Source organism: Streptomyces sp. NPDC005784 (assembly GCF_042871525.1).
GTDB lineage: Bacteria > Actinomycetota > Actinomycetes > Streptomycetales > Streptomycetaceae > Streptomyces.
On sequence record NZ_JBIAIQ010000053.1, the window covers coordinates 1 to 47,572 of the forward strand.

The following is a 47,572-nucleotide window of genomic DNA, read 5'->3' on the forward strand; positions in this document are numbered from 1 at the left end:
AGGAGATGTGGGGACTGCTCACCCTCTACCAGGCCCTGCGCTCGGTCATGGTGACCGCGGTGGAGACACTGCCCGGCTGCGATCCCGACCGCGCCGGCTTCACCGTCGCTCTGGAAGCCGCCCGCGACACGGTGGTCAGCCTGGTCGCAACGACCGCGACCCCAGGGCCGGGCAGCCGCTCCGACCTGGTGGGACACATCGGCGCCCACGTTCTGCACGCGTTGCTCCCCGGGCGCCGGATGCGACTGTCCGCCCGCATCGTCAAGTGCGGAACCTCCCGCTACAACATCTGGAACCGCGACGGGCGTCCACGCGGCAGCACAGCGATCACCGCCATCGAGATCACCGTGCACCCACCAGCCCTGCCCAGCACACAGGACCCGAGCCGGGCCCTCTCCGGCCGTTGGGGATTGCCGTCATGGACACGCTCGGCTTCCCGACCCGATGGATCGATGTTTCCGCGATCACCGACAGCTCAGAGTTTCAAGAAGCCGTCGTTGCGGCCGTCGCCCTTGCTGGCGGCCCGATTCTGCTGGGCCATTTGGGCACAGAGACGATGACACCGCCGCGGCTAGCAGGCTCTAGAGGTCAGCAGTGTCAAGGAGAAAGCACGGTCCTGACCAGCGTGAGTGGCGAGTGGACCTTCCAGGTGAACGTCGGGAAGTCAGCTCCGGATCCGGCTGAAACCCGGTCACTCGGTTACACAGTCCGGGTCGACGGCGAAGCCCTCGTCACACAGGACGACTCGGGCAGCATCACTGACATCGCATTCTCGGCACACATGATCACGACATCCCGGCGCTGAACAACAACGGCGAGGCGGAACAGGCTTCAGCTATGCCAGTTGCGCCGCTCCCGTCGGCGCACACCGCGTTCCTCCGCTCTCTCAATATCACAACGAGATAACGATGGCGGAGCTGTGCTGAGACATGCTCCAGTCTCAAACTTGCTACCGAACCGAGCCCATGTCCGGGTGTGAGTAGTCGGCGTACAGAAAATCCCGGTGAGAACGATCACGGTGGCTAGCACACGGCGTACGACTGCTGCTGGGGTTCGAGGAAAGATCGTCGGGAGGGCCGGGCGGTGGCTACGGTCTCGTGCTCAACGCCGTCGTGCTGTGGAACACCCGCTACCTGGACGCTGCCGTCGCGGCGCTCCGGGCCGAGGGCCACGACGTCAAGAACGAGGACGTTGCCCGGCTCTCCCCGCTTAAGGACCGGCACATCAACTTCCTGGGCCGTTACCTGTTCAATATCAAGGCCAGCGGACCCGGCCAGGGCCTGCGTCCCTTCCGTGACCCGGATGCGGTCGAAGAGGAGGACTGAAGCGAGCGGTCCCGAGCCGGGCCCGACGGGCCATCGGGGCAGTGGCACGCACGCTCGCGTGCGTGCGTGCAGACGGGAACGCGGTGTTTGTGGGGTCTACACGAGCTGGATGACGTGCTTGCCGCGCACCCCGCCTGCTTCCAGGGCCCGGTGGGCGTCAGCGATCTTTTCGAGGGGGTAGACGGTGTCGAGGACGTGGACGATGTCGCCGTTCTCGGCGTGCCGGGTGAGTTCGGTGAGCAGGGTGGTGTCGGGGTTGCCGCTGAAGGCGCGGATGCGTCCGGTGCCGTGGACGTTCGAGGCGAGGATGCGGGCGAGGCTGGTGAAGGGCTTGCTGATGTCGACGGTGACGGCGACCATGCGTCCGCCGGGGGCGAGCAGCCGGCGGTAGATGTGCTGCTGTGTTCCGGCCGTGTCGACGACGACGTCGAAGCGGCCCATCTGGGTGGGGTGGGTGGTCCGGTAGTCGAAGGCTTCGTCCGCGCCGAGGCCGTGGACGAAGTCGAGATTTTTGGCGCCGGCCAGCGCGGTGACGTGGGCGCCGAGGAGTTTGCCGATCTGTACGGCGACGCTACCTACGCCGCCGGCTGCGCCGCGTACCAGCAGACGCTCGCCCGGCTTGAGGGCGGCCTTGTCGCGCAGGGCGGTCACCGCCGTCGTCCCGCCCGCCAGCAGGGAGATGGCCTGCAGCAGGGTGAGGTTCTCAGGGGCGGGGGCGATCTGCCGGGGCCGGACGGCAACGTATTCGGCCATGCTGCCGGACTTGTGGCCCAGTAGACCCCATACCCGGTCCCCCGCCCGCACCCCGGCCACCGACGACCCGGTCTCGGCGACCTCTCCGGCGAAGTCGATACCGGTCACCTTCGGGAAGGTGCGGCCCGTCACCAGGCGCAGCTTCCCGGCCCGGCCGGGCAGCTCACCGCCGTTGATACTCACGGCGTGCACCCGTACCAACACCTCGTCGGGCTGGATGGACGGTATGGGCATGCTGCCCACGTACAGGACCTCCGGGGGGCCGTAGCGGTCGAAGAGCGCGGCGCGCATCTCACTCATGATCTTCTCTCGTTTCGCGTGGTGAGGGGGTGAGCGGAGCGAATGCCTCCGCCCCTACACTCACGCTAACCCCCTAAACGGACGCTATCTTCCACTTACGTCGAAGTGAGAGAAATGCCTGCTCAGCCATCTCACAACGCACACCAGCCGCCGTCCGGCGACGATCCCGCAGCGGAGGCCGCCGGACTGCGAGCCGACGCCCGGCACAACCGCGAACGCATCCTCGAAGCCGCCCGCGAGACGTTCACACATCAGGGCATCGACGTCCCCCTGAGCGCCGTCGCCCGCCGCGCGGGAGTGGGCGTGGCCACCCTCTACCGTCGCTTCCCCACCCGCGCCGCACTTGTCACCGCCACCTTCACCGAACAGCTCACCCAGTGCGCGGCCGCCCTGGACGACGCCCTCAGCGATCCCGACCCCTGGCACGGGCTGCGTCTGCTCCTGGAGAAGGTGTGCACCATGCAGGCCACCGACCGGGGCTTCGCCGGCGCGTTCCTCGCCCACTTCCCCGACACCCTCGACCACGAGCACCGCCGCGCCCGCGCCGAAGACGGCCTGAGCAGGCTCGTGCAGCGCGCCAGGGACACCGGACAACTGCGCGCCGACTTCGACCTCTCCGACATCACCCTTCTGCTCCTGGCCAACGGCTCCCTGGCCGGACAGCCGAAGGAGACCGCCCTGACCGCCTCCCAGCGACTGCTCGCCTACTTCCTGCAGTCCATGCGATCCAACGATCACGCCGAACCTCTGCCACCCGCAGCACCGATGGGACTCCAGCACATTCATCCGCACACCCCCAGATCCTGAGCGGCTGGCCCCTGCGATCGCGACGTAAATCCTTCTCGTAAACGGTCCTTTGCGCGAGCAAGATCAATCGCGTGCCGCCAGACCTCCACTGGGCCCGGATTCGTTCTCGGAACCCGTTCTCACTCAAAAGCGGTACGAACCCCCTTCTGAGACTTGCATTGTGCGAAAATCCATCGCCATGACGGACCCTCGGCACCCCTCCTCGGCCGACCGGTCGGACGCCGACGACGTCGAGGCGCACGCCTGTCCGAAGTGCGAAGCCCAGCCCGGATCGCCGTGCCGCTCGCGCGGCGGCGCGGTCGCCTCCGCCTACCACACCCGCCGCTTCACCCGCGTGCCCGGGCTGAAGAAGGCACTACGGGTGTCCACCCCCGCCGACCGCGGGGCGGGCCGCCCCTGGCGGCCGGGCACCCCGCCGCCGGCGCCGATCGACCCGGACCTGTCGAGCGCAGACATCCGCATCGGCTACGCCCGCTGCTCGACCCTCGGGCAGGAACTCGACTCCCAACTCGACGCGCTCGCCGGGCACGGCATCCCCAGGGACAAGATCTTCGCGGAGAAGATCAGCACCCGCATCCGCGTACGGCCGAAGTTCGAGGAGGCGCTGCGGACCGCGCGGGAGGTCAAGGCGCACGCCCCGCACTGCCGGGTCATCTTCACCGTGTACGAGATGAAGCGGCTCGGCCGCGACGCCGCCGAGCTCACCGCGCTCGCCGACCACCTCACAGCCCACGGCCTCATCCTGGAGATGCTCGCCGGTCCGCTGCCCGGCATCTACGACCCGACCGGGCCGGGGAAGCTGCTGTTCGCGTTCTTCGCCGCGATGGCGGAGACCGAGCGGGAGAACATCCGCGAGTCCACGCTCGAAGGGCTCGACACCGCGGCCCGCAAGGGCAAGCACGGCGGCCGGCCGCCGGTCATTACCGACGACATGCTGCACACCGTGCTGCGGCGCCGCGCGGGCGGCGAGTCCGTCGAGCAGATCCAGCCCGACCTGATCATCCCCACCGGCAAGCGCAAGGGACAGCCCCCTCCGTCGCCAGCATCTACCGGGCGCTCGCCGAACATGCCAAGCGGGAGGCGTACCCCGAGGCCGTCGAACAGGCCCACACCGACTTCGCCGCCCTCCAGACCGGCGACGTTCCCCGGCCCCGCCCGGACACCGCAGCGCTCAGTTCGCGACCATGATCGTTCTCACCGGGATTTCCTGTACGCCGACTACTCACACCCGGATCCTTGCTCTCTGGTACCTGGCACTCACGGCAGATGCGGGAGCATAGGGCCGACGAGGCCGTCGCCGGCGGATGAACAGTGGGCTTTCCTTGAGCGCCCTCGTCACCCGACGGTCACCGTCGCCTGCCACGCGCCGGGGCGCTTGCCTGTCGCGTTCCGGAAGAACACCGAGAAGTTGGAGGCGTCGGGGAAGCCGAGCCTGTCGGCGCAGGCCGCTGGGGTGAGGCGGTCGTGCGCGAGGAGGCGTTTGGCTTCCAGGACGATCCGATCGACGATGTACGCCTTCGCGGTGCGGCCGGTGGCCTGCTGCACCGCTCTTGAGAGGGTCCGGGGCGCGTAGCCCAGAGCCCGGGCGTAGTACCCGGCGTCGTGATGTTGCCTGAAGTGTGCCTCGACGTTGGACCGGAACAGCCGGAACACCGGATGTGCTGAGCGTGCTCCGCCGTGCGGGGGCCGCAGCCGGGCGATCAGCGCGGAAAGCAGGATCTCGGGCAGCTGCATAGAGAGGTCCCCGGGCGGGGCGGATGCCTCAAGGAGGAGATGGTTCCGCGCGGCGTCGACGAACGGCCAGTCCGCATCGGGGACGCTCCAGTGCGCGACCAGGTCCGGGGATGCGACGAGTTCCCGGGTGGCGTGGGTGACCGGCGCGGTCGGCACGAACAGCACGACGTGCCCATCCACGCCGGCGATGTCGTCCCACCTGTGCACCGCCGCGGGAGGGATCCATACCGCGGAGCGCTCCCGCAGCGGGTGCCGGAGGAAGTCCACCGTGACGGACCCGGGCCCGGCATCGACGACGGCAAGGACGTGGAAGTCGGCACGCTGTGTCCCGCCGTCGTTCAGCTCGCGGAGGCGGTGGAACGTCATCGTTTCGACGGCGGCGGCCCGGCGCTCGCCGGGCTGATAGGTCATCTGCCGGATCATGGTCACGTGTCCAGTTTCCACCATCGAGCGACTGGTCACGCCGATGCCCGGGATCAGCGGGAGGGATTCAATAAACACACAGGCCAAATCGCCTAGTAGCACTGACCGAGAGAGGCACGATGAACACCACCCAGCAACCGCCACTGCCCACTTACGACCACAAGCAGGGTGCCGGGCCGACCCTGGTTTTCCTGCACTACTGGGGTGGTTCCGCCCGCACCTGGGACCTCGTCGTGGACCGACTTGCCGGTCGTGACCTGCTCACGGTCGATTTCCGCGGGTGGAACCGCTCCAGCGACCTGACCGGGCCCTACACCCTCAGCCAGCTCGCCGACGACACGCTCGACGTGATCGCCGACTCGGGCGTCACCGACTACGTCCTTGTCGGACACTCCATGGGCGGCAAGGTCGCGCAGCTCGTCGCGGCTACCCGGCCCGCCGGGCTCCGCGGGATCGTCCTCGTCGGTTCCGGCCCGGCGAAACCCGCCGCGGCGGTCACTGCGGAGTATCGGGAAGCCCTGTCCCACGCCTATGACTCCGAGGAGTCCGTCGCCGGCGCACGGGACGACGTCCTGACCGCGACCGAACTGCCCGCGTCGATCAAGGCGCAGATCGTGGCCGACTCGCGTGGCGGCGCGGACGCCGCCCGTACGGAGTGGCCGCTGCGCGGCATCGCGCAGGACATCTCCGAGCACACGCGCATGATCAGCGTTCCCTCCCTCGTCGTCGCAGGAGGCAACGATCGCGTCGAGCCCGTCGACGTGCTCGTCAACAACCTGGTGCCCTACCTCTCCGGAGCCGAGTTCGTGGTGATCCCCCACACGGGCCACTTGATCCCGCTGGAAGCTCCGACCGACCTCGTCGACGCCATCACGGCCTTCGCACCAGCAGCCTGAGACCACCTCGGCGACCTGAGGGCGGACGTCGTCCCCGATCGTCCGCCGCAGGCCCGACCGCGTCACAGCAGGTGGGGATCCTCCTGGCGTCGGCTCGCACCCCGACCCCGACATCGGCCACGGTCGGCCCGGGCGACAAGCGGGTCAGCTTCACAAAGTCGGCGGTGACACCGCAATAGGCGCGTCAGGGCCGCATATACATCAACAAGGAGTGGACATCATGACGGAGTTCAACGAGTTGCTGGGGCGCAACCGCGAGTTCGCTGCGAACGTCGATCTCGGAAGGCTGGCCATGCCGCCCAAGGAGGCGATGCCTGACAGGCTGCTCCTCGTGCTGGCCTGTGTCGACCCGCGGGTCGAGCCGGCCGGCTTCCTCGGGATCCGAACCGGAGACGCGGGAGTGCTGCGCAACGCGGGCGGGCGCGTTGACGACAGGGTCGCAGAGGACATCGCCTATCTCTCCATGCGCCTGGGTGTGCAGATGGATGTTGCCGTCATCCATCACACGCAATGCGGGACCGGGAAGCTGTCCGAGCCCACCTTCCGCCATGCCTTCGCCCACCACACCGGTCTGGACGAGGGCGCCCTCGCGGACAAGGCGGTGACCGACCCGGCCGTAACCGTGCGCCAGGATGTCGCGGAACTGCTCGGACACCCGCTGCTGTCCAACGACATGCTCGCTTCGGTGTCCGGCCATGTGCTGCGGCTCGAAACCGGACTGGTCGAGACGGTCGTCGAAGCGACCGCTCCGGTTCGGCCCCACCGGTGACACGACCGCTCCGACCTGCGGATTGAGAAGAAAGCACATACTGTTCCTGCCACAGATGAGGCGGGCCTTGTGACTGCAGGCCGAGCGCGGATCCCGCAGCACTCCGGTTGAGTCGGCCTGAAGCACGGTTCCGGCGTTGCCGCCAGCCCGTTCCTCAAGGCTGCTCTCCGAACTGGGCCTACCCATCTCCGAGTTCCGGCTCCGGTCCGCTTCCGTCATCGTCCTCGTCCAGCTCCTGCGCTTCCGGGTCGCGCAGCGGGCGCAGGGCACCGGCGGCCGGAACGCTGGGGGTGAAGCTGTAGCGGCCGAGCAGGTTCAGGTTCGCGTGCTTGAGCGGGGAGAGCCGGGCGATGTCCTCGTCCCGGATCTCGTGACCCTCGGCCCGGAGCTGGGCGACGGCGGCGTCGATGTACTGCGTCGTCCAGAGCACGATGGCGTTGAGGACCAGGCCGAGCGCGCCGAGCTGGTCCTCCATGCCGTCGCGGTACGCCTGGTGGATGGTGCCGCGCTTGCCGTGGCACACGTCCCGGGCCAGTTTGTGGCGGGACTCCTGCACGGTGAGCTGCCGGTTCATCTGGCGCCGGTAGGTGTCGTCAACTGGGTCGACCACCCGCAGCAGGTGCTCGGTCTTGGCGATCCGCCCGTACTCCGCGAACGCTGTCCCCAGCGGAGTGGGGCGCCCCTCGCGCCCGAACATCCGCAGCAGGTCGTAGGCGCGGACCTGGTTGGTGACCAGGGACCCGGCGACCTTCAGCATGTCCGGCCAGTGCGTGATCACCTTGTTCAGGTTCACGCGGTTGCGGGCCAGGTCCTCCACCGCACCGTAGGTGCCGGTCTCGACGCCTGGCATCGTGGCCCGCCAGAACCGTTGGTCGTCCAGGTCGCGGAACCGGGGTGAGAAGTTGTAGCCGAGGATCTTGAACAGGCCGAACACCATGTCGGAGTACGAGGCGTTGTCGGTCGCCACCATCTCCGGCTTCACCCCGCCGTCCAGGTTCAGCAGCGCGTCCAGGATGTGCAGGGAGTCGCGCGGGGTGCCGGGGACGACCATCTGTCCGATCCCGGCGACCTGGTCGTTGACGGCGTTGAGCCAGGTGATGCCGCGCTTGAACCCGAAGTACTTCGGCGACGGCGCCGCGCTGATCGTGCGCACGGGTACGACGAACCGCAGTCCGTCCACCGAGGCGAGCAGACCGTTGCCCCAGAACTTCACGATGGGCACGGCGGCCTGGGCGGCGATGAGCCGCGCGTTCGCCGCGGCGATGGTCTCGGCGCGCAGGTAGTACTGGTCGACGTGCACGAGCCGGGCCCTGGTCAGGGCCTCATGGCCGGGGTTCACCACCGGGGCCATACCGATGTTGCACGCCTCGGACACCAGCAGCGCGACGACCGAGGTGGACAGGTCCTTCATCCGGGTGGTGCCGTCCCCGAGATGGACGAAGGCGTCGAGGAAGCCGGTCCAGGCGTTCACTTCGAACAGCAGGTCAGGCAGATCAATCTTCGGGAGCATCTTCTCGACCCGCTTGCGCAGCCAGGTCAGGGACTTCGGCTCGCCGAGCGCGCCGAGCTTGTCGACGTGTAGCTTCACCCGCCCGTCGTCCTGCACCTCGACGGAGACCTTCGCCGCTGGCCCCGCCTCCTCCAGGCGCTCGGCGAGCTGCTTCCACCCGGCGTCCAGGCCCCGCACCAGCTCCGCCAGATGCTCCTCGACGGACATGTCCAAGCTCAGGGCCGCCAGGACGTCCTCGCTCACCGCCTCCCACTCGGGGCCCTCCAGCAGGCGGGCCCGCGGGTTGGACCAGCGGTGCGAGGGCGAGGCGAACACGTCGCGGTTGTTCAGGGCCCGGTGCAGCTGCTCCAGCACGCACACCACGTACGCGTCCCGGTCCACCGCGCCCTGCGGCAGGTCGGGGCCGGCATACACCGCCTTGCGCCACGCCGGAGGCACGAGCTTGTCGTCCACCTCGCGCGGCAGCAGCGGCTTGACGCCCGTCTTTCGCCGCGCCAGCGCCGGCAGGCTGCGGACCCCTGCCAGGACCCGCTTGCTGGCGCTCGCCGCGTCCAGCGCCTTCGACTCGCCCAGCAGCGACAGGAACGGACGCACCGTGGCGTACCGGGTCGCGAGCGCGGCCCGCATCGCGACCTCGGCCGAGCCCTCGTCCTCGGGAACCAGCGAGACCACCGTGGCCGCGGCGCTCATCACGGCGGCGCGCGAGGCGACTTCCTCCAGCGCCGCCCACAGCGCGGCCACGTCCACATCCGCCCCGTGCTCCTCGACCAGCTCCAGCTCCTCGAACAACACCTTCGCCGCCCGCGCGACGGTACGCGACGCCTTCTCCAGCTGAGGGAGCGTGGACAGGCGCTCCTTCTCCGTCTTCCGCTTCGCCGTGCTCAGCAGCCGGGTGGCCATGAGGACCTGGAACAGGTCCAGAGCCTCGTCGATCGCCTTCGCCTCCAGATGCCGCATCACCGCGGTGAGCATCGCCGTACGCTTCGGCTCCGCCGCCCGCTCCAGCAGCGCCGCCTTCGACCCCAGCGCGTACCGAGCCAGCAACGCCATCCGGTTCGGCGGGATCTGCGACAGCTTCAGCCGCCCGAGCTGGAACGCGCCGATCTCGTCCACCCGCTCCAGAGCACGGGCGAACGCCGTGCCCGTCGTCCGGGTCGGCGGCCGGCGCAGCCGCTCCAGCTCCGAGAACCGCGAGCCCTCCGGCGTCTTCAGCGTCGCCACCAGGTCACCGGGCAACGCCGCATCCGCGCGGCGGGCGGCCCCCGCGACGGTGGCGTGCAGCCGCTTGTCCGCGACCTTACGGACCTCCGACACCTGCCGGGCCAACACGCTCACCCCCGGCAGCAGCAGGCGGTTGCGACGCAACCAGCCCACCGCGTGGTCAAACAGCGCCTTCGGCCCCTCGGCGTGTGTCCACGCCCGCCCGTGCAGGAACGTACGGAACCGCCGCGACCACTCCGGGTCCTCGTACTCGTGGTACTTGTAGGCGTCTCGGATCTCCCACGCGTGCTCGTACGCCGTCTTCGGCCGCTCGGTGTACCGCTTCACCGCCGACGGGTCCTCGATGCCGAGCTGCGCGGCCAGGTGCTCGACCACCGGCCAGGGGGCGTCGAGCGGGTCGTCCGGGAGGAACCGGCCGATGTAGCGCACCGTGCACATCTGGAGCGCGAAACCGAGCTGGTGGTGCCCCGAGCGCCGCAGCGCGATCAGATCCCGGTCGACGTCGTCTAGGAAGAAGAACCGCTCCAGTTCAGGGCGGGTCGGCTCCTCGGCGAACTCGCCGTACGCCTCGGCCTGCTCATCAGTCAGAAATTCCACCGGCACGAAGCGGACCGTAGCCAGCCCCGGCACCCGCCCGGCGATCTTTCCGCGAACCCCAGCGGAGCCCTCAGCCCGTGTGCTAGCCGACCATGATCGTTCTCAGCGCCAACGGCTGTACCGATGTTCCCCGATACCGGCTTCACACCGATTACCCGTCGTGAGCCGACAACCCCATCACGAGCGGAGGGACAGCAGGATCCGGCGTCTATGCAGGTTGATGCCGGCAACTTCGACCATGACCTCATCATCAATCTGCAAGACGCTCTCAGGCTGATCCGCATCCCGCTCTGCGAGCTCATGGATCGGAACCAGCCCCGCGAATTTCTCGTGGACTTGCACGAAGGCTCCGATCCTAACGACCCTCTCTACCCGGCCGGGAATCACGCGACCGAACTGAACGCGAGCAAACTCCTCAAGCGGATCCGGATAAAGCGCCTTCAGCGAGAAGGAAGCCCGTTCCCGCTCGACATCGACGTCCAGGACCACGATGGTGACCTCCTGTCCCACCTCCACGATGTCCGACACCGCCTCGAAGTGATGAGCCCAGGTCAACTCGGCTACGTTCACAAGCCCGTGGAAGCCCCCGATGTCGACGAACGCGCCGAACCTCTCGATGGACGACACCACCCCTTTGCAGACCTGGCCCCGCTCCAGCGTCTCCAGGACCGTCCGGCCACCTCGATCTGCCGTCTCCGCCATACCGCCAACCCTTCGTCAACGGCCAAGACTCTCACGTCAGACCCGCGCAGGGGAGGCGGCAGAGCGGCCTGAAGATGGGGCCAATTCTCGTTGTTATTTCCGGCCATGAAGATCAGGAAGTGGGGCCAGAACTCGTTGTTGGGTGGGGCCACGACTCATCGGTGAAGCCAAAGACCTCTCCGACAGTGGCGACTTGCGCTGCAACCAGCAGGTTCTTCTGTGCGCTGTGATGGGCTTCGGTGGTGTCCACCAGCTCGGGGAGTCGGGGCAGCCGCTCGCGCACCCGCTGGTGCATCTTGGCCCGGACCTTCTTCTTGACCTTGGTGAACCCGCCGGTGTCGACCTTGCGGACGGGGCTGGGGACCGCCCAGGCCGCCCAGCTCGGGTCCTCCAGAGCCCACTGCTGGATGTCCAGGTAGAAAGCCCGGACTCCGGTCAGCACAGCGGTCCGGGTCTGGCGGGGAATGGGCTCCTTGCCCTCCCGGGTGATGAATCTGATCCGTTCCTTCCACGCCTCGGCAACCTCTGCGGGCAGGTCCAGAGTGTCGATGCCCGGGTGGTGTTTCTCGATGTCGGCCCAGAAGGCGCCCACCAGCCGACTCGCCAAGTGCTGAAGCGAGGTGTAGTCGAGGCTGGGGCGCCGTTCCTCCAGGTAGCGGACCAGCACATCGCGCACCGGTCGGCACCGGATGCTGTACCGGTCCACCATGGCCGCCGTGGACAACTGTCCGCGTGCCACGGTCCGGCGCAACGGCAACGCCGCGGACAGCAGGCCGACGTCGCGCATCAGGTCCCAGGCGGCGTGAAGCCCTGCGGGGGCCTTGGCGAAGGTTCTCCTGCTCCACTCGTGGTAGGCGATCAGGTCCTCGGCGGTGATCCGGTCCAGATCGCGGCCAGCCCGGAACGCGACCTTCACCAGGCAGTTCTCGGCCGTGCTCAGGTGACTGGGGATCATTCCCCGGGCGACGCCAGCCTGGCGGACCTTGCCAAACAACTCGGCGCCGAACTCCTGCTTGGCGTGGCGATAGAGCCCAGAAGTCCGGTAGCTCTGCAGGAATTCGTAGCTCGGCCGCACCACCCTGCCCAGGAGCAGGCAGCCCAGACCGTCCGTCGTCACTGCCCGTCGGGGCGCTTCGGCAGACCTGTATTCGGCCGTAACTAGGTCGATCCAGTCCCAGTCCAGACCGCTGTCAACGCCGGAGACGAGCCACCGTTCCTGCCAGCCGTCCCCGGGGAAGGACAACAGCCAGTGGAGGATTCGGGCGGCCCCACGCGACCGATCCGCGCGCTTGCTCCGGCTGCGCCTGCTCGTCGCCGGCGGAAAGGTCGCCAGGGACGGCAACAGTTCCAGAACGCCCTCGACCGAGAGAGCATCGAACGGACCGCGGTCGACAGCAAGCACCCGCTGATGGTCAAGGATGTCTCGCGGCGAAGGGACGGAATCCGCAGGTCTGGCGGTGATCGCAGTCATCGCGGAAGTCCTCCGAACAACACGGCCAGGTCGTCGGCCTCGTAACCGACGGCGACCGGTGGCGGGGCCTGCTGAGCCCGGAGTTCACGCTCGGCCAAGTGCTCGGCGACACGACGGATCACCTGTGCCTCGTCTTCCAAGAGGTATACGTCTGCGGTCGTGCTCAGGTGTGCGTGCCCCAGGATGGTCTGGACATCGAGCAGGGTCAGGTTCTTGTCCCGGCTCATGCGCAGAGCGGCGGTGTGCCTGAGGTCGTGCATCGTGTAGTTGGTGCCGAGCACCGCGTTGAAGCGGCGGAAGACGGCGCGCAGGGCCTCGTAGTTGAACGGTTGGCGATGCAGTCCTTCCCCGCGGTCGCGTCGTCGGTTGGTCCACCAGATCGGTTCGTCCGGTTCCAGCGGGCTGAGCTCGGCCAGGTAGAGGCGGAGCCAGACGAAGGCGTCCGGGCTGGCCGGCAGCCACTGCGCGTCGTCGCTGCCCTTGCGGCTGACCCGTACCAGTTGGTCTCCCCAGTCCAGGTCGACGCCGCGGATGCCGAGGACCTCGCTGGCCCGGGCGGCGTTGCTGATGTCCAGGGAGAGGATCGCGCGGTCGCGGTTGGAGCGCAGGGCGGCGAAGAGGTCATTCCAGCGTTCGTCTGGGATCTCGCGGGGTCTGCTCTTGGGGATCTTGGGGTTGTAGCGGATCCGCCCCTCGGGCCGGAAGGAGTCCAGCGGGTTGTGGTGGGCGTGCGGCCGGCTACCTCTGCGGTCGAGCGGGACGGGGTTGACCAGCGGACCTTGACCGGCATCGATCCAGAACTCGTAGAAGCCGCGGATGACCGCGTTGCTGTGCCGGATCGTCCGGGGCTGGTACTGGTCTCCCGGGTTCTGCTTCCGGGTGATCGGGTTGACCGTGCCCGCCGTGGCCGCCGACTTCGTACGTGGCGAGTTCCGGGGCTTGGTCGTCCGCATCAGCCACAGCACCAGATCCCGGACCTCCGCCGAGGACGCCCTGTCCCACTCGACCTGGACGACGTGCAGCCACCGCCACCACCGCAGCAGCGCATACGCGTAACTGCGAACCGAGCCTGGCCGGTTGCGGGCGACGAAGTCCCGCAGGAACCGTCGAACGGGCTCGACCGGCACCCCGTCGGGATCCACCACGAGCCACGGCACCACACCATCCGACGGGACCACCTTGCCCCACCGCGGCAGACGGATTGAACCGAGATCCCGCTCGACCTCATCCAACGACCCCACATAAACCTCCTCCTGTACTGCGTGAGGTCTACCGGTCAGCCCCTCCTCGACCCACCCGATGCCCCGGCGTGTCGCCTGGTAGTCCGGTCAACAGAGACACGGCCAGGCACGCCGTGAACGAGGCGCAGTTCGACCAGTTCCGCCAGCAGGTCCAGTACGGGCAGGAGGAAGCCGCCCCGCAGCTGGACCAGCTGCGGCGGATGGAGCACAGCACCCAGTTCATGGACCTGGTCGCGGTCTGCACGCAGTTCACCGTCACGGCCGGCCGGATCGTGCCGAACCTGCGGGGTGAGCCCTACGACGACGCCGAACGCGAGACGATCCTGCGGGGCCTTGCACGGGTGCGGGCGTCGGCGGACTGGATCGAGAACGCGGTCACCCGCGGCGAGGTCGACCTGGACGAGCAGCTTCAGAAGCTGCTGAAGGGCTCGGGCGAGTAGCGATGGGGCGGGGCGTTCCCGCTCACGTCCACGCCGAAGCCGTCCTGTCCGCCCTGCTGGAGGCCCGTCCCGCCGGCCTGACGATCGTCCAGCTGATGGCGGCCACCGAGCGCACCCGCGCTCAGGTCCACACCGGGCTCGCCCACCTGCGCATGGTGGCTGCGGCGAAGGGGCTTCCGCCGGTGACCTGGGACAAGACGTGGGGATATCGGATGCTGGACGACGCGCCGGAGGTCTGGATCGGCTACGAGCGGGCGTTCTTCGAGTCCGTCCACCACCGGGTCGCCAACTTCATCGCCGGGATCCTCCTGCCGCACCAGAAGAAGAAGCCCGACGACCTCTACATCCGCACGGTCATGGCGCAGATGGGCGCGATCGAGTCCACCCTGCACCTCCTCGCCAACCTGGAGTGAACCGGAGGAAGGCAACGGGCCGCGACCGCGCTGCAGTTGGCTGCTTCTGCAGGTCGCGGCCCGGCATCCCGTTGCCCCTCTACCGCTACCCCTCCGACACCAGCGACCTCGAATGGGCTCTGCTGGAACAGCTCCTGCCCATTCCCGTCTGCCAGACCTCCAAGGGCGGGGCTCCTGAGAAGTGGCCACGCCGCCGGGTGGTCGACGCCATCCGCTACATCACCGACAACGGGACGAAGTGGCGGGCGCTGCCCGCCGACTTCGGCATTCCGTGGCGCACAGTGTTCGGGTATTTCGCCCGCTGGGCGAAGGCCGGCGTCCTGCGGCACATCCTCGACCAGCTCCGCCGACGGCTGCGGCTGCGCCGCCGACGGTGTCCCTGGCCGGTCCGGGTGATCGTGGACTCGCAGTCTGCAGACCGCACCGCTCCCACTGCTCGCGTGCGGTGTCCTCCTTCTCACCGCTGGGAACACGGACCAGCACCGCCGCACGAACAGTGAAGATCTGCGGCACTGCACGGTCACCGTCACCACCCAGCGGGTCCGCTGCCCGCCGGGAGCGGATCGGGGCGACAAGCCTGCTTGGCATGGTGACGAACCTCCAGCACGGATTTGGCAGACCACGCGAGGACACCGCTTGGGCGGTCGTCGGACACCCACACCGAGAGGCCGCCAGCCCGCAACTGCGGTACACGACAGTGGCCCCGAGGTGTTGCGTCATAGCAGGGCTGCCGCGTCGCCCTCATTCTGTCGGCACACACTGATACCGTCCTGCGCTTGTCCGCTCTGGGCTATTTCGGTGCAGCAGCCTCAAGTCGCCTCGCAAGCGGCACTGTTCGCATTCCGTTCCCTCGCGCAGAGACAAGCCCGCGAGCCTGCCCCCACCGACCTGAGGGTGGCCTCCCGGGTGGTGCAACTCGTGTTCACGGGGCGCCCTTTGCGCGGTTTGCCTGGTGGACGGACAGCTACGCCGTTGTGATGCCGGACCTCGGTTCGTTTCAGGACGTTTGCGGCAGGGGGCTCGGTTGTCCCGGCTGCGATCCAGGAGTTTCGGCTCCGACCCATCCAGCTCCAGGGTTCCTGCAGGTAGCGCTGCGCCACGGAGATGTAGTGATGCAGGCGTCGGTCGATCTCAGCTGTGTCTACCGAGGGGTCGCCCAGGGAGTCGGCGATCGCCTGCATGAGGAAGTGCGCCTGCGCCGCAACGTTGTCGGGGCCGTCCAGCCGCAGGACCTGGTAAGTCCGTTGTGCCTCAGCGAGGAGCGCCTCGTCCAGTGCACCCCGATCACGCTTGCGATCTTCGACGAGTGCCTGCGCGGCTTGCAGGAAGACTACATACACCTCGCGCTTGGCCTCGAGCTGCTGTGCCCTGGCCTGCGCTTCCAAGGTCTGCTGCACGGTCTTCAAGACGGCCTCGGCCTGCTGCTGTCCGGCGTGCCGTGCTGCAGCAGCTTGCTGCTCACCAACCAGTTGCGCTGCAGCAGCTTGACGAAGCCCGGCACTGCGCGCTCTCGCGTATGGGCGGTACTCGAGCACGCAGGGCGGCCGACGAGGAAACATCTCCCAAACGCTGAAGCGCCCCCTGGCAACAGTTGAGATCGACGATCCGCTGCCAACGGGTTCCAGGCATCATGTAGGCATGTCTGCAAGGGAGTTCGTCATCCTGATCGCGTACGCTTCCCTGTCTGCTCCCCACTAGGGTCGCCCTGGGCGAGTGGATCAGCAACCAGCGCCTGCGACACCTGGCGGATCGTCTGCCCAGCGAACACGCCGACGCCCTCAATGCCCTCGGCGTGTTGTGGAGCACCCCGCACACACCTTCACCCGCATCCTCGACCACGCCTACGCCGCCGCCCACGGGCACCTGGCCGCACCCACTGACGCCACCCAAGGCGGCCACCCCATCGGCGCCTGGCTCGCCGAGTGCCGCAAGAAGGACAACGCCCAAACGCTCCCCAAGGACCAGCCGCGCAGCTCACCAACCTCGACGGGTGCAGATCTTTTGAGGGTGCCGTCGATTCAGGCGGTGGGTATGGCCTGGTCGCGGTAGCGCGTCTGGTGGTTGCGGATGAACTCCTGCTGCTGGTGCCAGGCCCAGTAGTTGTCGAAGTCGCCGTTGGCGCGGACGGCACGCAGTTTGAGTACGGCTTCAGCTCCGGACAGGCCCCAGCGGGCGCCGGTGATGTCCAGGCGGTCTTTGACCAGGTGTCGGCATGCTCCCTCGATGATTCCGGTGGCGATCGGCCAGCCGCGTTCAAGGGCGGTGTCGTAGCGCAGGTACCCGGCCTTGCCGGTCAGGTAGTTCACGGCCTCGTCGATGCCCTTGCGCTGGGCGCCACGCAGTCCGGCGGCGCGGGCGGCTGCCTTGAGTGCGGTGGCGGTCTGCTGCACGCCGCCGCCCAGCAGGATGCGGGCGTGGTGGGCGACCCAGCTCTCGGCGGAGGCATCGCCGGCCTCGTGCAGGCACCAGGCCGCTCGCCATAGGTATTCGAGCACGTGGATGAGGTCGATGATGATGTGGATGTCCGCGCCGCGCTGCTGTGCTTCGGCCTTGATGAGGTCGATCTGATGGCGGGCCCCGTCGACCAGGACGACCCAGGAACGGCGGTGGCCGGGGTCGCGGTGCTCGGCTTGGTCGAACACGGCGGCCACCACCTGCGCGGCGGTGTCGTTCACCGAGCCGCACAGCCACTTCGACCGGGCTTTCGGCCCCTGGCGGCGCTCGGGCGCCCCGCCGTGGACGGCAGCGTCTTGCCGGTCGGGGTCGGCGATGATGTCGTCGACCGTGCGTGGCGCGGGTTCCGCATCGTAGACGGCTCCCAGGGTTGCCATCCGTTTCCTGCCGTGCTTCTCGCCGGACGCCAGCCGGGTCTTCATCGCGTTGCCGCCCTTGGCGGCCGCGGCCTTCGCGGTGTCCTCGCGCAGCGCTTCGGGCCTTATCACCACGCCTTTGCCGTCGACCGACAAGATCAACGGCGTGGTGTCGGTGCACGGAGCCGGCACGAGGGCGTCGTAGAAGGCGTCGATGTCCGCTGCGGCGCTGACGGCGAGTTCCTGGACCTGCCGGTGCCCGATGCCGGAGCCGGTGTGGGCGTTGATGCGCTCGCAGGCGTCGGCGAAGCTGCCGCGGGCGGACTCGATCGCGGCGAGCCTGGCCAGCCCGTGCGAGTGCATTCCGTCCGGCAGGTTCAGCACCGCATCGGCCGGGTGCAGGTCCGCCACGCCGGTGCCGCGGTAGGCGATCCGGACCACGGTGACCTTGCCGAACACCGTGGCCAGCATCCGGCGCCGGCCCCGCTCGATCCGGGAGCGCCCGACACCGGCGGCGTCCACGACCTCCTGCCGACGCACCTCGTTTCTGGCCCGCAGCGTCAGGTGGTCCTGGAACAACTGCCGGGTGACCTCGCGCATCCGTGCCCCCAGCAGATCCTCCACCTGCGCGTGCGTCAGCGCCGCGGCCTGCGGGGCCGCCAGCTCCGCGCACGCCGCGGCGAACAGACCCGCCGAGGCGGCGAAGGCGTCCTCACACTCCACGAGCGCATCCTGGGCAGGCCCCACCACGCTCACCACCCCTGCTTCCTGCCGTCGACCTTGAACAGCCCGGACGAAGGCTCGGCCAGGATCCCGCGCTCCACCAGCCGCTTCAGCTTCGAGCGCATCCCCTCGACATGCCGCGGCTCGGTCCCCAGACCCAGGTGCTGGCAGACCTCTTTGCAGCGCATCGCCGCCCCCGAGGTCGCGAACAAAGCGATGATCTCCCGGTACTCCGGCGACATCAGATCGACATCGGGGTCTGCCGCAGGTCTGGGTGACAGGTTCGGGGCCGGTGTGGTCGTGACGGCCTCGAATTCGACGGCTGCGAGGCCGCAGAGTGCGGCTTGTCTGCGGCGGCGGTGGTAGCTCACTAGGCAGGTTTCTGAGTAACTGGCTGGCGCTTGGGTGCCGTGACGGGGAGAGGATCAAGGCTGGAGTGATGCGACCAGATCGAGAGCCTCCGCTGCTTCGTCGATGGAGCCGAGGTCTTCGAACATGCTTGCTGCGCGCGTGAGATGGATGACGGCCCGGCTAGTGTCATCTGCGGCGATCCATGCCTGGCCGATGCTGAACACTGCATAGGCGCGGAGGGCTTGGTCGTTGGCGCGTTCGCACGCGGCCTGGGCCTGCTCGAGGTAGGCGATCTGCTGCTGTGGTGTGAGGTCGGTTAGCACGTTGGCGCAGGTCATCAGAATCGCCGCCTCGTCGCGGGGATTGCCCGCACGGCTGGCTGCGATGGCCCGCTCACAGGCTGCTTGTGCTTCCTCGGTCCGCCCTGATGCCTGGAGCGCAAATGCTTCCGTGCAGAGTGCTTTCGCTTCGTTGGTGGTGTCGCCGAGCTGCTGGAAGAGCGAGGCGGCCCCTTCTGCTGTCACGCAAGCCTCTTCGAAGTTCCTCAGCGCTTGGTGATCCAGGGAAAGACTGTTCAGCACTGCGGCCTGTTCCTGTAGGTCCGCGACGGCTTGTTGGATTGCCAGGGCTTCCTGGTGGATCTGAAGTGCTTCGGCAGGTCGCCCCGACTCACACAGGGCCAAGCCGAGCCCGTTGAGTGTCTTGCCCCGTTCATTGTGGTTGTCCAGCGAAGTGAAGAGCTCGATAGCCCGCTCGTAAGCGAGGATGGCCTCGTCATAGCGTGAGGCCTCAGCCAGGGCGATGCCCAGGCGATTCCATGCTCCTGCTTCAGCGGCGAGTTCCCCTGCTTGGCGGGCGACGTCGCACCCGATCGTTGTCACGGCGATCAAGTCGTCGAAGTAGCCGTGCCAGATGAGGTAGTCGTAGAGGATCACCGGGAGCCGGATAGCGATGTCCACGTGTTTGGTGGCGGCTGCGGCGACCACGGTCATGGTGAGGTTGGCGCGCTCGCCGTCCAGCCAACCAAGTGCCCCGTCCAGATCAGCGAACTCGCCGGGTACTGACGAGTCGTGCCTGTTGGTGAGGTGTACGGTCGCCGCAAGCGCGGTTGTGGTGTAGTGCTCGAGCAGTCGATTCAGTGCCTCAGCGTACGCTCCTGTCCTTCGAGGTGCGTCTTCTCCTTCGCTGCCGTCTGCTGTGGCGTGCTGGGCATCATGCACGAGTTCGTTGGCATAGTCGCGAACCAGGTCGTGCATCGACCAGCGGCTGTTCACGCAGTCGAGCAGGTGCGCCTGGACGAGAGCACGGAGCACCCTACGGGTCTTCGGTAGCGGACGGTCAGCCAGGGCTGCCGCTGCTCCAAGACCGATGTCGGGACCGGGGTTGAGCGCCAGGAGACGAAAGAGTTCGGCTTCCTCCGCTGGAAGGCGACGGTAGGAAAGGTCGAAGGCCGCGCGGACAGCACGGTCTCCGTCGTCCAGGAAGCTCAGCCGGGACTGGGCCGCGGCCAGCTCGCCTGTGAGCTCGGTGACTGTCTGGCTGGGTTCCAAGATCAGCAGAGCTGCGCTGATGTGCAGAGCCAGCGGCAGATGCCCGCACAGGCTGGCCAGTTCCTCGAGGCCGATATCGGTTTCGAGGACGCGCTGGTCGGCCGGGTCGGCTCTTTGAAGGGCATGCTGCAGCAGCGCCACCGCCGCCTCGGGACTGAGCACGGCAAGATCCACGAGCCGCGCGTCGAGCGTCGGCAGGGTGTGCCGGGAAGTGATCAGGACCCGATGCCGCTGGCCGCCTGGAAGCAAGAGACGGACCTGGTCTGCGCTGGCGGCGTTGTCGGCCACGATCAGCAGACGCTGTCCCTGGGCAGCCTGGTCTTGCAGTTCAGACCGGTACAACGCTGCCCGCTCCTCAACTGCTGCAGGAATACCGGTCGGTTCGACGCCGAGTGCCCGCAAGAAGGCTTCCAGAGCCTGGCCGGGCTGAACCGGGCTCTCGTCATATCCATGCAAGTCGATGAACAGGCTGCCGGTGAACCAGCCAGCCTCAGTGGCGGCATGCCCGCACGCCAGGGCAAGCGCCGTCTTCCCCACACCGGCAAGGCCGGCGACCGAGGTCACCAGCACAGGCGCCACGCCATCCTCCGCGGCCGGGGCCGTGATCGATCCATCCTCTGAGCAGTTCGCATCCTGATCGGGTGACATGGCGGGTGGCCGCAGGACGGACAGAACTTGCTCGACTTCTGTCTGTCGGCCGCTGAGGTTCGGGGGTGCGGCGGGCAGTGATTCAAGCGCGGTGGGCGCAGGCGCGGGCGGATACACCCTGACCGTCAAGGGGCTGTGATCGCCCGTGGTGACCGCGCCGATGTTCCCGGAAGCTGCTACGGAACGCACGCCGGACGCTTCCGCGCCAGTGTCCGCAATCGCGGAATGCCGGTCAGCAGGTGAGCTCGGCGAGTCGGCAGTTGCTGGGGTCTTCTTCCACCACGGACTCATGTGCGCGCATCGTCTCCGGTGATGGCTTCGCCGACGTCGCCGGCCGCTGCGATGCCCCGCTCACCCGTTGCCTGTGCCGAACCGGGGGAACCAGCGGTTGTCGGTGCTGTCGCCGACGGTGCGGCGAGGACGGCCCGATCACCGGTAACCGCTCGGCCGATGCTGCCGCCTACAGCGACGGATCGTGCTCCCGCTGCTGTCACAGCCACCCCCTGGCTGCCCGCTACCGAAGGCCGCAGAAGCGTGTAGCAACTCAGTACAACCCCGATCAGACCTGCGATCGAACCAGCCACGCTTGCTACCTGGCCAGCTGTGTCTAGGTCAGCCAGGACAGCGACGACACCCAGCACCACCGCCGTCAGGAAGCAGAGCACGGCCAGCGCCCACATCACAATCCTTGCCCGTCCCGTCACCCTCACATCATCCCATCAGGGACAGACATCCCAGCCGTCCCACCCGCTCGGACTAGCTGCAGTGCCGGTTCCGTTGCCCGGGAAGGGGTGGGTCGCAGCGGCCCGTGCCCGGGCCCGGCATCGTGTGTGCGGGTGGCGGCCTTCGGCGCGCCCGCACGACGCGAAGAGGGACGGGGTTGCGCGGCAGGCACCTGACGAGGCGCGTCGGCGGGCCGGCTGCATCCGCGGGTTCGGGGACGGCAACGGGGGAGGGGACCGGGGCGGCGGCGGGCGTGCTCGTCGCCCTCCCGCCCGCGGGCTGCGTGCCGCCTCGATGGACATCTTCGGCGCAAGATATTGCGCGGCGTCGCAGAGCGAGCACATGCGGCCGCGAACACCCTCTGACCGAGACCGAGAAGTAGCTCCCCTCGGGCGCCGGTAGAGCGCGATGCGTACGGTCTGCGTACGCACTTCGTACGGTTATTGAAGGTAGGGTGGTGCTCTGGAGGTGCTGCATGTCCGAGTTGTTCGATGCGGTGGATGCACTGGTTGCATCGCGTTCCTCGTTGCCGCCTGCGGTGGAGCGTAAGCGGCTGCGTGTCGCGCACGGTCTGACGTTGGATGAGGTTGCTGCGGCGTTGCAGGTGCGTCGGGCGACGGTGTCGGGTTGGGAGTCGTTGACGAAGCCGGTCGAGCCGCGGGGCCGGGAGCGTGAGGCGTATGCGCGGATGTTGCGGCAGCTCGCGGAGCTCTACCCCGCCCTGGAAGAGCCGGCCGCCCCGGCGCCCACCGCGGTCGCCGGCACGCTCGCCCCGGCAGCACCCGCGCCCGCCTCGGCGCAGGCGCGCCCCGTGTCCACCGGTCCGGGACCCGAGGCTGCGGCCGGGACCGTAACTGAGCACCCCCAGCCACCTGTTGCCCCCGTCGCCCCGGCTTCGGAGGGTGCACTGCGTCCCTCGCGTGCTACCGGGCCGTCGTCGACGTCGCGTCGTCCGCCCGCGCGGAAGGCGGCCCCGGCCGGGACCCCGACCGAGGGTGTCGACTCGCGGTTCGAGAACGGGCCGCTGGCGGTCGTGGACGTCGACGCGGATGCTCAGGTGCTGGCGTATTGCACCGGCGGTCTGGTCCTGGACGTGCCCGCCAAGTCCCTGCCGTCCCTGGTGGACTGGACGCTGAAGGAGGCGAAGCTCGGTCAGCCGAGACTGTCCGGCCCCGGCAAGGACGGCGACCCGCTGCTCGTGCTCACCGAGGCCGCCCTGGAGCGCTACGGCCTGCCCGTCACCCTCGCCGACGACGAGCGCCTCGCCGGTCGGATCCCGGAGAGCCACAAGGTCGTCAAGCAGCTGGTGCGCGCCGAGTGGCAGCTGACGAAGCGCGGGTTCGGGCCGTGGGCGAGGATCTACCGCCCCGCGCAGGGCTCGGACCGTCAGTGCGTGCAGCTGTGCATTCCGTCGTGGCACGCGCTGGGCACCCGGCACTGGGGCGAGGTGGGGCAGCTGTCGCCGGCCGAACTGGCCCGCGTCCTAGGCGTGTTCGCCTCCCGGGTGATGACGCCCCGCGGATCGACGGCGGTGACCGGCCTGGAGCTGATGACCGCACTGCACCCTGCGACCAGGGCCTCCGAGCCGGACGCCGACGGCAAGCGGCACTCCGAGCGCAATCCCGGATCCCTGGGCAGGGAGCCGGTCGGCCCGGCGCCGTGCGAGGCCCCCGACGGCCACCCGCTCCTCAAGGACCTGCCGCGCTTCCACGTCCGGGGGCCGGCGGAGAAGCTGTTCGAGGAGGCCTACGACTGGGCGCGGCCGATGACCGACGCCGAATGCATGCAGCGGCACCTGGTGGGCATCGACGTGAACATGGCCTTCGCCGCCGGCGCCAATGGCCTGATCGTCGGCCTGGGCGCACCGACGCACGTGACGGCGCCGGTGTTCGATGCGAAGCTGCCCGGATCGTGGCTGGTGGACCTCTCGCACGTCGCCCTGTCCCGGGTGAAGGTCGGCAAGGATAAGTGGGCAGACCTGGACGCGAGTCTGCTGCCCAGCCCGTTCACGCCGAAGGGGGACCGGCCCGAGGGCCCGGCCTGGTATGCGACACCGACTGTCGCCTACGCGCAGGAGCTCGGCTACGACGTCACGCCGGTCGAGGCCTGGTTGCGGTATGACAACGGCCGCTATCTGGATGGCTGGTACAACCGGCTGCGCGACGCGTACCTCGCCACGATGGCCGACCTCGGCGTCCACGCCGACCTCGCCCCGGCCGACTTCCTCACTGCGATGGAGGGCTACAAGGACCGCGACCCGGAACTGGCGATCGTCGTCTCGGCCATCAAGGCCACGGTCAAGGGCGGCCTGGGCAAGCTGCGCGAGCGCCCGCGCGGGGAGGGCTGGAAGCCGGGCGAGCCGTGGCGGGCGCTGTCGCGTCCCACCTGGCGCCCGGACATCCGCGCGGCAGTCATCTCCCGCACCCGGATCAACCTGCACCGCAAGATCATCAAGCACGCCGCGTTCACCGGCCAGTACCCGGTCGCGGTCCTGTCCGACTGCGTCGTCTACGCCGCCGACGGGCCCTCCCCGCTGGACTTCCTGCCCTACCGCGACGGCAAGCCGCTGCCGGGCGGCTTCAAGCTCGGCGTCAACCCCGGCCTGGTCAAGCACGAAGGTACTCAGTCTGTGCTGTGGGGCGAGGAGGTTCGCGAGCGGTTCAACGCCCCGGAGCTCAACCTCGCCCGGTACATCAAGGACGGCACCGTCACCGACATCGACAACGGCGAGTAGGGGAGCAGGCAAGCGATGAGCATGTTCGGGGACGGCCTGGACAAGGCGGTGCAAAAGGCGTTCACCCGCCCCGCACCCAAGTCCGCGGGCCCGCAGATGCGGTACATGGTCAAGCAGCTCGGCGGCACGAAAGCGGTCGCCGAACTGCTCGGCATGTCCCAGCGGCAGGTGGAGCGGTACGTAGCGGGCACAGCCAAGAAGCCGCGCCCCGACCTCGCCGCCCGCCTGGAGCGCGAGGTAATCAAGCGCTGGCAGCCGCAGATCCGGGCTAAAGCCCCGCAAGAAGGCCACGACGACTGGCGGCATCGTCATCGACGCCCGCGCCCGCATGGGCTACACCGCGCCGATCGGCTCGACCGACCAGGACCGCATCCGGCACCTGACCGTCGCCCTGCCGCCCCGCTACGCCGCCCGCCTCTTCGACGCCCAAGCGGCCGGCGCAAGCGACACCGAACTCCAGGAGATCGCGGCCGAAGCCCTCAAGGAGGTCTACTTCCAGGACGGCGGCCGCCGCGCCGGCAGCCTGGAAGAGGTCCGGTTCACCGACGTCGAACACCTCGAGTTCGACCTGTAGCAGCCCGCGCGAACAGGCCGCGAGCCCGGCCCAGTTGGTCCGGGCTCGCTTGCGTATCCGTGGGGGCTCGGATGTTCATGCACACGTGCCGTGTCCAACGACCGCGGCCTCCACCAGCCACCACCCGAGGTGAGTACCTAATCCTGATCCATGCATGACAAAACGCCTTCCAGGGGCGCGTGTAGAGATCGGGGATGCAGGTTGCATACGAACGTCCCGAGCGTCGTCGCCGACAGCGCCTGCGGGACTATGGACAGTTGATCAGCCCATAATCGGAGTCAGTGCCGAGCGACCCGGGACATCGCACCCGCCCCGGGTGCGCTCACCGCGATCGGAGAGCATCGTGAAGAACAGCGCGTTGTGGCGAGTGGTTGACAACGAGAGTGGTAGCCAGTCCATCGTCAGCACGCCCTCCGAGGCGGTCGCGTTCGTCAACAGCCGGTTCGACACCGATGACGACGACGAGCCGTTCAGCATCACCGAGGTCGGTCCTCTCCTTCCGAAGCCGCTCGGGGTCATCACTGCATGGGCCGCCGAGAAGGACGGCGAGCGAACCGACGGACGTACTGCGCCGATCACCATCAGGCCGGTTGTGACGGACAACGCCAGCGAGTGCGAAGACGTCGTGCTCTGGGGCGACGTATATGTCTCCTGGGACCACGACATGTACACCGTCGAGGAGCCGGAGAGCTCCGAGTACAGCGAGGCTTACAGCGCAGCCGAGTTGAGCGCGATCCTCGACGAGTACGCCGACGACTACGAGTACGCGCCTGAAGGGCCTGAAGGGCCCGACAGCCACAGGTGGCCGAAACCGGAAGAGTTGATCACCTACGGCGCCCAGGAGTGTGCCAAGCGGTTCGGGCACCTCGACGACGACGCCCTGCTGTGGCTGGCCGCCACCCGCATCACGCTCGCGGTGTGGCGCAACACACCCGTCGAGAACTGGCATGCCGGGAAGAGTCCGCTGCACGACGGCACAATGATGCGGATCAACACGGCAACCACCCGACTCGTGCGCTCGATGCTGTCGTTCGACCATGTCGACTGGATCGCTGTCGGTCTCGCGATCGTCAACCCGTCTCGGGTTCTACCGACCGCGCAGTCTGTGCTCGAGCTTGGGCTGTCCTGCCACAACCCTGACGACCCGGCGCACGAGGTTGATCCGCGAGAAGAACTCGCGGAGATGGCACAGGTCGCGATCTCATGGGGGCGAAGGTACTGCCTTCACGAGAAGGAGTTCGGCCTGCGAACCCTGATCGAATCCTTCTGCGCGTCCGACAACGGCTGGTTCGGAGCTCCGAGTTGGGGGCGCATCGTCGATCGGTTCCTTACGGCTGTCGACGACCGGAAGAATGCGCACTGGCGCATGCACCGGGACAAGCCTTGGTTCGACGATTGGTTCACCAACCGCCCGGCCGACATTGCGGACACCACGGAATTTCGTCGGCTGCTCCATGCCGGGCCCGACCTGCTGTCCGAGGAGGCCGCCGAATGGTGCGTGGACGGTGCCATCGGCTACGTCTGCCCGGACGACCACGCAAACGGCTGCCCGCGGTGCGGTATCCCGCTGGCAACGGAGCCCTCAAACGAGTGACGGCAGTGGCCAGCGATTCTCAATCCCGTGCCAGTTCGGCCAGTCACATGACACCGCGACTGAGAAAATGTCACGGGATCTGAGAACAGGAGAGCTTTTACCCGTCCCGCGCCGAAATCCGCAACAGCCCAGATGAAATTCCTCCTCACGCGGGCGCAGGGCTCGACCAAAGTCCTGACGGAGCGCCTGGGCATCTCACGCCGCACCATCGAGCGCTACCGCTCCGGAACGCTGAAGACCCCGCAAAAGCGTCTGCAGGCCGCCCTGGTCGAGGAGACCCAATGCAAGGGAAACCGCAGGTCAGGGATCAGACTCGGAAAAAGGCGTCGACCTCCAGCAGGATGATGGTGGAGGTGACGGCCTACTTCGGGTTCATCGCCTCGGGCAGCTCCGACAACGGCCGTACACGCACCATCACCACCCCGATCTCGCCCACCTCCGTGCAGCAGATCCTGGACCTCCAGGAGGCCGGAGCGACGGAGGAAGACCTGCATCCCCTCGTCGTGGAGGACATCACCGAGTCGTATTTCACTGAGTGGGGCACTCGCGCCCATGGTCTGCGTGCGGATTTTTACGCACGTTCAAGCTGTGGATTTCCTGTTCTGACGCAGTCGAATTCCAGCCTGCTATAAAGAAATCCGGCGGGTAGCCTCAGAAGCGTTCTGGCGGCGGTCCGCTCTGATTTCTCACCACGAATGCGAGGTCGAAGACGACCAGGATATGTGTGACTGAGCGTTCTACTTGGCGAGTGAGCGTTGCGCTTGGCGAGTTGAGCACTGGTTGTCGAGAGAGTCGGCGAGCCGGTCGGCGTAGGCGTCGAGCAGCTCCTTGAGCATGACGTAGCGGGGGTTCCGTGCCCGCTTGAGGAGACTGCAGACGGTGGTGATGTCCCTCCTCCAGACCGTCTGCTGTGCGTCATCGCCTCGGATCTCGGCCGGTGTGGGGGCGAAAAGGTGTTCGCCGTGGGTGGCACGGGCCCAGACATAGGCAGAGAGTGCGAGGCGTTTGCGGTCGTCCGCCGTGAATCTGCAGCCGCGGGTGAGCCTGTCGTGGACGATCTCTGTCTGCCAGGTCTCCGGTGGGATGGCCCAGTCCTTCAGGGCCCGGCGGCGGTGTTCGTAGTCGGTGGGCCGGTGACGGAGTTCTTCGCCTTCAAGGTCGTCGAGGGTGGCGTTGAAGGCGAAGGTCAGCCCTCTGTCCTTGAGGCGGTGGGTGAGGATGTTGTCGAAGCGTGTGGAGGTGCCGGGCAGGACGCCGAGGAAGCGTGCGGCGTCGATGATGGAGCCCCCGCGGGCGCGCTTGACCAGGCGGACCGCGGCGCCGCGGCGGAGCTGCCAGAGGGGAATGCCGGGGAACGCGGACAGATGGCGGGCGACCCAGGCGTCGCGGAGGAAGGCCGGAACGTGTTCCGCACGAAACGAAGTTCCTCGTCGGGGTCGCGTGCGTCCGTCCGGGCCGCGTCTGCCGACCGACAAGACGTCGTCGACGGCGAGTTGGAACGCGGGTGAGCACTCGTGCCGGGACCTTCTGAAGAGTGCGTCCCAGCCGTAGTAGATCCTGGGTTTCTTGACGCTGTGCTCCGTGGGCGGGGCCAGGGGGGCGAGTGCCTCACGGAGGTCCGGGGCGTTGAGGATGGTGTCGGCGGCGAGGAGCACGGCGGCGCAGGCGCGCGCGTCGGTCGGCGGGGCGTTCGAGGCGTTCCTGCGCGACGCCTCCTGCTGTCGGCGTTCGGCCAGCACGGCGGTCGCGGTGTGTGCCGTCCGGTGCCGGCCCGGCGGGGCCCCGAGGGGCCAGGTCGCGACGACGAGCGCGCTGGTCAGGTGGAGTTCGGTGAAGTAGCGGACGGAGTGCGCCGGTGGGCTGTCGGAGTTGAGCCTGTCCAGGATCCGCTGTTGCAGGGCGAGGTGCCCGGGAGCTGGTCTGTCCCAGGCGGCCGGAGGGGTGCGCTGGTCGAGCCGCCATCCGCAGACCGCGGCGGGGGTCGGGTGGTTCTTGGCTGCGGTGGGGGTGAGGGAGGGCGCCCGGCACTGTGCGGGGTGCAGGCCCGCGATGTTGCCCCGGGGGATGAGCTGGCTGAGGTCCTTCTTGACGATGGGCTGCTGGCAGATGGGACAGAGGTGCTCGAGGAAGCAGCGGTGGCGAGTGCAGGCGAAGACGTCCGGCAGGCGCCAGAGGACGTTCCAGGGGCCGCCGTACTTCTGCTGGATCGGTGAGCTATCCCCGGCCAGGCAGTGCGGGCAGTAGCGGCGGGTGGTGGGGAACAGCCAGTCCCGCTGCGGACCCGGAAACAGCACCGCCTCACGGACTGGAGGAAAGCGCGCGGCCAGGGGCTCAACGGTGAGGTTGCGGACCTCGTCGGGGGACAGCCGCGTCGCGGTGGCGAAGTCGGCGGCCATCTCCGGTGCCAGCGTGATGCCCAGCGCCGTGCGTGCGTAGACCTGCCCGGTGGGGAGGACGTCGGCCAGGCCGGTGTGGCGGATCGTCGCGGCGGGGGGCAGGCCGAGCCGGAAGCTGAGCCGGAGCAGGAACCCGGCCAGGGACTCCCCGGTCAGCGGGTCGAGGCTCCGTGACAAGGGTGCGATCACCCGGTGGCTCCGGCCGGGCCGCGGTCGTCGAGGACGGTGTTGCGGTGACGCTTGCCGGGGGTGCGCCGGGGTGGTGGGACGGCGGGGATCTCGCCGGCGGCCGGGTCGCGGTCCGGGGCGTGTGTCAGGTCGATGGTGATGGAGTCCAGGAGTGCTTCGGTCAGGGTTTCGTGCTTGGTGTCCATGGCTTCGCGACAGCCGTCCTCGATGAGGCGTTCGAGCAGGCCGACGACTCCGCCGGTGCGGTCGTAGAGGTATTCGGGCATCGTGCCCGTGCTCAGCATGCCGGGGCCGACGTTGAGCAGACGCAGGGCGCTCTCGACGCCGGTCAGGTGGGTGACCCAGGCGGCGATGTTGGCTGGGCTGTCGTAGCGGAACCGGTCGAGCTCGACCAGGTCGAACCGTCGCTCGGTCTGGGTGGCCTCCAGCCCGTTGACCCGGCGCCCCGCGGCGGGCGGCAGCGTCCACTGGCCGGTGGCGGCGTCGCGGCGGCCTTCGCTCAGCAGGCCGGAGCCGGGGATGTCGACGCCGGCTAGGACGAGGGTGACGTGCATGCTCATGAAGGCCCGGATCCCGACGGACGGAGCTCCCGCAGCGGTCACCGAGTGCGACTTCTATGCCTCCAAGCCCAACCACAGTGGCTCCCGGATGACGGGCACCGGAGGCATCAAGACGTGCTCCGGCGGTCCCGTGGCCTGCACCAGCGAGGTCGACCTCGAGTTCTACAACGACTTCTCCAGCCGCTGGATGACGGCGGGAACCGCCCGCCAGTCCAAGTGCGCGCCACCACTGCGAGCCTCCACCACGGCGACGACCTGCGTGAACCGCCCCGGTGACCCGAACGTCGCCTGGCGCACCAGCACGGTCGGAACCCTTGTCAGCTCGGGCGGCTCCCACGGCACCGGCACCGCGAACAGCCCCGTCCTGTACGTACCCTGCGCCTGATGCGACATTGAAAAGGCCCGCAGTTGCCGGAGCGATCGGCGGCCGTGGGCCTTCACTGGCTGTAGAGAGGATCGATGGTGACCTCGGACCCAGACACACTGTGGAGCCGCTGTGCCCGCTTGGGCCGTGTCCTGCTGCCGCTGGTGGACCAGGAGCCCGGGCGGGAGGCTGAGCGGCACGAGAACCTGCGGATCTGGGGTGTCGACACGGCGGTGGGCGAGCGCACGATCGAGGTCTTCACGGCGCTGGCAGCGCACGCGGTCGCGGTCGACACGTCCGTTCCGGCCGCCCGATTCGATGCCCTGCCCGTGCGCAGCGTGGCGGAGGCGGCAACCGGCAAGCAGGACTTCGAACTGCTCGCCGGCCTCCCGGAAACCTTCGCAGACGGCCGCGACGAACTGGCCGTGCAGCGCTTCCGCTTGTCCGCCTACAAGGGCGGACAGGCTAGCCGCCAGCTCTTTCAGCTGAGCAGGGAAGTACGCCACTCGCTGATCCTCCTTGCCGAGCGCACGTCCGCCCCCGCGTCTACATGCGGCGACGTCTTCCGCCATGCAGCGGAAGCCGGCCTGCCACACTGATAGAGACCGACGGCGGAGCCCCATCGGGCCAGGCCCGTGGATCCATCCGGGCGACCTCCACGAGCGCCATCGGCTCCTGGCGGGCCCGGTCGTTGGGTAGCTGCGCCATGACCTGCACCGCGAGTTCCTCCACCATCACGCCGTACTGCATTGCATTGCCGCGTCCTCGGCGATCTGCTCAGCGAATCCGTGATGCCGGATCGGCGTGGCCACCACCTTCGGGTTGCTCGTCCTGAGTATTGCTCCGGGACCATGACGGGGGGTCGCCGGAGAGGCTGCTTTTCCCTGGCGCTGCCGTGTCTGCGCGCGGGTGAAGCTCGTACGGGGTGCGGTGCCTGGCGGGGCAGGACGGGGCTGGCCGGAGGGGTGGTCCAGCCGCTTGGCGGCACTCTGCCCCTGTTCTGTTCGAGGCCGACTGCCTCACCGTCGGACACGCGAAAATCTGTGTTGGCTGGAGTAGACATTGGGTGGTGGGCGTGGTTATGGTTTCTCTCGTAGCCGAGATCGACAAGGGCCTGGCAGACATGAACTGCCGGGCAGCAGTACACGCAAGTGCAGTTCGCAGGACGGTGCGGTGGTGGAGTTCCGAAGCCAGGGTTGTTGCAGGACGGCGACGGGGCTGACGGCCGGACCGGGTGGCCCGCAGTGATCAGGGGCCGCCACGAGCAGTACGGCTCAACTCAGCGGTAGTTCAGTAGGTCGCGGTACCAGCAGTGTGGTTGTCAGTGGTTCCCCGGTAAAGGCGTCGGCTGCGGGCGCGCGTGCCGGGAGGTTCGGCAGTGGGGTTCCAAGCCAGAGCAGACGCAGGACGGGCGACGGGGCTGGCTGCCGGAGAGTGGCGCTGTCGCAGGCCACCAGCAGGTCGGTGCGGTGGTGGAGTTCCGAAGCCAGGGTTGTTGCAGGACGGCGACGGGACTGACGACCGGACCGGGCGGCCCGCAGTGATCAGGGGCCGCCGCGAGCAGTACCGCAGTGGCATTACCCGTAAGTGAAGTTCGTAGTGCCCAGCAGTGAAGTGAAGCGAGTAGTACCTCGGTGAAGGCGTCGGCTGCGGGCGCGCGTGCCGGGAGGTTCGGCAGTGGGGTTCTAAGTCAGAGCAGACGCAGGACGGGCGACGGGGCTGACTGTCGAAGGGTGGCACTTCCAGGCCACCCGCAGTGCCGCAGTACCGGTTTGGTAAGTGATTGATCAGAGGGAAGAACGGAGGAGTTGAGGCGCCATCAGGATCGCCCGGGAGGAAGCCTTGGACCCGGGTACCGCAGGACATCGATAGTGAGGTGGTCTCCGGTCAAGCAACTGCGATCCCCGCACACGTCCTCACCCCCTCGTGGGCTAGTGCGGAAACAGTAGGCCGGTGCATTACTGGGGCCGGCAGATGGTGTAGCAGTTCCTTCGGGGCCCTGGTGCGATAGGCACCGGGGCCCCTCCACGTGTTCCACAGAGAGGTGCGATGACAGCAGACGATTCGTTCGGCCGTCTCGATGACGACGACTTCCCCGCCTACACGATGGGCCGGGCCGCCGAACTCCTTGGCACCACCCAGAGCTTCCTGCGCGCGATCGGCGAGCACCGCCTGATCACCCCGCTCCGCTCGGCGGGCGGCCACCGGCGCTACTCCCGCTACCAACTGCGCATCGCCGCCCGCGCCCGGGAACTCGTCGACGGCGGCATGCCCGTCGAGGCCGCCTGCCGCATCGTCATCCTCGAAGACCAACTCGGCGAAGCCCAGCGCATCAACGCCGAACACCGCCGTGCCGCCGAACCAGTAAACCGGGCGGCTGCGGCCTGAGCTGGGGCGCACCTGCCGGCCCCCGGCGGGCCCGCGCGCACCTGCTATCCCACGCGGCGTGCCCTCGTTTCCCTCTGGTGACAGCCGGTTGTTGGCGTGTAGCGTTTGGGGCAGCTGTCGTGGTTCGGAAGTTCCCTATTGCCCACGCCGTAGGCGTGGGCGTTTTGCTGTGCTGTGCCGCAGGAACCAGGGCGATCACCTCCGCCTTCCGCATGGTGCGGGAGGCGTTCATCGACTGGAAGGCATGGACATGGCTACGGGAACTGTGAAGTGGTTCAACGCGGAGAAGGGCTTCGGCTTCATCGCCCAGGACGGCGGCGGCCCGGACGTCTTCGCCCACTACTCCGCGATCAACTCCTCGGGCTTCCGCGAGCTCCAGGAAGGCCAGCTGGTGACGTTCGACGTCACCCAGGGCCAGAAGGGCCCCCAGGCGGAGAACATCAACCTGGCGTGACCCGCCCGCGGACGGGACGATCGGCGCGTACGGCTGCCCAGCACAGTGCAACGGGTACCGCCTCGCTGAACTCGTCCCGGGTTTCGGCGGGATTTGAGACGCGCACGATCGGGGCCGCGCAGCTCGCTGCGCGGCCCCGATCCGTGTCCTGCGTTCCGCGTAATTCGGCGCCCTGGAGTCACGAATCTGGGGTCTGACCTGCGTGGACATGGGTGGGGGCGCCTGAGAGGCGTTTCTCTAGGCGCTGGTGTTCGTGCTGGTCAGCGGGGTGCGGGTTCGAGGGCGATGATCTGCTTCGGTGCGGGGATGCCGAGCTTGGCCAGGAGGTCGGTCTGGGGCTTGGTGGGGGTGGTGACCTGCCGGAACAGGCCGGTGGGTCCGGTGAACGTGCCGAGGTGGAGCCGGTCGAGCTCGCGGCGGATGGTCAGCCAGGTCGCACCGGTGGTGGTCTCGATGACGCGGATCAGCAGGAGGGCGAGCCAGCAGAGGACGACGTGTGCGCGTATGCGTTCCTCGAGCCGGTGATAGACGGGCCGCAGGTCGATGATCTGCTTCATGTCCCGCCAGCCCCGCTCGACTTCGAGGAGCTGCTTATAGCCGAGCGCGATGTCTTCCGCGGACAGGTGCGGGTCGGAACATCGCAGCAGGTACTTGCCGTCGAGGTTCTCCTCGGCCTTGATCTTCGCGGTGTCGATGCGGAGTTTGCCGGCCGGGGTGGTGCGGAGGTAGCGGTTGAGGCCGGGCTTGCCGGTGATCTTTCCTCGGAGTTCGCCGCGCTTGAACTCGTTGAGCTTGTCGGTGTCTTCGATCAGGGTCGTGAGCTGGGCGACGAGCTGTTCGCGTATGTGCTGGTCACGGGTTGCGGCTTCGGAGTTGTGGCAGATCACGAACCGTTCGGTGTCGGAGATCCGCACTTCCTTGACCCGCATGTTCTGGGCGATCTCGCCGTAGCGGCCCTGGCGGGACAGGGCGGCCTTCACTTCCGGGCTGCCGGAGCGGAGTTTCTCGCCGACGATGTAGGCGTTGTCTCCCTGGCGGAGGTAACGGCGGTTGCGTTCGCTGGAGAATCCCCGGTCGGTGACCCACACGATCTTGCTGAGGGTCCAGTCCCGTATGTCGTCCTTGACCTGCCGGATCAGCTTCTGGTCGCCGGTGTTGCCGGGCCAGGACCAGACGCGGACCGGGATCCCGTCCCTCGTGACGGCCATTCCGATCACGATTTGCGGCAGGTCGTCGCGGGAGTCCTTCGACTTGCCGAAGGTGCGGAACCCGGCCTGGTCAGCGGGTTCGCCGTCCTCTTCGGCGGGTGGGCGGTCTTCCGTCAGGAGGCGGCCCTTGTCGTCGCGGGCGGCGGGCTCGTCGGCCTCCTCCAGTTCGAAGTAGGTGCTGGTCGTGTCGAAGAACAGGAGGTCGACCTCGAGGTTGAGGAGGTTCGCGACCTCGTCGAACACCCGCTTCTCGAGGTCGTCGGTCACCTCGCGGAGCCAGTCCATCGCCCGGTAGCAGGCGTCGTCGTCGATGTCCGGCAGGCCCTCGACATGCACGTCGTGCGTGACCCAGTCCGCAGCGGCCAGCTTGGACGACGGAGCCAGGGCCCGGTTCGCGACCAGGGAGAACAGCACCCGTTCGGTCACTGACATGTCCCGGCGCCGGCCCCGCTTGGGCTGCCCGATCTGCCCGACGATTCGGTCGATCTTCAGCCGCCGCCAGACATGGTCGAGGGCATAGGTGCCGCCGAACGGGACCGACGAGACGAACTCCAGGCCGCCCGCCGCGGTCGACGCCAGCGCCTCGCCCGGCTCCAGGAGCCTTGATAGAGACGCGACCAGGCGTTTCACCGCGTCCCGGTCGAGGTCGTCCTCACGGCCGAACGTGAACAGGACCCTCGGGACCGCCCTGCCCTTCACCGGATCCCACTCGTTGTGGGCCAGGTGCAGGTACCGGACCGTGCCGGACTTGTTCTCCCGCTTCGTCGTCTTCACGTACATGGCTCCAGACCCTACGGAGCAACTCCAGGTCATCGCAGGCGAATTCAGAAAATCGCGTCTCTAGGCGAATCTGGCCGCGTCACCAGCCTTCAGCCCGCTGACCTGCATATTCAGCCCGGCAGGTACTCCAGAACCCCTGAATTACGCGGAACGCAGGCGTGTCGTGCGCATCGTGGTGCGCCACCCTGAGCCTCCGCCAACTTGAAGTCGCAGGTCAAAGGGCTGGTGTGACCGTGATGGTGCTGGTGCGAACTCCTGGGGAGGGTCCATGATCCGGCCGGGGAACTCCAGCTGCCACCCGGTGTGCGCCCAGATCCAGCGGCCTTCGTGCAGGCGGGCCCACTCGGGCATCGCCACCACGGTCACCGTGCCGTCCGCCGCACGCACCGGCACGGGCCTCCGCGGTCCGCGGCTTGCCGGGCTGCAGCCCGAGCGGTTCGGTCCGTACTGCACCTCACGCAGCAGGTAGCCGTCGACGGCGGCCTCCACCGATGCCCACCGCTGCCACAGAGGGCGAACGCCTTTGGGTGTGGCTCCTAATTCGTGAGTAGGAAGTTCCAGGTCAGCCCCGGGGAGGGCTGCTGGACGGACTGATGTGGATGCGGTTCGCGGTGGCCGCGTGGGCGTCGGATGGACTCCTGATGTCTCCCGGCCCTTCGAGGTCTTATGAAAGAGCGGTTGCGTTCGTCGACCGGCGACCTGTGTCTTGACCGGGATGTAGCGGTTGATGGTGCTGTTGTCGCCGAGCTGGCCGGTGGCGCTGTAGCCCCAGGCCATGACCACACTGCCGTTGCCGGGCGGGCTGACGCATGCCGTCAGGTCAGGCTTCCGGCGGCAGGGGGCGGCAGGTCTGGCAGACCTGTCGGTCGCCGCACCCTTCTTGGGGTAGCAACCGTTACTGGTTCGACCGGGACTGACCCGCCGAGCCCCAGGGAGGCCGTGATGGGACGTGATGCCAAGCACAAGAAGCAGGCACGCCGTGACCAGCGAGAGAGGCGGGAGAAGCGAATGGGGCGCCCCCGGCCGGAAGGCGAGCGGTTCGGCAGCGTCGGCCAGGCAGTCAAGGACGGCACGATCAGCAGCCGCACACAGGCCGCACGATCCACGGTGGGCTTCCTGGCGCGTACCTACCCCTCCGATCTGCAACAGGTGGTCCCTGATGGCCATACCTGCGGCGGTCCCCTCCTGGTCCACGTGGACGGAGCCTTCCAGTGCACCGCCGGTTGCCCCGGCGGGCCCAAAGTGGTCCACGACTTCCCCAAAGCCCTGCACTTCTGCGACTACACCGACCAGCTCGGCAGCACTGCCGACGAACTCGGCCAGGCCTGCTCGGCCTGCACGGCGTCCGGGGCAGCAGACCACCCCCACGCGCTCTGCCTGTGCACCGGCACCGAGATTCACCACCGAGACCGCACCACCACATGCAGCCTCGGGAGCGAATGCCCGGGCGAGGACACACCCCACGCGTCTAGGCAGAGCTGCGGCCTGTCCGAACCGTGCGACGGCTGCGGGATCCCTGCGCCCCTGCTCGCCTGATGTGACCGTGCGGCGTAGGCAACCCCACCCCGCACGGCCCCAACTGTCGCCGGTTCCTGAAGACTGACCCCCAGGAGTCTCTTGGGTTCTATTGATCCGAAACGGTTCGGGTTCTGGGCCGTTGTAGTGGCGTGAGTGATCTGGTGGGGGATGCGCGGCATCTGTCGCCGTCGGCGCAGGAAGCGTTACGACTGCGGGCGGTGGCCGCGTTGGTGGCGGGGCGGGGCCGTGAGGACGTGGCGGCGGTGTTCGGGGTGTCGCTGAAGGCGGTCGACAAGTGGTGGGTGAAGTGGCAGGCCGGCGGCCTGGAGGCGCTGGTCATGCAACCGCGGGGCAAGCCGGTCGGGGTGCACCAGGTGCTCGGGGCGGCTGAGCAGGCCGCCGTGCGGCAGGCAGTCCTCGATCACCTGCCCTGCGACGTGGGCTTGAGCGGGCAGTTGTGGACGCGGCGGCTGGTGGGCGAACTGATCGCGAAGCTGTACCGGGTGCGGCTGACCGAACCGGGGGTGGGCAAGTACTTGAAGCGGTGGGGCCTGTCCTTCCAGCGTTTGGACAAGCGGGCCGTCGAGCAGGACCCGGATGCCGTCCGGCGCCGGCACGAGGAGATCTGGCCGGAGATCCGGATGAAAGCGAAGAAGGACGGCGGCGAGATTCTCTTCGCCGACCTGGTCGGCATCCGTTCCGACCAGGTCACTGGCCGCACCTGGGGTGAGAAGGGCAGGACGCCCGTGGTGCGGCGGAGCGGGAACCGGTTCTCCGTGAACGCGATGTCGGCGATCAGCACCAAGGGTCGGATGCACTTCATGGTCTTCACCGAGAGCTTTACCGCCGAGGTGATGTGCCGGTTCCTGGACCGGCTCGCCGGCCACTTCGACCACAAGGTCCATCTCGTGGTCGACGGGCACTTTGCCCACCGTTCCAAGAAGGTCCGCGCTTGGCTCGCGGCCCACCCCGACGACGTCGAGCTGCACTTCCTGCCCCGTACTCGCCCGAGCTGAACCCCGACGAGCTGGTCAACGCCGACCTCAAACACGGCCTGCCCAAGCAGCACCGAGCCCGCGATCAGGCCGAACTCGCCGCAGAGACCCGCCGCTTCTTCCGCAGACGCCAGCGCCAACCACACATCGTCCGCGGATACTTCGGCGGCCCGCACGTCCGCTACGTCCTGGACGAGAACCCCATGAGTTTCTGATCAATAGTTCAAGCCGTCGGCCGCGATGAACTGCTACGAGTTGTTCCTGCCTCGCTGGCGCTGCCGACCCTGACGATCCGGTCCAACGCCCATCGCTATTGTCCGAGGAGGTAGGGCAGGGTGTCTCGTATTCACAACCGCTGATATGCCGGCCCGCAGGTTCGGAGTCCTCCGCATCGGCGTGGTGCACGTCATCGGGGATGTCCCCGGGGCGGGATTTAATGCGCGGCCGACACCTTCACCAGCTGCCACAGCGACGCCGCCAGGGCTGCACGGAGCCCCCACCTGGGGACACGGCCGGGGGCTCCGTGCAGATGGTGATCAGCGGTACCAGTACTTGACGCCCCGATGGTGCGAGCAGGTACCGCGGGCGTGGGCGCTGTAGGACCAGGTGCCGTCCTTGCACTTCGCCGTTGCCCCGCGCGGATGCGGTGAGTTGGCCTTACATACGCCTGTCGTATGCCGGGCGCACGTGGCCGCTGCCGCGTCGGTGGCCACCGCGACCGGGGCAACGAGCGCTGCCGCCAGTACGGCTGCCGCGACGGCGTTCCTGAATGTGGTCAGCATCAGAGATTCCCCTCCTGCGGATTCGGAGAGGCGATCATGGACCTGGCTGCGGGGAAGAGGCGGCCAGCCCGGTCAGCGGTCACCACGCTGTGACGGTCGTGGCCCAGTCGTAGCCGCATGTTCGAGTCATACGTACGCACGTGCGACCCGCACGAATGACGATCAGGCGCTGCACTGCTCGGGCTTCGGCGCCATCAGCCCCGTCGCACTGGTGGCTTCCTCGACGCTTACGCCCTGCCGAGGTGCTCGCCGAAGGTTCGGTTCCAAGTCGGCGAGGAGCAGGCAGCGATGAGGATGCTGGCCCCGGCGAGGCCGGAGAAGGCCAGCGGGTCGGCGCCCATCGCCTGGCCGAGCCGCGCGGTCTCGGCGAGGAATGGCGAGGAGAGCGCGGGAGTTGTCACCAGGCCTAAACGTCACTCTGCGCAACCGCCCGTCCTCGACATCACCGGAGTGGTTGCACTGTGCTCGCCAGCTCCGCCGATCAGCCCCGAATTGGGCGGATGGGATTCCGGTGTGCCGGGATCTTGTGAGCAGGTCTGAAACCGCCTGCCGTGGTCGGTGGGGGAGAGGGGTGAAACGCATGAGGAGGATCGAGCCGGGTCCGGCAGCGGTCACTTGATCTGCGCCGTAGCCCATTTTGCCCATTCGCGACGCATCGTGTTGAAGCGCAGGCCGTACTCCAGGGCGATGCGGCCGTGCACCGCGAGATCGTCGTCACCCCAGTCGACGGACTCCACGAGCTGCTTCAGGTCGTCGTGCTCCCGCTCGGACATCCCGGCGAGTTCGTCCAGGTAGGAGCGCGCCTGTTCCGGTGTGAGCACGCCGAGGAAGAAGACCCGCAGCAAGATGTCGCTGCGCAGGACTCGCTGGGGTCTGGTCTCCGTCATCCAGTGCCGCAGCTCGGCCAGCCCCTCGTCCGTGAGGGCGTACTCCTTGCGTCCACGGGGCCCTTGCGCCGCCACGGTGATCAGCCCGGCAGCAGCCAGCTTCGTCAGTTCCGTGTAGATCTGGCTCTGTGTGGCCGGCCAGACGTTGGCCAGCGACGTGTCGAAGAGCTTCAGCAGGTCGTATCCGCTGGCGGAGTGCTCCGAGAGCAGGCCGAGAAGTGCGTGTCTGAGGCTCATGTCTCCACCGTACCCGCCACCTCCCATTATTGACATGTCAGTCTTGAACCTTCTATTTTCGACATGTCAAAACAGGGACAACGAATCGGGGAGATCATGTCCTACCTGCGCACCTTTTTGCCGTGGATCGTCTTCGCCGTGGCTCCTTCGGGAGACTGGCAGTGGGCAGCACTGGCCGCGCTGGTGATCGCCGTAGCGGTCATCGCGCAGCAGGTGCGTTCCGGCGTCGGCTTAGATGCCCTCATCATCGAAGCCGGCTCCGCGGTCTTCTTCGCCGTTTTGGCCGCCATCGCCTTCACCCACCATGACTCGGACGTGCACACCTACTCCGCGGCCCTCTCGGCGGGCACCCTCGCCGTCATCGCCGGGGTCTCCCTGGCCATCGGCAGGCCGTTCACCCTGGGCATCGCCAAGCAGACCACTCCGCGCGAGATGTGGGGGCTCAAGGCGTTCATCCGCGTCAACGTCGTCATCACCGCCGTCTGGACCGCCGCGTTCGTCCTGACCGCCGTTGTACTCGCCGTCTTGGAACACGGAGGACACGCGCACTCCACCGCCGCGACGCTCGTCCAGATCGCCGGCTTCGTCGTCCCGATGCTCTTCACCGTCCGCTACGTCGCCCACGTCCAGGCAAAGCCCGCCGCGCAGACGATCTGAGGATCGCCCTTCACCGGTCTGGATGACGACCCCGAAAACCCAGGGGTCGCCACTGGCTTCGAGGCTGCCCGCACGAAGCCCCTCACCACGGTGAAGAAGCAGAGCACCAAACTGATCGCCGCTGAACGCGCCGCCCGCGAGCACGCCTTCGCCCACCTGAAGACCGCTGCCAAAGGGTAGGCGGCCGGTCGCGGCGTAGGCGACGAGGGCTCCCCAGGCGAACACGTCGCCGTGCGGGCCGACTTCGCCGGTGCGGTAGTGCTCGGGGCTGATCCAGCCTGGCGTACCCGTCAATACTCCGGTACGGGTGACCGAGGTGCCGTCCAGCGCGTGGGCGATCCCAAAGGGAGAGGACCGCACCACCCTCGGACCCGTGGAACCCGACGCCCCGCAGCGTCACGCGAAGGCCACTCCCGACACAGCACGGGACATATCGGGCAGCCAGCCGCTCACCGCGTCGCCGTCAGCCGACGGAAGAATCAAGGCCAACGCCAAAACGAAACTGATCAAGCGCCAGATGTACGGCCGAGCCGGCTTCCGCCTCCTCCGCCACCGCATCCTGCTCAACTGATCTATCCCGGCGAGCGATCAACGGCTCGGAAAATTTTGTCAGAGCCGATCACCGTACAGACCCCCGGCGTCCACGCCGTAAAGGGCCCCACTCTGGATAACTCGGCCAGCCCTGCAGTGAGTTGCAGCACAGTCGAAAAAGGTTGTGCGGATCTCCATCAATGCTTCATACACAAAGGGAAATGGGATCGCAAAGGAGTGGCTCCTTGGTGGTGCCTGAATTCAGTCAACTTCCGGACTATTTCGCTTTTCCTGTCATCTGCATGTAGTCAACTCGCTCTCCATTTGCGTAAGGTCGCCGTGCGCCTGTGCCGAGTCCGGCTCAACTCCGTTGCGGATAACGGCACATGCGCATGTCCAACACAAACTTCAGCCGGCGGCATTTCACCGCAGGAACTGCTGCCGGGCGCCTATCCCGAAGGACCGTCTTGGATACCGTTTTAGATACCACGTACTGGAGCAGACGGCGTGTTCTCGGCGCCCTCGCGGCCATCACGGCCGTCACCGCCACCTCCAGCCTCGTCCTCAACCCCCTGGCCGCCCGGGCCGACACCCTGCCGCCCGACGGCGAGGACGGCGACCCGCTGAACCTGCCCGACACCGACCGAGGCAAGGTGGTCCAGGCGTGGCTGCTGGGCGGCCAGGCCGTCCGGACCGGCGCGGAAGCGGCGCTGACCGGTTCCGACGCCGACGTCCAGACCTTCCTGGCCTCCGGCCTCCCCTCGGCCATCGCGGAGGACAACCGCGTCGCCGTCCTCACTTCGCTGGCCGGTGGCGGCAAGGGCACCCGGCGTGAGGCCGGTGCCGCGATAGACGGCGGCGACGCCGCCATCACCGACTATCTGAACGGCGGCTTCAAGGCCGGCATCACGGAAGACCTGCGGGTGGCCACCGCGACCGTGATGGCCGTCGGTGGCAAGGCCGTGAACCGCGACGGCAACACGGCGCTGAACGCGACCGACCAGACCGCGCTGGAGACATTCCTCCTCGAAGGCCAGTACACGGCCCGGCTCGAGGACATGCGGGTCGACGTGAGCAAGCTCAGCGTGCAGGCCGGTCCCGAGGTGCAGAAGTACGCCTCCCGGGCCCTGTCCGGCACGGCCGAGGACATCCAGTGGTTCCTCGACACCGGCCAGCACATCGCCCGCGCCCGCGACCAGGAGTCCGCGACGATCGAGGAGCTCGTTGCGGTCGTCGAGCGCGAGGGCAAGAATGCCGACGCGAAGGCGCGGCAGGCCCAGGAGGCCTCCGACCGCGCCGTGGAGGCCGCCGAGAAGGCCAAGGCCGCAGCGGAGCAGGCCGCGTCCGAGGCCCAGGCGGCCCAGAACGACGTGGTCAAGTCGGGCAAGGCGGCCCGCAAGGCGGCCCAGGCGGCGCAGGGGGCGGCCGACGCGGCCCGCGTTGCCACCACCGCCTCGCACGCCGCGGTCCAGGCGTCCCGCTGCGCGGCCTATGCCGCCACCGGTGCGAGCCACGCCGCCGCGACGGCCGGCTCCGCCGCCGCCACGGCGTACAACGCCGCCATAGCCGCCTCCAAGGACGCTTCCAAGGCGAACGCGGCCAAGAACGCCGCTGTTGCCGCCCGCAACGCGGCCGCCAAGGCCCGCAGCGCGGCGAAGGCCGCCGACGCCGCGGCCACCTCCTCGGCGCAGGCCGCGAGCGCCGGGTCCGCCGCCGCCTCGGCGGCCCGCAACGCCGCTGCCGCCGCGAACGCGTCCGCCACCGCTGCCGCCGCCGCGGGTGCGGCCCAGGCGGAGGCGGCCGAGGCCAAGCGGCAGGCGCAGATCGCGAACAGCAACGCGACGATCGCCACCAACGCCGCCGGCGACGCGCAGGCGTTGGCGAACACCGCAGCGACGGCCGCCCGTACCGCACGCGACGCCGCGAACAGCGCGGCCGACCATGCGGACAACGCGGCGGCCGCTGCCGAGTGGGCGTACAAGTACGCGGGCCAGGCCGTCGACTACGCGAACAAGTCCACCGCGTTCGCCAACGAGGCCACCAAGGCCGCGAACACCGCCGTCGACGCCGTCAACCATGCCGTCGACGTGGAGAAGCAGGCACGGCAAGCCGAGACGCAGCGCCTGGACGCGGACATGAAGCAGGCGATGGCGGAGACCCGCCTGCTCGCCGAGATCGAGGCGCAGGAGAAGGCCGAGAGCGCCGAGAAGCGCTCCCAGGCCGAGCAGGCCGAGCAGGCCGAGCAGGCCGAGCAGGCCACGAAGGACCTCATCGCGCAGGCCGAATCGGCGCTGCAGAGCGGTGACACGAACCTTGCCACCACCCTCGGGCGCAAGGCGGCCATCGCCCTGATGAACTCGCGCGGCAGCTGGTCGCGTGAGGCGGCCCGGTTCGCCGTCTCGGGTGCGGAGGCCGACGTCCACGTCTGGATCGACACCGACCGGCAGCTCGCGCAGAAGCAGGACGACCGCGAGACTGCCCTCTACCTCGCCCAGGTCTCCTCCCCGGACATCGCCGACGCCGCGACCGTGGCGCTGGACAGCGACGCCCCGGACGCCGCCACCGCCTTCCTCGGCGGCGGCGTCATCGAGGCCGCCGCGACGGACAACAGGGTCGCGGTCTCCCGCATCCTGGCGGGCAGCCCCAGCAGTGCGGTGACCAAGGCGGCGAACGCCGCGCTGGACGCCGGCATTGGCCAGGCCCTGTACGAGTTCTTCACCAGCACGTACACGGCGGCGCAGCAGGAGGACGACCAGGTCGCCACCGCCACCCTGCTCAACACGGGCGGCCCGTACACCAAGGCCCATGCGCAGGCCGCGATGGAGGGCCCGTCGTGGATGCGGCGGAACTTCCTCGCCTCGATCCAGTACAAGACCGCGCAGCTCGACTACGACTCGGCCAGCCACATCGCCGCCGTCCAGGGCTCGATCGCAGCCGCGGGGAAGATCGCGCAGAAGGCCCAGGAGAACGCCAACCGTGCGCAGCAGGCAGCGGCGACGGCCCGTAACGCGGCCAAAGAGGCGCTGGAGTGGTCGGACAAGGCAGACAAGTCCGCCAAGCTGGCCATCACCTATGCGACGCAGGCCGATGCGAACGCGGACGCCGCCGACAAGTCGGCCAAGGACGCGCAGGCCTCGGCCGACAAGGCGAGCCAGGCGGCCTCGGTCGCCCGCAGTGCCGCACGCTCGGCGAACTACTCGGCGAACCGGGCCGTGGACGCCGCCCGTAGCGCGGTGGCCTCGGCCAACTCGGCGCAGGCCTCTGCCGTCTCGGCCCGGGCCTCCGCCAACCAGGCTGGCCAGGACGCCAAGACGGCGGCTGCGGCCGCGAGCCAGGCGCACCAGATCGCCACGGCGAAGCGGAAGGCCGAAGTCGCGGCGGCTGCCAAGAAGGCCGCCGAAGCGGCGCGCAAGGCCAAGGAGGCCGGCACCAATCTGGCCGACACCTCGGAGCACGACACAGTCAAGGGCGACCTTCCCTGGTGGAAGGACGCCTCGAGGTTCATGGCGAACTTCACCGACTGGGCCAGCATCGGGTTCGGGTTCGCCTCCGCCATCTGCGGCATCGCCGGCCTGGGAGTCGGCTTCTTCTTCCCGCCCGCGGGTCTGGTCCTGGAAGGCCTGGCAGGCGACTTCGGCACGATCTCCATCGCGTTCGCCGGAATCAGCACGCTGTTCACCGGAATCGGATACGGCTTCGGGAGCAGCGAGTTCAAGAAGTCGCTCGCGGGCACCGCGCTGGGCGTCCTCACCTTCGGCCAGTCCAAGTGGATAGGCGCCATAGGCGGCGGCAAGGTCGCCACGAAGATCACGCAGTTCGGCCACGACCTCGTGTCGCCGGTGACCGGGCTGCTGGGGCATCTCGGGTTCTAGCGAGGTGCAATGGAGAACCGCTGCGCACCGGGTCCGGCGGCAGGACTGCCGCCGGACCCGGCGCGCCGGGGCACTGCCCGCAGCACGACAGGAGTGGTCATGGGAGCACAGGAATTGCCGCGCGAGTACCGGGCGGGCAAACGGAAGACGACACCGACTCTGATCACCATGGTCTGCATGACGGCCTTGCTGCTGATTCCGACGTGGACCATCGCCTTCCCCCTCTGGCTGAAGCTGCTGGTGACCGTCGCGGTGCCGCTGTTCGTCGCAGCGGTCGCCGCGGTCCTGCCGCGGACCGGCACCGTGGTGGACCGCACCGGCATCCGGATCCAGGGGCCGCTGCGGACACACCAGCTGGCCTGGGCGGACATCCAGGACATCAGGACCGAGCGGCTGCCTGCCGAGGCCGAAGGCAAGGACTGGATGCCGAACGTGATCTCGTACGTCTACTTGTCCGACGGCCGGCGGAAGCTGCTGATCCACGTCAACGATCTGCACACCGACCTCGACCGGGAGATCGGCGTCCTGCGCTCCGCCTGGTCCGAGCTGCGCGACCGGCCTGTGCCCCTGTCCTGACCACGAAGAAGCGATGAAGAGGATGAAGAAGACTGTGATGAAGGCACGTTTCATAGTGCGTACGTCGAGTGCGGCGGTGGTTACCGGTGCTCTTGGGTGGTTTGTGTTGACGGGTGGTGTGCCTGCCGGATCTGGCTCGGGTGCTGGTGCCGTGAGTGGTGCTGGTGTGCGGGTGGCGGATGAGGCGCCGGGTTATGCGGTGGAGGATTTCAACTATCCAGGTGCGGACCGGATTCTGGCGGAGCAGAAGATCACGTTGAAGCGTGGGGACGGTCATGTGGTGCTGGCCGACTGCGCGAGTGCGACGGATCTGATCGAGGTGATGGCGCGGGCCAAGGCGGACAAGATCTGCTTCCGGGTGACCGGCAACTCGGGCTGGCTGAGCCTGGAGATCCCGGCCGTCTACTCGGTCAAGGGCAACGACTACACCACCCAGGTCGACATGAGCGCCGGCAGCGAGAACAAGACGTTCGACATCAACAAGAACGCCTGGACCGGCGTCGGCGAGAGCGCGGATGAACAGGGCCGCGACTTCATGCTCATGGAGATCCGCAGCACCAAGTAGTGCCCGCCGTACGCCACCACGCTCACCCCTCTGCGCCCCGGCGACAAGCCCTGCGCAGACCTCACCCCAAGGAACACCGGTTCATGGAACGCACCAGACGCGTCCGCTCCACCATCCTGGCGCTCGCCCTGCTGGCGGGCCCGCTCGCGCTGACGGCCACACCGTCGTCGGCCGCCACGGGCCCCGCCACCACTGACGCCGGCTACGCCTTCGCCGTCCGCCTCGACATCGGCACCGGCTCGCGCGCCTGCTCCGGCGCGCTGATCGCCCCGCAGTGGATCGCCACCGCCGCAAGCTGCTTCAGCGACAGCGGCGGCACCCCCCAGGCCGCCGCGGGCAAGCCGAAGTGGAAGACCACCGCCACCATCGGCCGCACCGACCTGACCGGCACCGCCGGACAGGTCCGCGAAGTCGTCGAGCTCGTCCCCCGGGAGGGGCGCGATCTCGTGCTGGCCCGCCTCGCCACACCACCACCGACATCACCCCGATACCGTTCGCGAAGACCGCCCCCGCCGCCGGCGACGAGCTCACCGTCGCGGGATTCGGCCGTACCGCCGACGAGTGGGCCCCGACGAAGCTGCACACGGCGACGTACCGGGTCGACTCGGTCGGCGGCACCACCCTCGGCATCAGCGGCAAGACCGCCGCCGACTCGATCTGCGCGGGCGACGCGGGCGGGCCGGTCGTCCGCCCCAAGGGCAGCGGCTACGAGCTCGTCGCGCTGAGCAGCCAGTCCTGGCAGGGCGGTTGCTTCGGCCAGAACCCGACCGAGACTCGCAACGGCGCGATCTCGTCCCGGCTGGACAACATCACCGGCGGCAGCCAGCTCGCCGCTGGTACTACCCTCGTCCCCGGTGACACCCTGACCTCCAACTCCGCACGGCTGACCATGCAGGCGGACGGCAATCTGACCGTCGGATCCAACGCCGGCGAGGTGCTGTGGTCCACGGGCACGGCCGGCCACCCGGGCGCCACCGCCCGCTTCGGCGCCGACGGCGATCTCGCGGTGCTGGCCGCCGACGGCTCCACCGTCCTGTGGGACTCGAAGACCTCGGCGGCCGGCGGCAGGGCCGTCCTGCAGGACCGCGGCAACTTCGTGATCTACAACGCCAAGGGCGAGTCGCAGTGGGCCGCCGGCACCGTCGTACGCCACGACTACACCGGGGACGGCCGGAGCGACATGGCCGACTGGTACGACTACGGCGACGGGCACGACTCCCTGCACACGTTCCTCACCAACCCCGAAGGCACCTTCCAGGCACCGAAGACCGCCTGGACGACTCCCGCCGGCAACTGGTTGTGGGACCATGTGAAGGCCACCACCGGCGACTACAACGGTGACGGTGTCGCCGATGTCGCGGCCGCCTACGGCTACGCCGACGGAAGCGTCGCCCTGTACACCTGGCTGGGCAACCCCGACGGCAGCTTCAGGACGCCGTTCAAGTCGTGGAACGTCGCCGCGGGCTCCTGGTCCTTCGCCAACATGACGCTCAACAGCGGTGACTTCAACGGCGACGGCCGCGACGACGTCTCGGTCTGGTACGACTACTCAGACGGCCACGACACCCTGTGGACCTTCACCGCCGCCGCGAACGGGGGTTTCAACGCCCCCTTCAACGGCTGGACCACCCCCGCCGGCAACTGGACGCACAGCAGCGGCAAGACGGTCACCGGCGACTTCAACGGCGACGGCCGCGACGACCTGGCCGTCTTCTACGGCTACGCGGACGACAGCGTCAAGCTCTGGACCTTCACCGCCACCGCAGCCGGCGGCTTCAACTCCCCGGCGCCTCGTGGTCCAGCTCCACCTGGGGCGACTGGTCGCGCACGTCCCTGCACTCCGGTGACTTCAACGGCGACGGCCGGGACGACGTCGCCGCCTGGTACGACTACTCGGACGGCCACGACGCGGTCCGGGTCTTCCCGAGCAGCACCACCGGCACCTTCGGCTCGAACTACGAGGCCTGGTCCACCCCCGCCGGCAACATGTGGCGCCAGAACATGCACATCGTGACCGGCGACTTCAACGGCGACGGTCGCGACGACCTCGGCGCGCTGTACGGGTACGCCGACGGCCGGGTGAAGACCTTCACCTGGACCACCGGTGCGGACGGCCACTTCGGTCCGGCCGTGGGCAGCTGGGAGGCGCCCGCCGGGAACTGGACCTTCGACCGGGCCCACTTCGTCGAGCGGTACGGCGCCGTCGACTAGTAGGGTCGGGGACTGGCGCGGTGGCTGATGCTCCGTTTCCAGTCCCCGCCGCTTCAAACCGTGCATGCAGTTCTCCCGCACACGGCTTTCCGA

Annotated in this window: 35 protein-coding genes and 10 pseudogenes; 29 read left to right on the top strand and 16 right to left on the bottom strand. The window is 68.3% G+C overall.

Annotated features, from left to right (window positions below; genetic code table 11):
- A pseudogene (locus ACFYR3_RS41375) lies at nt 1-560 on the top strand (hypothetical protein); the annotation flags it as partial.
- Between the two features lie 522 nt (nt 561-1,082).
- Nucleotides 1,083-1,325: pseudogene (locus ACFYR3_RS41380) on the top strand (Tn3 family transposase); the annotation flags it as partial.
- Nucleotides 1,326-1,421: 96 nt separating this feature from the next.
- On the opposite strand, the gene ACFYR3_RS41385 reads toward ACFYR3_RS41380, so the two are convergent.
- The gene (locus ACFYR3_RS41385; RefSeq protein WP_389287350.1) at nt 1,422-2,378 is read right to left on the bottom strand and encodes an NAD(P)-dependent alcohol dehydrogenase; all 957 of its coding nucleotides are present in this window, start codon (nt 2,376-2,378) and stop codon (nt 1,422-1,424) included.
- A gap of 114 nt (nt 2,379-2,492) precedes the next feature.
- Between ACFYR3_RS41385 and ACFYR3_RS41390 the strand changes: the two genes are divergently transcribed.
- Both ACFYR3_RS41390 and ACFYR3_RS41395 read left to right on the top strand, forming a co-directional pair.
- Nucleotides 2,493-3,185 (top strand): helix-turn-helix domain-containing protein, encoded by a 693-nt coding sequence (locus ACFYR3_RS41390; RefSeq protein WP_355857330.1) that lies wholly within the window; start codon nt 2,493-2,495, stop codon nt 3,183-3,185.
- 178 nt (nt 3,186-3,363) lie between these two features.
- A pseudogene (locus ACFYR3_RS41395) lies at nt 3,364-4,026 on the top strand (recombinase family protein); the annotation flags it as partial.
- A 494-nt stretch (nt 4,027-4,520) separates the two neighbouring features.
- Here ACFYR3_RS41395 and ACFYR3_RS41400 read toward each other — a convergent pair.
- The gene (locus ACFYR3_RS41400; RefSeq protein ID WP_355857324.1) at nt 4,521-5,348 is read right to left on the bottom strand and encodes a helix-turn-helix transcriptional regulator; all 828 of its coding nucleotides are present in this window, start codon (nt 5,346-5,348) and stop codon (nt 4,521-4,523) included.
- 113 nt (nt 5,349-5,461) lie between these two features.
- Here ACFYR3_RS41400 and ACFYR3_RS41405 point away from each other — a divergent pair, with 113 nt between their 5' ends.
- Together ACFYR3_RS41405 and ACFYR3_RS41410 are read left to right on the top strand one after the other, a co-directional pair.
- Nucleotides 5,462-6,238 (top strand): alpha/beta hydrolase, encoded by a 777-nt coding sequence (locus ACFYR3_RS41405; RefSeq protein WP_355857321.1) that lies wholly within the window; start codon nt 5,462-5,464, stop codon nt 6,236-6,238.
- A 220-nt stretch (nt 6,239-6,458) separates the two neighbouring features.
- The gene (locus ACFYR3_RS41410) at nt 6,459-7,007 is read left to right on the top strand and encodes a carbonic anhydrase (protein WP_355857318.1); all 549 of its coding nucleotides are present in this window, start codon (nt 6,459-6,461) and stop codon (nt 7,005-7,007) included.
- 178 nt (nt 7,008-7,185) lie between these two features.
- Here the strand turns inward: ACFYR3_RS41410 and ACFYR3_RS41415 are convergent, their stop codons facing one another.
- From ACFYR3_RS41415 to ACFYR3_RS41430, 4 genes are all read right to left on the bottom strand, one after another.
- Complete coding sequence (locus tag ACFYR3_RS41415) at nt 7,186-10,341, bottom strand: Tn3 family transposase (protein ID WP_389287353.1); 3,156 nt, start codon at nt 10,339-10,341, stop codon at nt 7,186-7,188.
- A gap of 171 nt (nt 10,342-10,512) precedes the next feature.
- The gene (locus ACFYR3_RS41420; protein ID WP_389287355.1) at nt 10,513-11,037 is read right to left on the bottom strand and encodes a S1 RNA-binding domain-containing protein; all 525 of its coding nucleotides are present in this window, start codon (nt 11,035-11,037) and stop codon (nt 10,513-10,515) included.
- Between the two features lie 112 nt (nt 11,038-11,149).
- Nucleotides 11,150-12,439 (bottom strand): hypothetical protein, encoded by a 1,290-nt coding sequence (locus tag ACFYR3_RS41425; protein WP_389287357.1) that lies wholly within the window; start codon nt 12,437-12,439, stop codon nt 11,150-11,152.
- Between the two features lie 65 nt (nt 12,440-12,504).
- Nucleotides 12,505-13,749: a tyrosine-type recombinase/integrase gene (locus ACFYR3_RS41430; RefSeq protein ID WP_389287359.1), complete on the bottom strand. Its 1,245-nt coding sequence runs from the start codon at nt 13,747-13,749 to the stop codon at nt 12,505-12,507.
- 68 nt (nt 13,750-13,817) lie between these two features.
- On the opposite strand from ACFYR3_RS41430, the gene ACFYR3_RS41435 reads away from it, so the two are divergent.
- The 5 genes and pseudogenes from ACFYR3_RS41435 to ACFYR3_RS41455 all read left to right on the top strand — a co-directional run bounded on the left by ACFYR3_RS41435 (nt 13,818) and on the right by ACFYR3_RS41455 (nt 16,651).
- Nucleotides 13,818-14,189, top strand: a complete 372-nt coding sequence (locus tag ACFYR3_RS41435) for a DUF6192 family protein (protein WP_389287361.1) — start codon at nt 13,818-13,820, stop codon at nt 14,187-14,189.
- Between the two features lie 2 nt (nt 14,190-14,191).
- On the top strand, nt 14,192-14,602 hold the full coding sequence (locus ACFYR3_RS41440) for a RacP protein (RefSeq protein ID WP_389287363.1): 411 nt from the start codon (nt 14,192-14,194) through the stop codon (nt 14,600-14,602).
- Between the two features lie 71 nt (nt 14,603-14,673).
- A pseudogene (locus tag ACFYR3_RS41445) lies at nt 14,674-15,015 on the top strand (transposase); the annotation flags it as partial.
- A gap of 699 nt (nt 15,016-15,714) precedes the next feature.
- Nucleotides 15,715-16,197 carry a hypothetical protein gene (locus ACFYR3_RS41450; protein ID WP_389287365.1) on the top strand — a complete coding sequence of 161 codons (483 nt, stop codon included), beginning with the start codon at nt 15,715-15,717 and terminating at the stop codon, nt 16,195-16,197.
- Between the two features lie 202 nt (nt 16,198-16,399).
- On the top strand, nt 16,400-16,651 hold the full coding sequence (locus tag ACFYR3_RS41455; RefSeq protein ID WP_389287367.1) for a helicase associated domain-containing protein: 252 nt from the start codon (nt 16,400-16,402) through the stop codon (nt 16,649-16,651).
- On the opposite strand, the gene ACFYR3_RS41460 is transcribed toward ACFYR3_RS41455, so the two are convergent.
- The 3 genes from ACFYR3_RS41460 to ACFYR3_RS41470 are packed head-to-tail and all read right to left on the bottom strand — an operon-like array spanning nt 16,621 to nt 20,975.
- Nucleotides 16,621-18,159, bottom strand: coding sequence for an ISKra4 family transposase (locus ACFYR3_RS41460; protein WP_389287396.1), 1,539 nt, complete (start codon nt 18,157-18,159; stop codon nt 16,621-16,623). The genes ACFYR3_RS41455 and ACFYR3_RS41460 overlap by 31 nt on opposite strands.
- 5 nt (nt 18,160-18,164) lie before the next feature.
- Complete coding sequence (locus ACFYR3_RS41465; RefSeq protein WP_389287369.1) at nt 18,165-18,506, bottom strand: hypothetical protein; 342 nt, start codon at nt 18,504-18,506, stop codon at nt 18,165-18,167.
- Nucleotides 18,507-18,560: 54 nt separating this feature from the next.
- Complete coding sequence (locus ACFYR3_RS41470; RefSeq protein ID WP_389287371.1) at nt 18,561-20,975, bottom strand: tetratricopeptide repeat protein; 2,415 nt, start codon at nt 20,973-20,975, stop codon at nt 18,561-18,563.
- A gap of 907 nt (nt 20,976-21,882) precedes the next feature.
- On the opposite strand from ACFYR3_RS41470, the gene tap reads away from it, so the two are divergent.
- The 4 genes and pseudogenes from tap (at nt 21,883) to ACFYR3_RS41490 (ending at nt 26,941) form a co-directional block, all read left to right on the top strand.
- Nucleotides 21,883-24,141 (top strand): telomere-associated protein Tap, encoded by a 2,259-nt coding sequence (tap, locus tag ACFYR3_RS41475; RefSeq protein ID WP_389287373.1) that lies wholly within the window; start codon nt 21,883-21,885, stop codon nt 24,139-24,141.
- 15 nt (nt 24,142-24,156) lie between these two features.
- Nucleotides 24,157-24,715 (top strand): annotated as a pseudogene (gene tpg, locus ACFYR3_RS41480) (telomere-protecting terminal protein Tpg).
- A gap of 343 nt (nt 24,716-25,058) precedes the next feature.
- Complete coding sequence (locus ACFYR3_RS41485; protein WP_389287375.1) at nt 25,059-26,309, top strand: hypothetical protein; 1,251 nt, start codon at nt 25,059-25,061, stop codon at nt 26,307-26,309.
- Nucleotides 26,310-26,590: 281 nt separating this feature from the next.
- The gene (locus tag ACFYR3_RS41490; protein ID WP_389287377.1) at nt 26,591-26,941 is read left to right on the top strand and encodes a hypothetical protein; all 351 of its coding nucleotides are present in this window, start codon (nt 26,591-26,593) and stop codon (nt 26,939-26,941) included.
- 105 nt (nt 26,942-27,046) lie between these two features.
- Here ACFYR3_RS41490 and ACFYR3_RS41495 read toward each other — a convergent pair whose 3' ends face one another.
- Nucleotides 27,047-28,894: a TniQ family protein gene (locus tag ACFYR3_RS41495; protein ID WP_389287379.1), complete on the bottom strand. Its 1,848-nt coding sequence runs from the start codon at nt 28,892-28,894 to the stop codon at nt 27,047-27,049.
- Entirely contained in the window at nt 28,891-29,454 is a 564-nt protein-coding gene (locus tag ACFYR3_RS41500) for a hypothetical protein (RefSeq protein ID WP_389287381.1), read from the bottom strand. Before ACFYR3_RS41500 ends, ACFYR3_RS41495 begins: the two co-directional genes overlap by 4 nt.
- On the opposite strand from ACFYR3_RS41500, the gene ACFYR3_RS41505 reads away from it, so the two are divergent.
- From ACFYR3_RS41505 to ACFYR3_RS41520, 4 genes are all read left to right on the top strand, one after another.
- On the top strand, nt 29,447-29,839 hold the full coding sequence (locus ACFYR3_RS41505; protein ID WP_389287382.1) for a hypothetical protein: 393 nt from the start codon (nt 29,447-29,449) through the stop codon (nt 29,837-29,839). The genes ACFYR3_RS41500 and ACFYR3_RS41505 overlap by 8 nt on opposite strands.
- Nucleotides 29,840-29,913: 74 nt before the next feature.
- Entirely contained in the window at nt 29,914-30,417 is a 504-nt protein-coding gene (locus ACFYR3_RS41510; protein WP_355857991.1) for a hypothetical protein, read from the top strand.
- 1,450 nt (nt 30,418-31,867) lie between these two features.
- Complete coding sequence (locus tag ACFYR3_RS41515) at nt 31,868-32,206, top strand: MerR family transcriptional regulator (RefSeq protein ID WP_355857988.1); 339 nt, start codon at nt 31,868-31,870, stop codon at nt 32,204-32,206.
- 250 nt (nt 32,207-32,456) lie between these two features.
- On the top strand, nt 32,457-32,660 hold the full coding sequence (locus ACFYR3_RS41520) for a cold-shock protein (protein ID WP_054230424.1): 204 nt from the start codon (nt 32,457-32,459) through the stop codon (nt 32,658-32,660).
- Nucleotides 32,661-32,920: 260 nt separating this feature from the next.
- Here ACFYR3_RS41520 and ACFYR3_RS41525 read toward each other — a convergent pair whose 3' ends face one another.
- The gene (locus tag ACFYR3_RS41525; protein ID WP_389287385.1) at nt 32,921-34,648 is read right to left on the bottom strand and encodes an IS1634 family transposase; all 1,728 of its coding nucleotides are present in this window, start codon (nt 34,646-34,648) and stop codon (nt 32,921-32,923) included.
- Between the two features lie 942 nt (nt 34,649-35,590).
- Here ACFYR3_RS41525 and ACFYR3_RS41530 point away from each other — a divergent pair.
- Together ACFYR3_RS41530 and ACFYR3_RS41535 are read left to right on the top strand one after the other, a co-directional pair.
- Entirely contained in the window at nt 35,591-36,184 is a 594-nt protein-coding gene (locus ACFYR3_RS41530) for a hypothetical protein (protein WP_355857979.1), read from the top strand.
- A gap of 191 nt (nt 36,185-36,375) precedes the next feature.
- Nucleotides 36,376-37,376 (top strand): annotated as a pseudogene (locus ACFYR3_RS41535) (IS630 family transposase).
- A gap of 321 nt (nt 37,377-37,697) precedes the next feature.
- Here the strand turns inward: ACFYR3_RS41535 and ACFYR3_RS41540 are convergent.
- The 3 genes and pseudogenes from ACFYR3_RS41540 to ACFYR3_RS41550 form a co-directional block, all read right to left on the bottom strand.
- Nucleotides 37,698-37,943: a DUF3761 domain-containing protein gene (locus tag ACFYR3_RS41540; protein ID WP_389287387.1), complete on the bottom strand. Its 246-nt coding sequence runs from the start codon at nt 37,941-37,943 to the stop codon at nt 37,698-37,700.
- Nucleotides 37,944-38,176: 233 nt separating this feature from the next.
- Nucleotides 38,177-38,353 (bottom strand): annotated as a pseudogene (locus ACFYR3_RS41545) (glycerol-3-phosphate dehydrogenase); the annotation flags it as partial.
- Nucleotides 38,354-38,554: 201 nt separating this feature from the next.
- Nucleotides 38,555-39,067, bottom strand: coding sequence for a PadR family transcriptional regulator (locus ACFYR3_RS41550; protein WP_389287388.1), 513 nt, complete (start codon nt 39,065-39,067; stop codon nt 38,555-38,557).
- Nucleotides 39,068-39,130: 63 nt separating this feature from the next.
- Here ACFYR3_RS41550 and ACFYR3_RS41555 point away from each other — a divergent pair, with 63 nt between their 5' ends.
- Nucleotides 39,131-39,724 (top strand): hypothetical protein, encoded by a 594-nt coding sequence (locus ACFYR3_RS41555; protein WP_389287390.1) that lies wholly within the window; start codon nt 39,131-39,133, stop codon nt 39,722-39,724.
- 162 nt (nt 39,725-39,886) lie between these two features.
- Here the strand turns inward: ACFYR3_RS41555 and ACFYR3_RS41560 are convergent.
- Nucleotides 39,887-40,096: pseudogene (locus tag ACFYR3_RS41560) on the bottom strand (serine/threonine protein kinase); the annotation flags it as partial.
- A gap of 1 nt (nt 40,097) precedes the next feature.
- On the opposite strand from ACFYR3_RS41560, the gene ACFYR3_RS41565 reads away from it, so the two are divergent.
- From ACFYR3_RS41565 to ACFYR3_RS41595, 7 genes and pseudogenes are all read left to right on the top strand, one after another.
- Nucleotides 40,098-40,295: a hypothetical protein gene (locus tag ACFYR3_RS41565; RefSeq protein WP_389287398.1), complete on the top strand. Its 198-nt coding sequence runs from the start codon at nt 40,098-40,100 to the stop codon at nt 40,293-40,295.
- Nucleotides 40,296-40,722: 427 nt separating this feature from the next.
- Entirely contained in the window at nt 40,723-44,127 is a 3,405-nt protein-coding gene (locus ACFYR3_RS41570; RefSeq protein WP_389287392.1) for a hypothetical protein, read from the top strand.
- Between the two features lie 99 nt (nt 44,128-44,226).
- Nucleotides 44,227-44,703 carry a PH domain-containing protein gene (locus tag ACFYR3_RS41575; protein ID WP_389287394.1) on the top strand — a complete coding sequence of 159 codons (477 nt, stop codon included), beginning with the start codon at nt 44,227-44,229 and terminating at the stop codon, nt 44,701-44,703.
- Nucleotides 44,704-44,725: 22 nt separating this feature from the next.
- The gene (locus ACFYR3_RS41580; RefSeq protein ID WP_355310101.1) at nt 44,726-45,268 is read left to right on the top strand and encodes a hypothetical protein; all 543 of its coding nucleotides are present in this window, start codon (nt 44,726-44,728) and stop codon (nt 45,266-45,268) included.
- Nucleotides 45,269-45,351: 83 nt separating this feature from the next.
- A pseudogene (locus ACFYR3_RS41585) lies at nt 45,352-46,970 on the top strand (trypsin-like serine protease); the annotation flags it as partial.
- A gap of 131 nt (nt 46,971-47,101) precedes the next feature.
- Nucleotides 47,102-47,257, top strand: a pseudogene (locus ACFYR3_RS41590) (hypothetical protein); the annotation flags it as partial.
- A 12-nt stretch (nt 47,258-47,269) separates the two neighbouring features.
- A complete protein-coding gene (locus ACFYR3_RS41595) occupies nt 47,270-47,479 on the top strand; it encodes a hypothetical protein (RefSeq protein ID WP_389287400.1) in 210 nt (69 codons plus the stop codon).
- The last annotated feature ends 93 nt before the right edge of the window (nt 47,480-47,572 follow it).

Bases quoted from the DNA above. Each gene is read 5' to 3' on its own strand.
- ACFYR3_RS41505 (WP_389287382.1), top strand. From the start codon at position 29,447: ATGCTCATGAAGGCCCGGATCCCGACGGACGGAGCTCCCGCAGCGGTC.
- ACFYR3_RS41515 (WP_355857988.1), top strand. From the start codon at position 31,868: ATGACAGCAGACGATTCGTTCGGCCGTCTCGATGACGACGACTTCCCC.
- ACFYR3_RS41385 (WP_389287350.1), bottom strand. From the start codon at position 2,378: ATGAGTGAGATGCGCGCCGCGCTCTTCGACCGCTACGGCCCCCCGGAG.
- ACFYR3_RS41390 (WP_355857330.1), top strand. From the start codon at position 2,493: ATGCCTGCTCAGCCATCTCACAACGCACACCAGCCGCCGTCCGGCGAC.
- ACFYR3_RS41450 (WP_389287365.1), top strand. From the start codon at position 15,715: ATGCAGGCGTCGGTCGATCTCAGCTGTGTCTACCGAGGGGTCGCCCAG.
- tap (WP_389287373.1), top strand. From the start codon at position 21,883: ATGTCCGAGTTGTTCGATGCGGTGGATGCACTGGTTGCATCGCGTTCC.
- ACFYR3_RS41595 (WP_389287400.1), top strand. From the start codon at position 47,270: ATGCACATCGTGACCGGCGACTTCAACGGCGACGGTCGCGACGACCTC.
- ACFYR3_RS41530 (WP_355857979.1), top strand. From the start codon at position 35,591: ATGGGACGTGATGCCAAGCACAAGAAGCAGGCACGCCGTGACCAGCGA.
- ACFYR3_RS41555 (WP_389287390.1), top strand. From the start codon at position 39,131: ATGTCAAAACAGGGACAACGAATCGGGGAGATCATGTCCTACCTGCGC.
- ACFYR3_RS41540 (WP_389287387.1), bottom strand. From the start codon at position 37,943: ATGCTGACCACATTCAGGAACGCCGTCGCGGCAGCCGTACTGGCGGCA.
- ACFYR3_RS41500 (WP_389287381.1), bottom strand. From the start codon at position 29,454: ATGAGCATGCACGTCACCCTCGTCCTAGCCGGCGTCGACATCCCCGGC.
- ACFYR3_RS41410 (WP_355857318.1), top strand. From the start codon at position 6,459: ATGACGGAGTTCAACGAGTTGCTGGGGCGCAACCGCGAGTTCGCTGCG.
- ACFYR3_RS41550 (WP_389287388.1), bottom strand. From the start codon at position 39,067: ATGAGCCTCAGACACGCACTTCTCGGCCTGCTCTCGGAGCACTCCGCC.
- ACFYR3_RS41440 (WP_389287363.1), top strand. From the start codon at position 14,192: ATGGGGCGGGGCGTTCCCGCTCACGTCCACGCCGAAGCCGTCCTGTCC.
- ACFYR3_RS41580 (WP_355310101.1), top strand. From the start codon at position 44,726: ATGAAGAAGACTGTGATGAAGGCACGTTTCATAGTGCGTACGTCGAGT.
- ACFYR3_RS41520 (WP_054230424.1), top strand. From the start codon at position 32,457: ATGGCTACGGGAACTGTGAAGTGGTTCAACGCGGAGAAGGGCTTCGGC.
- ACFYR3_RS41490 (WP_389287377.1), top strand. From the start codon at position 26,591: ATGCAAGGGAAACCGCAGGTCAGGGATCAGACTCGGAAAAAGGCGTCG.
- ACFYR3_RS41405 (WP_355857321.1), top strand. From the start codon at position 5,462: ATGAACACCACCCAGCAACCGCCACTGCCCACTTACGACCACAAGCAG.
- ACFYR3_RS41420 (WP_389287355.1), bottom strand. From the start codon at position 11,037: ATGGCGGAGACGGCAGATCGAGGTGGCCGGACGGTCCTGGAGACGCTG.
- ACFYR3_RS41525 (WP_389287385.1), bottom strand. From the start codon at position 34,648: ATGTACGTGAAGACGACGAAGCGGGAGAACAAGTCCGGCACGGTCCGG.
- ACFYR3_RS41510 (WP_355857991.1), top strand. From the start codon at position 29,914: ATGGTGACCTCGGACCCAGACACACTGTGGAGCCGCTGTGCCCGCTTG.
- ACFYR3_RS41575 (WP_389287394.1), top strand. From the start codon at position 44,227: ATGGGAGCACAGGAATTGCCGCGCGAGTACCGGGCGGGCAAACGGAAG.
- ACFYR3_RS41470 (WP_389287371.1), bottom strand. From the start codon at position 20,975: ATGAGTCCGTGGTGGAAGAAGACCCCAGCAACTGCCGACTCGCCGAGC.